Origin of the sequence: Aestuariivivens sediminicola, assembly GCF_022662015.1 — a bacterium.
GTDB classification, from domain to species: Bacteria; Bacteroidota; Bacteroidia; order Flavobacteriales; family Flavobacteriaceae; genus Aestuariivivens; species Aestuariivivens sediminicola.
In genome coordinates, this window is sequence record NZ_JAKMCM010000003.1 from 461,373 (window position 1) to 518,407 (window position 57,035).

Consider the following 57,035-nt stretch of genomic DNA (forward strand, 5'->3'; position numbering starts at 1 on the left):
TGATGTTCAATAAAATGTTACATTTTTAAGTGTAATTAAGTTCTATGGATCTCGAATTATTCACATTGTTCTTAATAATTATTTCATTATAGTTTTCACTTAGCATATCCTTTAACAACTGAGGCCATTCGACTAAAATCCAATTGCCTGTATTGAAATAATCTTCAATTCCGAAATTATAGGCCTCTTCCAGGTCTTTGATTCTGTATAAATCAAAATGGTAAATGGTCCCATGTTTTGATTCATACTCGTTAACGATCGAAAACGTAGGGCTGCTCACTTCATCTTCACTCCCCAGAGCTTTAACTAAGGATTTAATCACCGTAGTTTTACCGGCACCCATAGCTCCGTGAAAAAGCAAAATTTTCGAATTTACGTGCGCTTTCAGCCATTTTCCGACATCATCCACCTCACTGAGGTCAAAACTAATTTTCAATTTTATTCGAAATTTATATGCAATATTAGTAATTAAATTTAGAAAAACCTAGAAAAATGTGTATTTCATCGGTTAAATATGCATTTCATGGAGTTATTTAGGATTGAAAACAATGAAGGGAATAATCATTTCTTCTAATGAAATACCACCATGCTGATAGGTATTTCTGTAATAACTCACATAATGGTTATAATTATTAGGATAGGCAAAAAACAGATCCCCTTTGGCAAAAATGTAAGAACTGCTCATGTTTATGGAAGGTAAATGAATCGCTCCGGGATCTTTGGCAACAAAGACGTCTTTTGACTCATAGGTTAAGCTTCTTCCGGTTTTATAGCGTAAGTTTAAACTTGTGTCCTTATCTCCAATAACTTTCGACGGGTTTTTCACATTAATCGTTCCGTGATCTGTTGTCAACAGTAATTTAAAACCCATTTGCTGCGATTTCTGAATGATTTCCAATAATGGGGAGTTCTTAAACCAGCTCAGTGTCAGAGAGCGATAGGCCTTATCATTTGACGCCAATTCCTTCAGGACTTCCATTTCTGTTTTGGCATGTGAGAGCATATCTACAAAATTGTAAACTACAACGGTTAAATCGTTATTTTTAAGTGTCTTAAAATTATCAACTAAGCGCTTACCCGATTTTAAATTTGTTATTTTATGATATTCGTAATTTAAATGGGAAAGGCCAAGTCGCTTCATCTGGGCATCCAAAAACTCTGCTTCATACAAATTCTTACCACCTTCGTCCGTATCGTTTCTCCAAAATTGAGGAAATAATTTTTCCATTTCGCTAGGCATTAATCCTGAAAAAATGGCATTGCGGGCATATTGTGTGGCTGTCGGTAAAATACTGTAAAAAGCCAATTCCTTATCTTTTTTGTAATGGTTACTTATAACCGATTCAAAAGATTTCCATTGATCGTAACGCAAGTTGTCGATAACTATCAATAAGGTCGGTTGCTCCCTGTTAATCTCTGGAACCACATGATCTTTAAATAGTGTGTGAGACATGGTCGGGGAATCACTATTTGGCCGGAACCAACTGGCATAGTTTTTATCGATAAACTTTCCAAATTGAATATTGGCCTCCGTTTTCTGAGACTCAAGAATCTCGAACATCCCGGCATCCTCGATATCTTCTAATTGCATTTCCCAATAAATGAGTTTTTGATAAAGGTTAACCCATTCTTCATAGGAGTTGACCATGGACAATTCCATAGCTATTTTTCGAAATTCCTGCTGATAATTGGATGTTGTCTTTTCGGAAACCAATCTCGAGTGGTCCAGGTTCTTTTTTAAGCTCAGTAAGATTTGGTTTGGGTTAACCGGTTTAATTAAATAATCTGCTATTTTATTACCAATAGCCTCTTCCATGATATACTCTTCTTCACTCTTCGTTATCATAACCACGGGAAGACTGTCCTGTTTTTCCTTTATTTCGTTTAAGGTCTCAAGTCCCGTAAGCCCTGGCATGTTCTCATCCAGGAATACGATATCAAAATTTTGTTGATCGATAGTCTCAATGGCTTCGGTTCCGCTGCTGCAGGTGATGACCTCGTAATTTTTTTTCTCAAGAAATAAAATATGGGGCTTTAATAAATCTATTTCATCATCAACCCAAAGTATTTTTATCATATTAATGCAATCTGTTATTAAATGTGTTCAATCGTCGTCCTTAAAATGGGCAAGGGTTTTATTTTTCAAATGTTCAATATGAGCGTCTTATCGTTTATATTTGTAAGGAGTTACTAAAAACGACCACAGTTTGAACAAACTTAAAATATTAAACGACCCAATTTACGGATTTATTACTATTCCGAATTCATTAATTTTCGATTTAATTCAACATAGATATTTTCAACGTTTACGGCGGATCAGCCAAATGGGTATGTCCTATCTGGTCTATCCGGGTGCGCATCATACGCGTTTTCATCATGCTATTGGATGTTTACATTTAATGCAAAAAGCTGTAACCGTCCTTCGATTTAAAGGGGTGGGCATTTCAAAACAAGAGGAACAGGCCTTATATGTTGCCATATTGTTGCACGATATTGGTCACGGACCATTTTCACATGCCATGGAACACAGCATTGTAAATGGGGTATCACATGAAGAAATTTCCTTGTTATTCATGGAACAGCTCAATTTGGAATTTAACTCCAAATTAAACCTTGCTATTCAAATTTTCAAAGGAGAATACCCCAGAAAATTTATGTGTCAACTCGTGGCAGGGCAATTAGATATGGATAGATCGGATTACCTGAAGCGCGATAGTTTTTACACGGGGGTTTCGGAAGGTAATATTAATAGTGAGCGCCTGATTACCATGTTACATGTGGTTAATGATGAACTGGTTGTTGAAGAAAAAGGCATTTACAGTGTCGAAAAATTCCTTATTGCCAGACGTTTTATGTACTGGCAGGTTTATTTACATAAAACAGGATTGGTGGCCGAGCAATTACTCATAAGGGTGCTGCAAAGAGCAAAGGAGCTCACCGGAAGAGGGATTCACCTTCCATCGAGTGAAGCCCTTGCCTTTTTTCTGAAACACGATATTAACGACCTTAATTTTAATCATGCTGTACTGAATGTTTTTGCACAATTGGATGATTATGATATCGTCTCGGCCATGAAAGAATGGCAAAAGGAAGATGATTTTGTATTGAAAAATTTGTGTAACATGATCATTAACAGAAACTTGTTAAAAATAAAGATCAAGGATGAACCGGTAAAGCACAAAACACTCCAGATGCATATAGATGATTTTGTAAAGACCTATGGCGTTTCTGATTATGAAGCAAAATATTTTGTTTTTAATGGTGAGGTTTCGAATCAGGCCTATGAACCAAAACAGAAGGTAATTAACATTTTATATAAATCTGGTAAGATCGAAAATATTGATAACGTGTCGGTTAAGCTTAATTTACTGCCCTTATCAAAAACGGTAACAAAATATTATATCTGCTATCCTAAGGAAAAAGTAGAAATGGTATGAAATTGATAGTGTTATTTCGGCATGTGGTTATAAATGTATCCTTTAATCCAAATCGTGGAATAGGCAATACTTTGGGACATTTTTCATATTTTTGCCAAAATTAAGCCAAACCAACAAACTATATCGTGTGAAATTTACGGCACAACAAATAGCAGAAATTTTAGAAGGTGATGTTGTAGGGAATGCTGAAGTGGAAGTTTCGAGGCTATCAAAAATTGAGGAGGGAACTGAAGGGTCCCTTACATTTCTTGCTAATCCAAAGTATACCCAATACATTTATTCTACAAAGGCCTCTGTCGCTATTGTGAATAAAACATTTGAACCGGAATATTCCATTGCTGCGACACTGATAAAAGTCGATGATGCCTATTCCGCATTCTCTAAAGTCCTGGAATATTACAATCTCGTTAAACTCAACAAAACAGGAATAGAGCAGCCATCATTTATTTCGGAATCTTCAAAATATGGTGAAAATGTTTATATAGGCGCCTTTTCCTATATAGGTGAAAATGTTGTTTTGGGGAATCAGGTAAAAGTATACCCGAATGTTTACATTGGCGATAATGTGGTGATCGGGGACAATACGGTTGTGTTTTCGGGATCTAAAATTTATTCCGAAACCGTTGTAGGTAAGCACTGCGTCATAAATTCTGGAGCCATAATCGGGGCAGACGGTTTTGGGTTTTCTCCGAACGAAAATGGAGAGTACATAAAAGTGCCTCAAACGGGCAACGTCATTTTGGAAGATTATGTGGATATAGGCGCTGCAACAACGATAGACAGAGCGACCCTGGGATCGACGATAATCCGGAGAGGGGTTAAACTTGACAATCAGATTCAGATCGCGCATAATGTTGAAATTGGTAAAAACACAGTGATTGCAGCTCAAACAGGTATTGCGGGATCAACTAAAATTGGTGAAAATTGTCAGATTGGTGGTCAGGTAGGTATAGTTGGACATATTTCAATTGGAAACAACGTAAAGATACAAGCACAGTCGGGCATTATAAGAAATGTTAAGGACAATGAGATACTGCAGGGGTCACCAGCGCTTGGTTATGGCGATTTTAATAAGTCCTACGTGCATTTCAAAAATCTGCCGAAGATTGTCAAAGATATTAATGCTTTAGAAAAAAAATTGAATGGGAATAGTTAATACAGATATTAAACAGAAAACCATACAGGAAGAAGTTTCATTAACCGGTGTTGGATTACATACCGGTAAGAATGTTACTTTAACTTTTAAATCGGCTCCTGCAAATTCGGGTTTATCATTTAAGCGCATAGACCTTGAGGGCGAGCCTGTTATTGAGGCCAATGCCCATTATGTGACCAATACACAACGCGGTACGTGTCTGGAAAAGAATGGGGTTATTATTCAGACATCGGAGCATGTTTTGGCAGCTTTAGTAGGTATGGATATCGATAACGCTGTTATTGAACTTAATGCCTCTGAACCGCCCATTATGGACGGTTCCTCCAAGTTTTTTGTCAAAGCCCTTGAGAAGGCCGGAATAGTTGAATTGGATGCTTTTAGAGAAGAGTTTGTTGTAACAGATATTGTGTCTTACACGGATGAAGAATCGGGCAGTGAAATTCTGGTGATGCCGGCAAAAGAATACCAAATCACCACTATGGTGGATTTTGGCACCAAAGTTTTAGGTACACAAAATGCGACTTTAAACCATATATCCGATTTTAAAAAAGATATTTCAAATTCACGAACGTTCAGCTTTTTGCATGAGATAGAAATGCTGCTTGAAAACGGGCTGATTAAAGGTGGGGATCTGAACAATGCAATTGTTTATGTGGATAAACCATTGTCTCCCAAAACGATGGATAAATTAAGGGTGGCTTTTAAAAAGGACAATATAGCGGTAAAGCCTAATGGAATTCTGGATAATTTAACCTTACACTATCCCAATGAAGCTGCCAGGCATAAATTGTTGGATGTCCTTGGAGATCTCGCATTAGTGGGGACGCGCATTCGAGGTAAGGTGATTGCCAACAAACCAGGACATTTTGTAAACACGCAGTTCGCCAAAAAACTATCAAAACTGATAAAAAATGAACGGCGGAATAATGTACCGAATATCGATTTGAATCAGCCCCCATTAATGGATGTCACTCAAATCATGGCCATGTTACCTCACAGGCAGCCATTTTTATTGATTGACAAAGTTTTTGAACTTACCGATAACTATGTGACGGCCTCAAAAAATGTTACCATGAACGAGGAGTTCTTTAAAGGACATTTTCCCGGGGCTCCTGTAATGCCTGGTGTTTTAATAGTTGAGGCCATGGCACAAACCGGAGGGATTTTAGTTTTGAACACGGTACCTGATCCCGAAAATTATTTAACATTTTTCATGAAAATGGACAATGTTAAATTTAAACAAAAAGTTATGCCAGGAGATACGTTAATTTTCAAATGTTCCTTAATAACTCCGATACGTCGCGGCATTTGTCATATGCAGGGATATGCCTATGCAAATGGGAAACTTTGTGCAGAGGCAGAACTTATGGCCCAGATCACGAAGGTAAAATAGCGTTGGTGGACCATTTACACTTTTAAAAAATTTAATTTCTAAAAAAAATGAATCAACCTTTGGCATATGTGCATCCCGGAGCTAAAATCGCGAAAAATGTCGTTATTGAACCTTTTACTACCATTCATAACAATGTCAAGATTGGTGAAGGGACCTGGATAGGCAGTAATGTTACCATCATGGAAGGTGCTCGAATAGGTAAGAATTGTAATATATTTCCTGGTGCGGTTATTTCAGCGGTACCCCAGGATTTAAAATACAATGATGAGGAAACTACAGTTGAGATCGGAGACAATGTAACCATTAGAGAATGTGTGACCATTAATAGAGGTACGGCGGATAGAATGAAAACCGTCATTGGAAATAATTGTCTCATTATGGCCTATTGCCATATTGCCCACGACTGTATTGTGGGTAATAACTGTATATTCTCTAATAATAGCACATTAGCAGGACACATTACCATAGGCGATTATGTGGTCTTAGCCGGGATGACCGCTGTACATCAATTTTGTTCTATTGGAAACCATGCCTTCGTAACAGGCGGATCGTTGGTTCGCAAGGATGTGCCTCCCTATGTAAAGGCCGCTCGCGAGCCTTTATCCTATGTGGGGATTAATTCAGTTGGATTACGTAGACGCGGATTCACATCAGAAAAGATACGTGAAATTCAGAATATTTTCAGAATATTATATCAAAAGAACTATAACAATACCCAGGCGGCGGAAATCATAGAAGCCGAAATGGAGGCAACACCGGAACGCGATGAGATCCTTCAGTTTATTAAGAATTCGCATCGCGGTATTATGAAAGGCTATTTCAAATCAAATTAAATATATGGCAAGTACAAGTGATATTAGAAACGGATTATGCATTAAGTATAATAATGATATTTATAAAATTGTGGAGTTTTTGCATGTCAAGCCAGGTAAGGGACCTGCTTTTGTAAGAACAAAATTGAAAAGTGTAACGACGGGAAAAGTAATTGATAATACATTTTCTGCAGGTCATAAAATAGAAGATGTTCGGGTTGAAACACATAAGTTTCAATATTTATATAATGATGGGGAGTTATATCATTTTATGAACACCGAAGATTACACGCAGATACAATTACAAGAAGCTGTTTTGGATAGACCGGATTTAATGAAAGAGGGTGAAATTGTTACCGTGTTGATAAATACTGAAGACAATATGCCGCTTTCGGTAGAAATGCCTTCGAGTGTTATCCTGGAAATCACACACACTGAACCCGGAGTTCGAGGCAATACGGCCACAAATGCAACAAAACCGGCTACGGTAGAAACTGGAGCGGAAGTTAATGTTCCTTTATTTATCAATGAAGGCGACAAGATTAGAATAGAAACTGAAAAAGGAACCTATAAGGAACGGATCAAGGAATAGTGCTTATAAAAGGTCTGTCGAAATGGCTACAGCATGTTTAACTTCAGTTGATTTTAAAACTAAAACGTGAAATTCCCAAAACAATATACTCTAAAGGAGATAGCGACATTAATTGGATGCAATTATATTGGTGCAGATAATTTTCCGGTATTAGGCATGAATGAAATTCATGTTGTGGAACCGGGGGATATCGTATTTGTTGATCATCCAAAATATTACGATAAAGCCCTACAGTCTTCGGCTACCGTCGTCCTCATAAATAAAGAGGTAGAATGCCCTGAAGGGAAAGCATTGTTGGTGAGTGATGATCCATTTCGCGATTTCAATAAACTAACCCAATACTTTAAACCCTTTAAACCTGCCGTACAATCCATTTCAGAATCTGCGGTAATCGGTGAACATACGATTATCCAGCCAAATTGTGTTATAGGACACAATGTGGTCATAGGAAAGCATTGCGTTATTCATCCGAACGTTTGTATTTACGATGACACTATTATAGGAGATCATGTTACCATTCATGCAGGCACTGTCCTGGGAGCAAGTGCATTTTATTACAAAAAGCGCCCGGAAGGATTTGATCAATTGTTATCGGGTGGTAGGGTAGTTATTAAAAACGATGTTCATATCGGTGCATTATGCACCATAGATCGCGGTGTTACGGGAGATACCATTATTGGAGAGGGATCAAAATTGGATAATCAAATTCAAATTGGACATGATACGGTGATCGGAAAAAAATGCTTGATTGCATCACAAGTGGGTATTGCAGGTTGTGTAATTATTGAAGACGAAGTTACGATATGGGGTCAGGTAGGCAGTACGAGTGCCATCACTATTGGTGAAAAAGCTGTCATTTTAGCCCAGTCAGGAATCAGCAAATCTCTGGAGGGGCATAAAACATATTTTGGTTATCCGGCTGAAGAATCGAGACTGAAATTAAAGGAATTGGCACTAATTAAAAAAATCCCGGAAATATTAGAGCAATTAAAAAACAGAAAGTAGACTTTATTAAACCATTTCTAAATACTACTTTTGTGACGCCTTTTAAAATGATTAAATAAATAAGAAAAACATGAGTGTTTTAGTAAATAAGAATTCCAAAATAATTGTACAGGGTTTTACTGGTAGTGAAGGAACGTTCCATGCCGGACAGATGATTGAATACGGTACAAATGTAGTTGGCGGTGTAACACCCGGAAAGGGTGGTCAAACCCATTTAGGTAAACCCGTCTTTAATACCGTCAAGGAAGCGGTAGAACAGGTTGGTGCGGATACGACCATTATTTTTGTGCCTCCGGCCTTTGCCGCTGATGCCATTATGGAAGCCGCTGATGCCGGTATTAAGGTGATTATTACTATTACGGAAGGCATTCCTGTTGCGGATATGATCATCGCTTCAAACTATTTAAAGAATAAGGATTGTCGCTTAGTTGGTCCAAATTGTCCGGGTGTTATTACTCCTGAAGAGGCAAAAGTTGGTATTATGCCGGGGTTTGTATTTAAAAAAGGCAAGGTTGGTATAGTCTCTAAATCTGGAACATTGACATATGAAGCTGCAGATCAGGTTGTTAAACAGGGCTTGGGGATCACTACAGCCATTGGTATTGGCGGTGATCCTATTATCGGTACGACTACCAAAGAAGCCGTCGAACTGCTTGTAAACGATCCGGAGACCGAAGCTGTGGTGATGATTGGCGAAATAGGTGGGCAATTGGAAGCCGATGCCGCGAATTGGTATAAAGACAGTGGAAGTAAGAAGCCAATCGTAGGGTTCATAGCAGGAGAAACTGCTCCGGCCGGCCGCACTATGGGACATGCCGGCGCTATTGTCGGTGGTAGTGATGATACCGCCCAGGCAAAAAAGAAAATTATGAGAGCCTGTGGAATTCATGTTGTAGATTCCCCGGCGGAAATAGGAAAAAAGGTCGCTGAAGTATTATCTTAGAAAACCCTTTTTAAAAGATATGAACCTCACATTTTTTGTGGGGTTTTTTAATATATACAATTTTGTTATTAGTATATTTGATTTTTAATCATTTCATTAAAAACAATTACCGAACATGAAAATCTTAGAAGGAAAAACAGCTATTGTTACTGGGGCCAGCAGAGGCATAGGCAAAGGTATCGCGCAGGTCTTTGCAGATCATGGAGCGAATGTCGCGTTTACTTACAGTTCTTCAGTTGATGCTGCTAAAGCATTGGAGGATGAATTGATAGCCAAAGGGGTTAAGGCAAAGGGATATCAAAGTAATGCCGCGAGTTTTGATGAAGCTCAAAAATTGGCGGAAGATGTGGTTGCAGAATTTGGAAGTATAGATATTTTAGTAAACAATGCTGGTATTACAAAAGATAATCTTCTTATGCGCATTACAGAAGAAGATTTTGACAAGGTTATTGAGGTCAACCTTAAATCGGTATTCAACATGACCAAGGCTGTTCAGCGGACCATGTTGAAACAACGTAAAGGATCGATCATCAATATGAGTTCGGTTGTTGGTGTTAAAGGTAATGCAGGACAAACCAATTATGCTGCATCCAAGGCTGGAATTATTGGGTTCTCAAAATCCGTAGCCTTAGAACTGGGATCAAGAAATATAAGGAGTAATGTGGTTGCTCCCGGATTTATAGAGACCGAGATGACTGCGAAACTTGATGAAAATGTTGTGAAAGGATGGCGCGATGCTATTCCATTGAAACGTGGTGGAACTCCGGAAGATATCGCCAATGTTTGTGTCTTTCTGGCCAGCGACATGAGTGCCTATGTTACAGGGCAAACACTTAATGTGGATGGCGGAATGTTGACGTAGAACGTCATTTTTGAATTGCCATATGAAATGTCATAAAGTATCGTGTCCATCCTCGCAGAAATAGAATGGAAGCGTCCTAATCCGTAGATTAATGAATTCGGAAACCCTCTTGTTGATTATATTAGCCGGAATTACTGCCATTTTGTTAGCGGGGTTTCAATATTTTAGAAAATCAAAAAGCATGTCTAAACAGAACATGCTTTTTATGTTTTTAAGATTTATATCTTTTTTTTCAATTGGCTTATTGCTTATTAATCCGAAATTTGAACAGATTTCTAAGTCTATAGAGAAACCGAATTTAATTGTAGCTGTCGATAATTCTAACTCCGTTAATTATTTAGATCAGGAAGAAAATGTCGAAAATTTAGTTCAACTGATTGCTAATAACAAGGTGTTAGCAGATAAGTTCAATATAGATTTTTATGCCTTTGGAAATGAGCTTAAAAACTTAGATTCTCTTGCATTTTTAGACAAACAAACGAATATAGATAAGGTATTCAATCAACTGAATCAGGTATATAAAAACAGCAGCTCACCAACACTTATAATCACTGATGGGAATCAGACCTATGGCAATGATTATGAATTTTCATTTTCGAAATACAAGCAACCGATTTATCCGGTAATTTTAGGCGATACGATTACCTATACCGATTTAAAAATTCAACAGCTTAACGTCAACAAGTATGCCTTTTTAAAAAATCAATTTCCTGTTGAAGCTATATTAATGTATAACGGCAATGAAAATATCGATTCCAGGTTTGTCGTTTACAGAGGGAATAATGTCCTTTATTCTCAAAACCTCAGTTTTACGAAATCCGATAATTCAAGAGTCATTAATTTCACTTTGCCGGCTTCGAATGTTGGAGTGACTTCATATAGGGCATCATTAATACCATTGGAGATTGAAAAAAATAAGTTAAATAATACAAGGGAATTTGCGGTAGATATTATTGACCAGAAAACAAAAATAGCCATAGTCAGTAGTTTTTTACATCCCGATTTAGGCGTATTTAAAAAAACGATAGAACGTAATGAACAACGCTCGGTATCCTTTTTAGAGCCACAACAGTTAATAGATGAAATAGATGATTTTCAGTTAGTTATATTATATCAACCTAACTATGAGTTTAAAGCACTGATGGAGGAGTTGAATACTTCCAATAAGAATAAATGGATTGTTGTAGGGACTAAAACCGACTTGGAATTTTTAAATAGTGTCACTACCTACTTTCAACATGAAATTACCGGACAGTTGGAGGAGTACCAGGCCGAACTGAATATGAATTATACACCGTTTATGGTTGATGATATTAATTTTGAATCATTACCACCCTTGAGGTCAAGTTACGGCACCCTGAATTTTAATATTCCTTTCGAAACCATACTGACCAAAACCATTAATGGTATAAATACTTTTGAGCCTTTGCTCGCCACTTTTGATACCAATTCTAGAAGAGAGGCCATCCTTTTGGGAGAGAATCTATGGCAATGGAGGGCACAGAGTTTTGTTATGTCTAAATCCTTCAATCCCTTTGATGATTTTATTAGCAAAATTATTCAATATTTATCCACAAATACACAGAGAACACGCCTAAACCTGGATTATGAAACATTTTATAATGGCAGTACAAGTGTCATTGTAAAAGCCCAATATTTTGATAAGAACTATCAGTTTGATCCGAGAGAATCCTTGACGATCACGATAAAAGACGAGGTGTCTGAAGACATGCAAACCATACCCCTGGTACTCAAAAAAAACAGTTATGAAGTCGATTTGAGTAACTTACCACCATCGAAATATGCATTTTCAGTTAGCGCCGCCGGTGACAACATATCTAAATCAGGAACCTTTCAAATTCTGGAATATAATGTGGAGCAACAATTTTTAAATGCCAATGTTATGAAGTTGCAACGGCTGGCTGCAGAAAGTTCAGGGAAAAGTTATTTTATCGAAGATGCAGCAGATGTCATACAGGATTTAATCGTTGACAATCGGTATTTACCTATTCAGAAAAGACATAAAAATAGCTTACCTTTGATAGATTGGAAATACCTACTTTTGATTATTGTTTTAAGCTTATCGATAGAGTGGTTTATAAGAAAATATAACGGATTAATTTAAATAGATATAGAATGGAAAAATTACCAAAAATCGCATTACCTTTTGTTATTTCAGCAATCGTGTTGCTCATATTACTTGCAAAATCTGCAGTTACTATTGGCTCTGGTCAGGCAGGTGTATTGTATAAGACTTTTGGAGGTGGTGTCGTAACGGATGAAGCACCTTTAGGAGAAGGATTTCATATTGTAGCCCCATGGAATAAAGTTTATATTTATGAAGTAAGACGTCAAGAAATATTTGAAAAAATGAAAGTACTGTCGTCTAACGGATTGGATATACAATTGGATGCTTCGGCATGGTATAAACCGGATTATGCCAAGCTGGGCAAATTGCATCAGGAAATAGGTGAGAGTTATTTACAACGTATAATTTTACCAACCATTAGATCGGCTGCACGTAGTGTGGTGGGGCGCTATACTCCCGAACAGTTATACTCGAGTAAACGTGATGCCATACAACGTGAAATTTTTGAAGAAACAAAAAAGATTGTGGATGACCAATACATTGTACTTGATGAAATATTGGTTAGAGACGTTACCTTACCGCCCACTATAAAAGAAGCTATTGAACGAAAATTAAAACAAGAACAAGAGTCGTTGGAATATGAGTTCAGACTGGTTACAGCTCAAAAAGAAGCAGAGCGTCAGCGTATTGAAGCTCAGGGAAAGGCTGATGCCAATAAAATTTTAAGTGCCTCTCTAACCGATAAAATATTGCAAGACAAAGGTATTGAAGCGACTATAAAATTAGCTGAATCGCCTAATAGTAAGGTGGTAGTTATTGGGTCCGGGGATACCGGTATGCCTATAATTTTGGGAAATCAGTAATTAATATATCAGTTATTTAATTATTCTATTACGTTTTAACTAAAATAGAATTGAAAATTATGTTGATTTTTAAAAACTGATAAAATTGACCTTTAAATTTTTGGATATTTAAGTATTATTTACAGATATTTGTAGCTCAAAAGAAAACATGAACTTTATTCACACACATCATCATTCTCTAATTTGCACTCAAGCGAAGTGAAGATGTATTGAATAAAATCAAGATATTTTAAACCCGTTTGAGACAATCAAGCGGGTTTTTCATTTAAAAACTTTAGAGGATTGTTTCAGACTCACAAATAATATAAAATGAGTAAGTTAAGAATAGCAGTTCAAAAATCTGGACGATTAAACGAGGACTCCATGAGGATTTTAAAGGATATTGGTATAGCCATTGACAATGGTAAGGACCAATTGAAAGCGTCAGCGAGGGATTTCCCCGTTGAGGTGTTTTATTTGAGAAATGGCGATATCCCGCAATACCTAAAAGATGGAGTCGTTGATGCGGCCATAATAGGTGAGAATGTATTGATAGAAAAAGGAGAAGGCATTGCTATAGCTGAGCGGCTCGGCTTTTCAAAATGTCGCGTTTGTATCGCGGTGCCTAAATCTGTGAACTATTCGAATATCAAAGACCTGCAAGGAAAGCGTATCGCAACGTCCTATCCGGTTACTGTTCAAAAGTTTCTGGACAAGCATGACGTTTTAGCCAACCTGCACATCATCAATGGTTCTGTAGAAATTGCGCCCAATATTGGATTGGCTGATGCTATTTGTGATATTGTTTCCAGTGGAAGCACCTTATTTAAAAATAATTTAAAGGAAGTTGAAACAATATTGAAATCTGAAGCCGTATTGGCAGTTTCACCTGTTTTAACCGAAGATAAAAAATCCATATTAAGCACCATACAATTTCGAATACGATCGGTATTAAAAGGAAGAAATTCAAGATATATCCTTTTGAACGCGCCCAATGATAAGTTAAATGATATTATTAGTGTATTGCCGGGCATGAAAAGCCCGACAGTATTGCCTTTAGCGGAAGAGGGTTGGAGTTCTGTTCACTCTGTAATAAGTAAAAATGAATTCTGGGATGTTATAGATGACCTCAAAGCAAAGGGTGCGCAAGGTATATTAGTTTGTCCAATTGAGAAAATGGTATTATAAAATGCAAATAATAGATAACCCAAATAAGGACCTGTGGTCCGATATCCTGCGCAGACCGACACAGACCGTAAAAGATATCGAAGGGATTGTAAATACGGTTTTTCAAGACGTACAGCAAAACGGAGATCGATCTGTAAGGAATTATACAAAGGAATTTGACGGTGTTTTGTTGCAAAATAATTTAGTGTCTTCAGAGGAAACTGAAGAAGCGACCGAAAAGGTATCGAAGGCATTAAAGACAGCCATCAAAACTGCAAAGCAGCATATTGAATTATTCCATGCTGCTCAAAAAACCTCGAGAATCGAAATTGAAACATCTCATGGGGTCCGTTGCTGGCAGGAAAAAAGACCTATTGAACGTGTGGGATTGTATATCCCTGGGGGAACAGCACCCTTATTTTCAACTGTTTTGATGTTGGCCATTCCGGCCAAACTTGCAGGTTGTAAAGAGGTGATATTGTGTTCACCCCCGAATAAGGACGGGAAAATGGCCCCAGAAATTGTGTATGCAGCAGCACTTTGCGGTGTAAATCAGATTTTTAAAGTTGGAGGAATTCAGGCTATAGCCGCATTAACCTTTGGAACCGAAACGATACCTCAGGTATATAAGATTTTCGGACCTGGAAATCAATTTGTAACCGTCGCCAAACAATTGGCTACAACCTATGGTGTAGCTATAGATATGCCGGCAGGACCCAGTGAATTGTTGATTGTCGCAGATGCATCTGCCAATGCAGCTTATATAGCTTCGGATTTATTGAGTCAAGCAGAGCACGGTACAGATAGCCAGGTAATTTTAGTGTCAACCAGTAAAAAATTATTAGATCAGGTATCTGAAGAAATAGATGTACAACTCCAAGCGCTACCGAGAAAGGTGATTGCTGAAAAATCGATTGCTAACTCTAAGTTGCTATTTCTTGAAAATGATGAAGTTGCGCTGGATTTGATAAACACATATGGTCCGGAACATTTTATCATCTGTGTTGAAAATGAAGATTTTTATGTACGAGGAATTAATAACGCAGGTTCTGTATTTATTGGTCAGTTTACTCCGGAAAGTGCCGGTGATTATGCTTCGGGTACGAATCATACACTACCCACCAACGGCTATTGTAAAGCCTATTCCGGTGTGAACTTGGATAGCTTTTTTAAGAGCATGACCTTCCAGAAAATTACAAGTGAAGGACTTTTAAATATAGGAGAAACTATTGAGCTAATGGCCGAGGCGGAAGGGCTTCAGGCCCATAAAAATGCGGTGAGTATACGTTTAAAGGATTTACAAAAGTAGTCTGTTGTTAATAGTGATAAAATAAAATTATAAAGTTGCCGGTTCTATAGCCTAAGTATAAAGAAATGAATGTTTTAGAATTAATAAGACCGAATATATTGACACTTAAACCATATGCATCTGCGAGAGATGAGTTTCAAGGTACAAGTGACCCTATGGTATTTTTAGATGCTAACGAGAATCCATTTGACAATGGTGTGAATCGATACCCGGATCCCTTACAGAAAAACCTGAAATCTGTATTATCTAAAATAAAGGGACTTTCGGAAGATCATATTTTGTTGGGTAATGGTAGTGATGAGGTCTTGGATTTAATTCTTCGTGTGTTTTGTGAGCCATATCAAGATAATATTATTACACTGCCACCTACCTATGGTATGTATAGTGTACTGGCCAATATAAATGCTGTGAACATTAAAGAGGTGCAGTTATCAGAGGACTTTCAACCAGAAGTTGAGGAAATTTTGAATCGCGCTGATGCTAAGAGCAAATTATTATTTTTATGTTCACCTAATAATCCAAGTGGGAATAGTTTTTCACAGGAATCGATTGAGGCATTATTAAAAAAATTCCCGGGTATAATAGTGATAGATGAGGCTTATATTGACTTTACCGAACATACAAGTTGGATTGACAGATTACAGGAGTACCCTAATTTAATTGTAACGCAAACGCTTTCTAAAGCTTATGGAATGGCAGGTATTCGTTTAGGAATCTGTTATGCTTCCCCAACCATTATTTCTGTTTTAACTCGGATTAAACCACCATATAATGTGAATGAGCTCACCCAGAAGCGTGCGATCGAGCAATTACAAAATATAAGGGTAATGCAAGGTCAGGTTCAATATATCCTGAAGGAAAGGGATGCATTGATTAAAGGATTGAAGAAAATTTCATTTGTATCAAAGGTTTACCCGACCGATGCTAATTTTGTGCTGGTAAAAGTAGATGATGCCACAAAGCGTTACAATCAGTTGATAGAGAAAGGAATTGTGGTTCGAAACAGAACAACCCAGCCGGGTTGCAAAAACTGTCTTAGATTTACGGTGGGCATATCAGCAGAAAATAAAGCATTATTGGAAGCCTTGAATGATTTAAATGATGTTTTATAAGAATAAACATGGGATTGCACGAGTAGTATTGGAGTTAATAAACAGAATAATTAAAACAGTAAGCAATCATTGTTGATCTCAATGGAAAGTGAAATGTTAGAAATAAAGCCATGAAAAAGAAGATATTATTCATCGATAGAGATGGTACATTGGTCATAGAACCTCCTGTAGACTATCAGCTAGACAGTCTGGAAAAACTGGAATATTACCCTAAAGTATTTCAATATATGGCAAAAATTGCTCATGAATTGGACTTCGAGCTGGTTATGGTCACCAATCAGGATGGTCTTGGTACAGCATCATTTCCTGAAGATGCATTTTGGCCGATACAAAATAAAATTATTAATGCTTTTGCCAATGAAGGCGTTGAATTTTCTGCTGTTCACATCGATAGAACCTTTCCACATGAGAATGCCCCAACGCGTAAACCAAAAACGGGTTTATTGAAACAGTATTTCTCTGATGATTACGATTTAGAGAATTCATTCGTCCTGGGAGATCGAATTACCGATATGGAATTAGCTAAAAACTTAGGTGCAAAGGGAATTTATCTATCCGAAATTCAAGACATGGGCTTGGGGAGTGACGAAATTGAGTCGTCCAAACAAGAAATTTTAGATTGTATTGTATTGAACACAACCCAATGGAGCGAAATATATGAGTTTTTGAAATTGCAGGATCGTGTGGCTGAAATTACACGTAATACCAATGAAACAAAAATTTATATAAAGTTGAACTTAGACGGATCGGGTCGCAATGAAATCCATACCGGGCTGTCTTTCTTTGACCATATGCTGGATCAGATAGGACGCCATGGCGCTATGGACCTCACCATAAGGGTAGACGGCGATCTGGAAGTTGATGAGCATCATACCATTGAGGATACTATGATCGCCCTGGGTGAGGTTTTTCATAAGGCCTTAGGAAATAAACTTGGCATAGAACGTTATGGCTTTTGTCTTCCTATGGATGATTGTCTTGCTCAAGTGGCAGTCGACTTCGGAGGAAGAAACTGGCTGGAATGGGAGGCCGAATTCAAACGGGAGAAAATAGGAGATATGCCTACCGAAATGTTTTTTCATTTGTTCAAGTCCTTTACTGACGGGGCTAAGTGTAATTTAAATATTAAAGCTGAAGGTACCAACGAGCACCATAAAATTGAAGGTATATTTAAAGCCTTTGCAAAAGCCATGAAGATGGCGGTAAAACGTGATGCCAATAAGATGTTTTTACCGAGTACAAAAGGGATGCTTTAAGATGAATTATGAAAATATAATTAAGGAATAGGCTAATTTTTTAAGCTGAATATCAAAATCTTAATAAATCGAAAGTTGAAATTAGTTATAATAGATTATGGTGCCGGGAATATTAAAAGCATACAATTTGCTTTTAAACGATTAGGATGTGAGGCTGTATTGTCTAAAATCCCAGTTGAGATCAGAAGTGCAGATAAGATAATATTTCCAGGAGTTGGAGAAGCCAGTTCAGCCATGAAAATGTTAAAGGAAAACCATTTGGACAGATTAATACCCACCCTCAAACAGCCGGTCCTGGGCATTTGCTTAGGTATGCAGTTGATGTGCCAACATACGGAAGAGGGTAATACAAAGGGTTTGGACATTTTTAAAACCGATGTAAAGCGATTTTCGAATTCTGTTAAAGTACCGCAAATGGGATGGAATATTATTAAAGATTTAAAATCAGATTTATTTAAGGGTATTAAGGAAAAGGAATATATGTACCTGGTGCATAGTTATTACGCGGAACACTGTGCGGAAACTATTGCTACCACCGATTACGAAATAAATTATGCCACGGCGTTGAAGCATGAAAATTTTTATGGTGTCCAATTTCATCCTGAAAAGAGCAGTGTTGCAGGCGAACAGATATTAAAGAATTTTTTAGAGTTATAAAAGTTTGGATTTTATAAGATTAATACCATAACTGTCTAAAAAGAAAAAGAACATGAGGATCATACCCGCCATAGATATTATTGAAGGAAAGTGCGTTCGTTTGACCAAAGGGGATTATGGCACAAAAAAAATATACAGTGAAAGCCCATTGGAAATTGCCAAGACTTTTGAAGGGTCAGGTATACAAAATTTGCACTTGGTAGATTTAGATGGTGCAAAAGCACAGCATATTGTAAACTATAAAGTTTTGGAACAAATAGCTTCAAAAACCGCTTTAAAAATAGATTTTGGTGGGGGATTAAAAACCAATGAGGACTTACATATTGCTTTTAATTCGGGAGCAAGACAGGTTACCGGAGGAAGTATTGCCGTTAAGGATCCTGTAACATTTGAAGGATGGATTTCAAAATATGGGTCAGCAAAAATAATATTGGGCGCAGATTCCGACAATGGTAAGGTAGCGATCAGCGGATGGACTGAGCAAAGTGAAAAGGATCTTATGCCTTTTATTAAAGGGTATCAGAAAAAAGGCATACGATATGTAATTTGCACCGATATATCAAAAGATGGTATGTTGCAAGGTCCTTCAACAGATCTTTACAAAACTATTATTGCTGAATGTACCAATAGTAGCAGCGATCAATCCATTAAGCTCATTGCTTCAGGAGGGATTTCTTCAATAGATGAGATACCGCTTTTAAAGGAAATCGGCTGTGAGGGTGTTATTATTGGTAAGGCACTCTATGAGAATAAAATTAGTTTAAAGCAATTGGAAAAATTCATTTAATAGAGCAAGGATTCCATGTCGAGGGAAGTAGAAAGCGAATTACTATATGCATTAAATTGAATTTCATCATCTTAATTTTATGTTGAAACAATGTTAACAAAACGAATCATTCCATGCTTGGATATAAAAAACGGACGCACTGTAAAGGGTGTTAATTTCGTGGATTTACGTGATGCAGGCGACCCTGTAGTATTGGCAAAACAATATGCGGAACGTGGAGCAGACGAACTTGTTTTTTTGGATATATCGGCTACGTTGGAGGAGCGTGCAACTGTTTTGGATATGGTATTGCACGTAGCAGAACAGGTGAATATACCGTTTACTGTTGGAGGCGGTATTTCAAGTGTTGAGCATGTAGATGCCTTGTTGAAATGCGGGGCTGATAAGGTTTCCATCAACTCATCTGCAGTAAAACGACCCGAATTAATAAATGAATTGGCCGATAAATTTGGCAGTCAATGTGTTGTTGTTGCTATTGACGCAAAGCAAATTGCTGGTGAATGGAAAGTGCATTTAGCAGGTGGAAGCGTTCCTACCAATATTGATTTATATGAATGGGCGCATGAAGTGGAACAACGAGGAGCAGGGGAAATTTTATTTACTTCTATGGACCACGATGGAACGAAAAACGGTTTTGCCAACGTGGCCCTTGCCAAATTATCTAAAGCGCTGAATATTCCCATCATTGCCTCAGGAGGAGCGGGAAATGTTCAACATTTTATTGATACGTTCAAAGAAGGACTGGCTGATGCGGCATTGGCTGCGAGTGTATTTCATTTTGATGAAATACCTATTATTGAATTAAAAGAGGCCTTAAGACGGCATAATATAGAAGTAAGACTATAGTGGTTTAACCTGATTGCTAAAGAACAATCCTATTGAATTGGTGTTTCAGTTTTTAAATTAAGATATTATGACAATTAAATATGATGATAATGGATTAGTCCCGGCGATTATTCAGGATGCCGTGACCAAAAATGTGTTAATGTTGGGCTATATGAATGAAGCCGCTTATCAAAAAACAATAGAGACCAAAAAAGTGACATTTTTTAGTAGGAGTAAGCAACGCCTTTGGACCAAAGGGGAGGAGAGTGGGCATTTTTTAAACTTGGTCAATATAAAGAACGACTGTGATAATGACACCTTATTAGTTCAGGTAAACCCTGTGGGACCCACTTGTCACAAAGGGACAGATAATTGTTGGGGAGAGGAAAACACTTCATCATTTGGTTTTATTTCCACTTTAGAAACCATAATTTCGGAACGCATTGCTAATGAAAATACCGACACATCTTATGTCGCTAGTCTGTTTGCAAAGGGGATTAATAAAGTGGCTCAAAAAGTTGGAGAGGAAGCCGTTGAAACAGTAATAGAGGCCTTGGACAACAATGATGAGCAGTTTATTTATGAATCAGCCGATTTGTTGTTCCACTATCTTTTGCTATTGCAGGCCAAGGGTTTTTCTTTTAAGGACATTGAAGCAGAATTAAAGAGCAGACATAAATAATTTTAAAAGCTGCAGAATCCTTATTTCTATTGGTTCAAAATGTAAGAATTAGAATTACAGTTGGTAAACGAAAGGACATTTGATAATTTAAAAATCTGATATTGAAAAAATATTTTTACGTTATTTCTATCCAGTATTTGGGGTATCGTTTCCATGGTTGGCAGAAACAAGCGAATCTAAAGACGCTTCACTTAATGGTAGACAGAACGCTGAATTATATTTTAGACGGAAAATCATTTAAAACATTATGTGCTGGGAGAACAGATGCCATGGTGTCTGCCGAACAAGCCGCTTTCGAATTGTTTCTTCAAGAACCAATTGAAGATCCCAACTCCTTTTTAGAACTTTTCAATTATAATTTACCGCAGGATATTCGCGCACTGGACATTCAAGAGGTGGATGAAAAGTTTAACATCATTCAGCATTCGAAAATTAAGGAATACCATTATTTATTTACCTATGGTGAAAAATGCCATCCCTTTTGTGCACCTATTATGACCACCATTTTAGATGATCTGGACATCGATCTGATGAAACAGGGAGCAAAACGGTTTGAAGGCGAACATTACTTTAAATCCTATTGTTATAAACCTACAGATCATGGCCTCTATACACGGGAGATTATGCTTTCTGAACTAAATGAAAATACGATTTACAAAGCGAATTATTTTCCCAAGAAAACGTTTTTATATCGCGTAAAAGGTAAAGGCTTTATGCGAAATCAAATACGGCTAATGATGGGTGCTTTGATAGATTTGGGTAAAGGTAAATTAACATTAGAAGATCTTGAAAAAAGTTTAATGCCAGGAAATGACTTGAGAAGAGAGTACATCGCTCCTGCCTCAGGGCTCATCCTAAAACACATTGAATTCCTATAAAACACATTTTCTTTACATCGAAATGCTAGGAAATACTAAAAGTCACGACTAAGTGTGTACTTTTTTTTAATTTAGAAACAACAAAGATTAAATCTCATGAATATCACAGTTCCTAAAGCAGCTTTTGACTTTCTAAAAAGATTAGAAAATAACAATAATCGTGAATGGTTTAATGAAAATAAAAAGGAGTTTAAGACCATTGAGAAAGAAATAAAGGCAGTCTACAATGCGGTAATGAATAACTTAAATAAACATGACAACATAGATAGACTTAAAATGTTTCGTATTTACAGGGATGTTCGTTTTTCAAAAAATAAAATGCCTTATAAAACCCATTTTGGTGGGTCTTTTCATAGAATAAAACCACAACTTAGAGGGGGATATTACCTCCATATTAAACCTCAAGATGAAAGTTTTATAGCTACTGGATTTTGGGAGCCCGCTCCTGCTGATTTATTCCGCATTCGTAAGGAATTTGAAATGGATGATGGAGAAATCAGAAATATAATGCATCAGGAATCCTTTAAACGTATTTGGGGAGAACTAGTAGGCGATGAGGTCAAAACAGCTCCGAAAGGATTTAGCAGGGACCACAAGGCCATAGATTTAATTAAAAAGAAACAGTACATTTTTATTAAAAGATTTACCGACAAACAGGTTTTAAGTCCAAACTTTATTGATGAAGTAGATCAGGCATTTAAAGGAATTCGTCCCTATTTTGATTATATGAGTGATGTACTAACAACAGATTTAAACGGTGTATCCGTAATCTAATCGCGCCAAGGAACAGAACTATTTCAGGACTTCCAGTTTATTTTTAGATAATCGATGATAGGCCTCTAGGACTATGAATGCATATTTAACGCCATTGCAAAAGGCAGCGCAATAGTTTAAACAGCGGTCAATAATTCCGGTTTTTCAAAGAGCTGTATGTTAGATAGTAATCGTTCCTTGACCAAATTCATCATCCTTTTGTTTAATGCACAAGAGTTTTCTATGTATAGGCTATATTCTTCCAAGGTAAACTGTCCGATAACCATTCCCTTTAAAGAGTTTCTAAATTTCATATCCTTATGAATGGCATTTTCAATATAGTCCATCCTTTTTTGTAGTGTTAAACCATAAAATACAGATTTATGTTTTAAGATGTAATTTCTGAAAGCTGCAATTAACAAACCGTTTTGTAACTTTATTACCGGTCGCAATACCAGATTCTGAAAACGCTCCTCAATACTCATATTATCATTAATAGTGGCAGTTAAAATTTCGGGCCTCATTTGTTTTAAACTAAGGTCTCTTGTGTTCATGATTCGGTGTTTTGATTAAAAATAGAGATTATTAAATCCGATAAACCTATTTAAAATTCTAATTATTAACCGGGTTATTAACAGGAACATTTTCTTTATTTTTCGACTAGAAAAGATGACCTTTTATAGTGTTGGTTTGACGAATGTTACAGACATAGCATTCAAGTGAATCATTGTAATAAAAAAATAAAATTTTAATTAAAATTGAAATGAAATTCGGCAAAGTAGATCATCCCGAACAGATTAGCCATACTTTACCTGAGGATCACCCCGGAACAGAAAGTGTGCTTCAAAGGTCAAATAAAAATGATGTACTTAAAATCTATGTAGGTCTTCCCAATTGGAACAGGACAAAGCTGAAGGGATTCTACCCGAGAGGAACAAAGGATGAACTGTCGTATTATGCTACTCAATTTAATGCTATTGAGCTTAATGCTACATTTTATCGGATTTTCCCAGCGGAACAATTTTCGGATTGGTATGATAAAACGCCTGAAGACTTTAAGTTTTTTCCAAAGCTTTATCAAGAAGTTAGTCATTGGAAGCGATTAAAAGGTACAGGAGCTATTGTTGAACATTTCATCAATAATGCAGCAAATCTAAAGGAAAAGTTGGGAACTGTATTTTTGCAGATGCCAGGTAATTTTACGCCCAGGGATTTTAATAGGGTTGTTAATTTTGTTGAAGAATGGCCCATAGACATACCATTGGCCATAGAATTCAGGCATTCAGATTGGTACAATAACAAGGAAATAGCGGAAGCATTATATCAATTGTTTGAACTTAATAGTGTTTCCAATGTGATTGTCGATACTGCTGGCAGACGCGATCTTCTGCATATGCGATTAACGAATACAACCACTTTTGTGAGATTTGTTGCTGCAAATCATGAAATAGATTACAAACGACTTGACGAATGGGTCATCCGTTTAAATCAATGGAAATCGAAAGGAATAAAGGAAATAGATTTTTTTATCCATCAAAATATCAAAAAAGATGTTCCGTTGCTATCAGCTTACCTTATTAAAAAAATGAATCACTATTTAGGGTGTAAATTAGAGGTGCCCGGCAATGATCAGTAAGGTTTGATTGACGTTAAAGTATCGTTAATATGACATGAACTGATGCAGTAAATAAATATATTTAGTTTCAAATCAATTTATTATGAAAAAACTAGTTACAATTACTGTCATCTGCGCAATTGCTCTTTTTACACTTTCCCTAACAGATAAAAAATCAGGTTTAACCAAAAATTTTAGTTTTGGGGATGCACAAATTGCTTCTATAAATCAGCTTGCTTTTGGCCCTGAAGGAATACTTTTTATTGGTGATTCCAAAAATGCTGCAATATATGCGATTGACACCAAAGATCGTGTTGAAAAGGAAAAATCAGAAGATATAAATGTAGATGATTTTGATATCAAAATTGCGGAAGCATTGGGACATAAGGTAGAAAATATTGCCATTACGGATATGGCCGTTAATCCTATATCCAAATCGGTTTATTTTTCAGTAAATGTGACCGATGGCACGCCAGTAGTATTAAAATTAGTGGGAGATGGTTTTGAAAATATATCCTTAAAAAGTACCTCCTTTTCCAAAATGCCCTTGGAAAATCCCGTTGGTTTAGACGAAAAAGATAGAAGGGGACGCTCTATAAGAAACTGGGCCATAGCTGATATGAAATATCACAAAGGTAATGTCATGGTTTCGGGATTATCAAATAAAGAATTTAAATCAACATTTAGAAGCATTCCTTTTCCCTTTAACGAAGAACAGGATTATGCATCATTAGAAATCTGGCATGCTGCACATGGTCGGTTCGAGACGTATGCACCAATAAAAGCGTTTGACATTATTTCGATCGAAAATAAGGACTATTTAATGGCTGGTTATACCTGTACACCATTAGTGCTCTTTCCTTTGAACGACCTTAAAAATGGGACACATCTTAAGGGAAGGACCATTGCAGAACTCGGAGCAGGAAATTCTCCAATCGATATGATTCAGTATGAAAAAAACGGTGAATTATTGGTTTACATCTCAAATTCAAATAGACCTGTTATGCGTCTTAAATATGATGACATCATAAACTTTAAGGACAGTATTACTCATGAAGTCTCGGAATTCGGTGCCAGTGATGGATTAGATTACGATAATTTACCCTTTGTTAATGTCTTGCAGATGGATAATCTCGACCAAGACAACGCACTATTATTGAGAAGAACGAGTTCCGGAAATCTGGTATTAACCAGTAGATCAAAAAAATGGATGTAATTCAAATGAAGTATACATTTAAGACCAGGGCTATCTTGGTCTTTTTTTGTTTTATGATTTTTATAAATTGTAAAGATGAACCGGCGATCAGAAATATTACAGTTAATTATGAAAACGCCAAAGCCGTTAGCGTATCTTTTGATTTTGCGTCAACTAAAGCGTTCTCCGTCCATTTAAAAGACAGAGCCACTCCAATCTTAGGGGAATATCAGACAGAAGGTGTCACACGGATCTTTACACCTGTTGTCCCTTTTTCTGATGGATTAACCTATGCTGTTGTAATGGATGAAAAGGTTGTTTCCATATTTTCAATTAAAAACGATACCGTTGAATCACCTGAATTAGTTGGAATTTACCCTTCTACAAATGAGCTTCCCGAGAATCTTTTAAAGATGTATTTTCAATTCTCTCAGCCTATGGAAGAATTGGGGGAATCTTTAGAACATATCACGGTTTTTAATAGAACTCTAAATAAAGAAGAGGCTGTTTTTCTTGAATTGGAATCCGAGTTATGGAATAAAGACCATTCCCTGCTCACGCTTTGGTTAGATCCCGGAAGAATAAAGACCGATTTGATTCCGAATCGGAAATATGGTTTACCCTTGTTAGAAGAACATGAATATGAAATTAGGATTGATGCGAATTTCAGAGGGGCCAATGGAAGACCTCTCAAAAACGAATATACCAAATCGTTTAAAGTTGGTAAAAGCGATAAAATGAAGCCCTCCCCTGAAGATTGGGAAATCAGTGTATCCGGAGATAAGGTTTCCATTGAATTTAACGAGCCCCTGGATGCAATTCTGCTAAAGGAGTGCTTTAGAATAGTGAATACAGAAAATAAAGAAATTCCTTGTTTTTCTAAAATAGAAGCCAAAGAACAGGTGCTCCATTTAGTTTGTCCTCAACAGCTAAATAAAGGAGAATACAAGCTGCTGGTAGATACACGTTTGGAGGATTTGGCGGGGAATAACTTAAATAGGCTTTTTGATGTAGATTTGTCGTCGAAGAACAACATGGACACAAGTTTGCAAAAAGAAATTAGATTTAAAATAAACTGATTTTTATTGACTTTCGTAAATTTCAGGTGTTAATATATTTTCAGTAAACGCTTTATTTCATTAAAGTTATGCCCGATTTATGCATAATGATTAAGAATTATTTAAAAATGTTGGGCATCGTATCATAGATTAGAATATTTCTCCTTTAAACAGGCTGTATTTTATAAATTTGCACACTGAACCAATTACATCTATTTATGAGTAAGACATTGTTTGATAAGGTTTGGGACGCTCATGTCGTAAGAAAAATTGAAAATGGTCCTGACGTCTTTTTTATAGATCGCCATTTTATACATGAAGTAACGAGTCCCGTAGCATTTCTAGGGTTAAAAAACAGAGGCCTTAAAGTATTGTATCCGGAGCGCACATTTGCCACAGCTGATCATAATACGCCTACGATCAACCAACATTTGCCAGTTGAAGATCCGCTGTCTGCGAATCAATTGAAAGCACTTGAAGAAAACTCCAAGGAACACGGTATCAGTCATTGGGGCCTGGGTCATGAAAAAAATGGTATTGTTCATGTCGTGGGACCGGAGAATGGTATTACGTTCCCGGGGGCAACCATTGTATGCGGGGATTCACATACATCAACACATGGTGCTTTTGGAGCCATTGCATTTGGTATTGGAACTTCGGAGGTAGAAATGGTACTGTCAACTCAGTGCATAATGCAGCCTAAGCCGAAAAAAATGCGCATTAATATAAACGGTGAGTTGAGTAAAGGAGTAACACCTAAGGACGTGGCCCTATATATTATCTCACAACTAACGACTTCGGGTGCCACTGGGTATTTTGTGGAGTATGCCGGTGATGTATTTGAGAATATGTCTATGGAAGGTAGGATGACTGTTTGTAATCTCTCAATAGAAATGGGAGCTAGAGGTGGTATGATTGCCCCGGATGAAACAACCTTTGCCTATTTAAAAGATAAACCAATGTCCTTAAAGGGAGAAGCTTGGGATAAAGCAGTAGCCCATTGGAGGACGCTTAAGACAGATGAAGATGCCGTGTTTGATAAAGAGTTTACCTTTAATGCTCAGGATATTGAGCCTATGATTACTTACGGCACTAATCCGGGGATGGGAATAGGTATCTCAAAAAGCATTCCCGCTGCACATGAGATTGAAGGGGGTGAGGCGACCTATAGAAAATCCCTTGAATATATGGGGTATAATGAAAATGATGTCATGATTGGTAAAAAAGTAGACTATGTGTTTCTCGGAAGTTGTACCAATGGAAGAATTGAAGATTTTAGGGCATTTGCCTCAATTGTAAAAGGACGTAAAAAGGCAGATCATATTACGGCATGGTTGGTGCCAGGGTCACACGAAGTGGAGGAAAAAATTAAAAAGGAAGGTATCCTGGATGTTATTACTGAGGCAGGTTTTACGCTTAGACAACCCGGGTGTTCTGCTTGTTTAGCTATGAACGATGATAAAATTCCAGCTGGGAAATATGCTGTAAGTACTTCCAATAGAAATTTTGAAGGACGTCAAGGTCCTGGTGCCAGGACAATGTTAGCGAGTCCTTTGGTTGCTGCTGCTGCCGCGGTAAAGGGTGTTGTAACAGATCCCAGAGACCTGTTATGATAGCTTATTTTAGAATGTATTGCTTTTTAAAATAAATAGTGACCTCGAAAATAACTTAATAAAAGAAAATAGTAACGGCCAAACCTATATTGGCGCTGATTTATATTAAAATATGGCTTACGATAAATTTAAAGTTTTAACCAGCACTGCAGTTCCATTACCATTGGAAAATGTAGATACAGATCAAATTATTCCCGCTCGTTTTTTAAAGGCAACAGAGCGTAAAGGATTTGGAGACAATCTATTCAGAGATTGGAGGTATAATTCTGATGATACACCGAAGGAATCATTTGTGTTAAATAATCCGATGTACTCAGGAAAACTATTGGTTGGAGGAAAAAATTTTGGTTCTGGTTCATCTAGAGAACATGCCGCTTGGGCTGTTTATGATTATGGTTTTCGTTGTGTTGTATCAAGTTTTTTTGCAGATATATTTAAAAACAATTGCTTAAATGTTGGTGTTCTGCCGGTTCAGGTAAGCCCTGAGTTCTTAAAGCAAATTTTTGACGCGATTTACGAAGATCCTAAAACTGAAATTGAAGTAAATCTTCCAAATCAAACCATTACGATCCTTTCAACGGGAGCAAAGGAAACATTTGAAATCAATAGCTACAAAAAAGAAAATTTGCTCAATGGGTTTGACGATATTGATTATCTTCAAAATATGAAAGACGAAATTGAATCTTTTGCTAACGATTTGATGTTATAAATGGCCAACCCAAAGCGAATTGAAATAATGGACACGACTTTACGCGATGGTGAACAAACCTCGGGTGTGTCCTTCTCGTCCTCTGAAAAACTGACTATTGCAAAGCTCCTTTTGGAGGAATTAAAGGTTGATCGCATAGAAATTGCGTCAGCAAGAGTTTCGGAAGGAGAGTTTCAAGCCGTAAAGGCCATTACAAAATGGGCTGAGGATGAAGGTTTTATTGATGTTGTTGAAGTACTTACTTTTGTAGATAATGGTGTATCCATAGATTGGATGATTGAAGCAGGCGCAAAGGTGCAAAATTTACTAACTAAGGGTTCATTGAACCATTTAACTTACCAGTTAAAAAAGACACCTAATCAGCACTTTAAAGAAATATCAGATACAATAGAGCTCGCGAAACAAAAAGGCATTGAAACCAATGTTTATTTAGAAGATTGGAGCAATGGAATGCGTAACTCCAAGTCCTACGTTTTAGAGTTTATGTCCTTTTTGGCAACCCAACCTGTAAAACGTATCATGTTGCCGGATACCCTGGGAGTATTAACACCTAGAGAATCTTTTGAATTTGTAAAGGAAATTCGCGATGCTTATCCGGAATTACATTTGGATTTTCATGCGCACAACGATTATGACTTGAGTGTTTCCAACGTTATGGAGGCCTTAAAAGCTGGCGTAGATGGTCTGCATCTTACAATTAATGGTATGGGAGAACGCGCTGGTAATGCACCGATGGCGAGCACCATAGCCGTTATAAATGATTTTTTACCACAGATTACCATTGGGGTCAACGAAAAAGTATTATACACGGTTAGCAAACTGGTTGAAAACTTCACAGGCGTAATGATTCCCTCCAATAAGCCGATAATAGGAGCCAATGTGTTTACTCAAACCGCCGGTATTCATGCTGATGGAGATAATAAAAAGAACCTTTATTTTAGTGATTTAATGCCTGAACGCTTTGGTAGAAAGCGTCAATATGCACTTGGTAAATCGTCTGGAAAGGCTAATATTCAAAAGAACTTACAGGAATTAGGTCTTCAGTTAAATGATAGCGACCTTAAAAAAGTAACCCAGCGAATCATTGAATTGGGTGATAAAAAACAGGTAGTCACAAAAGAAGATTTACCTTATATCATCTCAGATGTATTGGATAACAGTTACGAAGAAAAGGTGAAGGTGAATTCTTATGTATTAACACATTCCAAAGGGCTGAAACCATCTACAACGGTGTCTATCACCATTGAAAGTGACACGTACGAGGAAAATGCACAAGGGGATGGTCAATTTGATGCCTTCATGAATGCGATTAGACATATTTTTAAAAGAAAAAAAATGACATTGCCGGATCTTATCGACTATGCCGTTAGGATACCGCCCGGTAGCCGATCAGACGCCCTTTGTGAGACTATTATAACCTGGAAGCATCCAGATAAGGAATTTAAAACACGCGGTTTGGATTCGGATCAAACAGTTTCAGCGATAAAAGCTACCGAAAAAATGCTGAACATTATTATTAATTAAAGTAACAAACCAAAAAAAATCACACTAAATGAAATTTAATATAGCCTTGTTAGCCGGAGATGGCATTGGCCCTGAAGTCATCGATCAAGCGGTGAAAGTATGCAATGCTGTTGCCGAAAAATTTGGACATGATATTACATGGAAACCAGCCTTGACAGGTGCAGCCGCAATCGATGCGGTTGGAGAACCTTATCCGGATGAAACACATGAGGTTTGTACAAATGCCGATGCGGTATTGTTTGGTGCTATAGGCCACCCAAAATTCGATAATGATCCATCCGCCGCGGTAAGACCGGAACAAGGGCTGCTTAAAATGCGTAAAAAATTGGGCTTGTTTGCAAATGTCCGACCCACCTTTACTTTTCCTTCCTTAATTGATAAATCACCTTTAAAGAAAGATCGTATTGAGGGGACGGATTTAGTTTTTTTACGGGAACTTACTGGAGGTATCTATTTTGGTGAAAAGGGAAGAAGAGATGAAGGAGAAACAGCCTTTGACAATTGTGTTTATACCCGTGAGGAAGTTAAACGATTGGCGAAAAAGGGATTTGAAATGGCCATGATGCGTCGTAAAAAGTTATGTTGTGTAGATAAAGCAAATGTTTTGGAAACATCACGACTCTGGAGAGAGACAGTTCAGGCCATGGAGAAGGATTATCCTGAAGTAGAGGTGAGTTATGAATTTGTAGACGCTGTCGCTATGCGCCTGGTACAATGGCCAAATAGCTACGATGTCCTTATTACTGAAAACTTATTTGGAGACATTTTAACGGATGAGGCTTCGGTTATTTCAGGTTCTATGGGATTAATGCCTTCCGCCTCAATTGGTTCCGATATTGGATTGTTTGAGCCTATTCATGGATCCTATCCGCAGGCTGCAGGTAAAAATATTGCTAATCCATTGGCAACCGTATTATCGGCAGCCATGATGTTCGAAACAGCATTTGAATTACCTGAAGAAGGGAAGGCCATAAGAGCCGTCGTAAATAAATCCCTTGCACAGGGTATTGTAACCGAAGACCTGGCAAATGGAGGTAAAGCTTACGGAACTGCTGAAGTAGGGGATTGGCTTGCAGCCAACCTCTAAATCAAAGTAATTTTTTAGAGAATAGGGTCGCCCATTGGGAGACCTGTTTATAGGCCTTATCATTTCAAAATAGTGATTATTATAGGATTATATATTAATCGATGAACTGACATAACGCGCATATAAAAGAGTTTTGCGGGTGTTATATCGATTATTTTTTTTAGTCTTTTCGTATTGGGATAATTTCAATGACACAAATTAAACCCCAATTTACGATGAAACCACACTACTTATCTAAAGCAGTGAGAATCCTTTCCTGCTTGTCATTCTTAGCTTTAATCTTTTCGACTCAGCCTGTTGCTTCCCAAAACAAGCTAAAAAATCACAAACAGGTATTAGAAAAAAAACAGGAACTTGAAAATGCCCCGGTATTGAATCCGTTTTCAAGAGTAGACCTTTTATCCAGTGCCAAGCAAAGTAAATTAAAGAAGGGAGTGGAGCTGGACAACGCCACTATTTTAAGCTTAGATAACCAGAAGGTCGCTGAAATAAGAAATCAAAAACCTGAGAATTTAACCCTTAATTTACCATTTCAATCCAACGAAACATTGGTCTTACAATTAACAAAAGCACCCATATTTACAGAATCATTTAATCTGTATAAGGCCAGCGATCGCAAAAATCCAATTACATATAAACCAGGTGCTTACTATTGGGGCATGGTTAAAGGTGATCCTAATTCTATGGTTACCATAAGCATATTTGACGATCAAATTACAGGGGCAATTCATGTCAATGGAAAAAATCTAGACCTGGGACGTATTGAGAACGATAGCCAAAACGAACATATTCTTTATGAAAACAAAGACATCAAAGAACAATTTGATTTTGCATGTGAAGCTCCGGATCCCGATGGACAGGGCAGAAAAAATATTCAAAATAAGTCAATAATAGAGGCAAGCGCATCAACACCTGTGGATAACTGTGTTCAAATGTATTTAGAAGTAGGCTACTCATTATTTCAAAAAAAGGGATCTTCTGTAAGTGCCACATCAGATTATGTTACTGCCGCCTTTAATCAAGTTATTTTATTGTATGCCAATGAGGGGATAACTGTTAACATAAATGAACTAGTGGTTTGGGATACCCAGGATCCCTATAATAACAGTCTTTATGACTTTAGAGATGCGCTTGGTGGTAATTACAATGGAGACCTCGCTCATTTTATTCATTCAGGCGGGGGTGGAGGCATCGCCTACGTTGATGTTCTCTGTAATTCCTTTTATGGCGTAGGTCTGAGTGGTATAAGTACCAGCTATCAGGACATACCGACATATAGCTGGACGGTTGAAGTCATAACTCACGAAATCGGCCATAACCTTGGGTCCCCGCATACACATTCTTGTAGGTGGAACGGAAATAATACAGTGATTGACGATTGTGGTAATGTCTATTATATGTCAAACAATAAGGATGATGATGGCGACGGAATTGTGGATAATTTATCTGATGCCCAATATTACTCGCCGTGTTTTGATAATGTTGATAATATGATACCGAGTGGCGGGGGTACCATTATGAGCTATTGCCACTTAAATAGTGTCGGTATTGATTTTTCCCTTGGTTTTGGTCCGCAACCGGGAGATTTAATTCGGTCGCGTGTAGCCAATGCTTCCTGTCTCTCATCTTGCGGGCCAGTTCCATTGGATGTTGCAGTAATTAACAGTTCTGACGTGTCGTGTGGTGGTGTGGACGACGGCTATGCTACCGTGGAGGCATCGGGTGGATCCGGAAACTATACGTATAATTGGAATAATGGAGCTGTGGGCCCAAGTATTTCAGGGCTGTCTGCTGGTGATTATACCGTTACCGTGGATGATGGATCTTCTACAGCTTCTACGATCGTTACAATTAGTGATAATAATAACACCTATTATGCCGATACCGATGGGGATGGCTATGGAAATGCCGATGTTACGCTCTTAGATTGTACCACACCCGAAAATTACGTGTTGGATAACTCCGATTGCGATGATACGAATGCAACAGTTTATCCCGGAGCACCTGAATTATGTGATGACTTGGACAACAATTGCGACGGACAAATTGATAATGGGATTACTTACACGAATTATTATGCCGATACGGATGGTGATGGCTTTGGCGATCCGAACAATGTGATTTCTGCCTGTACCGAGCTAACCGGTTATGTGCTCGACAATACAGATTGCAACGATAACGACAGTACCATTTATGTTGGGGCTATTTGTGATGATGGCAATGCCTGTACAATTAATGATCTCATAGATGAAAACTGTGGATGCACGGGTACTTTAACCTTCGATACAGATAATGATGGCGTTTGTGATGCATTGGATATTTGCCCGGGTGGCGATGACACGATCGATACAGATGGGGATGGTATACCTGATTATTGTGATTGCAATCTGGCAACCACCAATTTCCCAGGGGATTCAGTGAATCATTCAGGGCCAGAAAGTACATCTGTAACAGTAACTCTACCCTCAGGAAGTAGAAATGCTACGTTTACGATATCCAATCTTAACCAGGTTATTGATAAAAAACCAACGAATCGATTTATTGATGTCGTTGAGGTGAGTTATGTTGATGCTAATGACGTTCTACATAATTTTGGGTCTTATTCTGCATCCAGTTTTTCGTCTGTAGACATAGACATTATGGATGATGTGGAATCTGTAACCATAACCTTATATGATGGTTACGATGGTGATGTCAATCGAAATATTTCTGTTTCAACGTCTATCGTGAACTATTGCAGTACGCTGATAAGTTGTCCTGATGCCGATGGAGATGGTGTATGCGATGCTGATGATGTGTGTCCTAATGGAGACGATACCGTAGATTCAGATGGCGATGGCATTCCTGATGATTGTGATACGCCTGACGTTCCATGCGAAAATATAGGATACACTCTCTTTAATCCTACTTCATTGAACGGTGTAAGCGAAGTAACTAAAATCTTTGATACTGTAATTACCGATGTTTCATTTACCATATCGGATATGGATCAGCGAATCAATGGAAAACCATCATCGCGGTATTCTGAAAAAGTAACGGTATCGTACAACGATGGAACGGGTTCACAAATCTTTGGTATATATGAAGGCCTAAGTAATGCTTTGGTAGAAATACAAGGTGTTGTGGCCTCCGTCACCGTTTCATTGTCCAATGGTTATAATGGAGGCATTGACGGCCCATTAAGTATTTCCTTAAGTGAGGTATCTTATTGTAATGCTATTTCTGCGACAACAATACCGGAACATTCAATTGAGGACGGTTTGACTAACCTCCCTGTACCCAACTTAAAAATGTTTCCTAATCCAGCCAGTGATCAACTTTTTGCACGGATTGCTGATAGGGCGAATGTCAAAGTTGTCATTTCAGATGTTCTGGGTAAAAGGCTTAGCGAGCAACATATTGTGAATTCCAATCAATTCAAAATTGATATTCATAATTTAGCCGGGGGGCATCTGTATTTTGTCGCTTTTAAAATAGAAGGTAAGCCTCTGCAAGTGCGAAAGCTCATTATAAAGAATTAAAATTTAAATTATGCTGTAATACAAAAGCCATCAAATAGATGGCTTTTGTTATACTAGCTGTTCAATTCGGCACGAAATTGTAGTACCTTATTTTAAAACTTGGAAACAATATTTTCCAACAAACACCCCTTATTATTTGATTAATGAAAAATTCGTGCCGCTTGGTAATTCGAAAATCTCTAAGTCAAAATAGGGGAGAGCAGCAATCAAATGATCAAAAATATCTGACATGATATATTCGTAATTTTCCCATCGCTTGTCACGGCTAAATGCATAAATCTCCATAGGTATACCTTGTGTGGTCGGTGCTAACTGCCTGGCCATAATCATCATGTCCTTGTTTATGGCAGAGTGATGCTTCAAGTAGGAATCGATATACTTTCTAAATACCCCGATATTGGTCAGGTTTCTTCCATTCAACAGTATCTCTTTATCAATGGCATTGTCTTTATTATAGTCATCAATATCCTGTTGTCTCGATTCCAAATAGGAGGTCAGTAGTTGTATTTTTTTAAGACGATCTACATCTTGTTTGGTTAAATATTTAACCTTACTTTGATTAATGTAGAGTGCTCTCTTAATACGTCTTCCTCCAGAGGTGGTCATACCGCGCCAATTTTTAAAGGAATCAGAAATAAGAGCATATGTTGGAATGGTAGTGATGGTCTTATCGAAATTCTGAACCTTCACAGTGGCTAAATTGATCTCAATAACATCGCCATCGGCACCGTATTTTTCGAAAGTGATCCAATCACCAATACGCACCATGTCGTTAATGGAGACTTGAATACTGGCCACAAAACCTAATATGGTATCTCGGAAGACGAGAATAATAATCGCGGAAGCCGTTCCTATTCCTGCTAAGAATTCAATAAATTTTATGCCGCTTACTATGGCAAACGCAGAAAATATGCCCAATATCCAGGCAAAAATCATAAAGACCTGAATATAACTGTCGATAGGTTTATCGTTATATCGTGGAAGTTTTTTTAAATAATCTTTAATACTATTTAAGACACTTCGAATAATCCAAAGGGTCAAAACAATTGCAAAGACCTTCAAACCTTTTTCAACGACGTTTTCAAATTGCTCAAAATCATAGAAGACTATAGGAATAAATTTTATGGCAATGAGCAGGGGTATAATATGCGCAATGTTTCTCGGGACCTTATTAGTTACTAACAAATCATCGAAATTCGTTTTAGTTCTTACAGCCAGTTTGGTGAAGGTGATCCGAATAATTTTTCGAACAATAAAATCTGTCAGAGAAACGACAATGAGTAACCCTATGAGCAGGGCAATCATATTTAAATAGGTAGCTACTGTCTCAGACAGACCTTGACCTGTAAGGTAATCGTAAACAAGATGCGTCAATCTATTCATTGTTGAAACTTAAAAATTTTTTATCAATATAAAAGGTGCCAAATGGAATCACAGAAGCCAATAGTACAAGATTAAATTGTCTGCTGTTCCATTTTAATTCAGGTTTTAGGATTATCGACAGAACGATATAGGTAATAAATAATAAACCGTGAGGCATACCGAGAAATCTCACATATTGCGGATCGCCCATGGTGTATTTTATAGGAGTCGCAATAAATAACAACAGCACATACGACAAGCCTTCCAAGAAGCCAACTATCCTAAAAAGTTTAACTTTCGACATTTCAATTTTTTTTTTGCAAAAATACATCTCAATTTAAAAATATCATCTTAATATTATATTAATTTAAGCTTTATCTTAGAATGGATCAATATCATGGTATTTAATCAGGTATGGTTTTAATGATACGAAATTAGGCCATCTCATATCCTCCGTTGTTTAGTATATGTAGTATATTTAGATGAGTATTTACGCGTAAATGGAGCTATCAGGAGAAACTAATAATGGAAACGGCAGATTTGGTATGTGCAAAGTCGGACGGTTGAGCTATCAACTTCAAAATAGTAATTAGTGTAATGTACAGAACCTTAAACGTGATATTTAGAATTGCCCTGTCAATGCTCATAACACGGCTATTACAAGTGTCCTGTTCGGATAATGAACACTGCGATTCTGTAGTGGTTCGTTTGAGATGAGGTCGATCATACTTAAAGTTAAGAAGTTTATAATAATGTCAGAACTATGAAAGTTTCCTTTAGGATTAATAATACAGTACAAACCATACATACAGACGATGGTGAAACACCGTTATTATGGATTATCAGAGATGTGCTGAATTTAAAAGGAACAAAATTTGGATGCGGAAGATCTGCATGTGGAGCCTGCACCATTCATGTGGATGGCCAGGCTGTTCGGTCATGTTCATTTCCTGTAGTATTGGCGGAGGGGCGAACTATTACAACCATTGAAGGCCTGGGAACTCCTGACGATCCACATCCTGTTCAAAAGGCATGGATTGATGAAATCGTTCCTCAATGTGGGTATTGTCAACCCGGATTTATGATGGCGACTGCGGCCCTTTTGAATAACAATCCCATCCCCAGTGATGAAGACATTGATAATTCGATTAGTAATATTTGCAGATGTGCAACCTATTACAGAATGCGAAAGGCCATACACAGGGCTGCACAATTGCAATCTGAATCTAATGATAATAAGTAGACCCCTAATTCATGGGTAAGAAAACGATTTCCAGAAGAAAGTTTATAGTCCGCGGCGCTCTGGGGACTATCGGTGTATTAGCCGTAGGGACTTATGTATTTAGAAATCCTTTAAGACGTAAAGCGCTTCAATTGGTTGATACATTGGATTCCTTGTATGTTGGGAATATCAGTGATCCTATGTTATGGTTCGAAATCACTAAAAAAAATACCGTTGTACTTCATTCGCCCAAGGTGGAAATGGGACAAGGTGTCTTTACAGGGTTGGCTCAGATAGCAGCAGATGAACTTGAGGTTGGCATGGATCAAATAAATGTTGTTCATGCAAGTACGGATAGTGGCAATATTGATGGTATCAGCACGGGAGGAAGCCTTTCTATTTCCAGTTTATGGTATCCGCTAAGAGAATTGGCTGCTGTTACGCGAGAAGTTATTAAAGCAGAAGCTGCTAAAAAGTTCGGTACGGTTATAAGTCAATTACAGGTTTCCAATGGAATAATACATTTTAAGGGTATGTCGATGAGTTATGCCGAAATCATGGCCGGTGTAAAGAAATGGGAGCTTCCTAAAGAGACTCCTGTTTTAAAGGAGCTAAAGGATTATAAATTTATAGGGAAACCCATTCCAAGAATTGATTTGCAGGATAAAGTTTTCGGAAAACCGCTCTTTGGAATGGATGCTGAAATGCCCGAAATGCTCTATGGTGCTGTAGTAAGGCCAAATAGAATAGGAGCGATTTTTGTTGAAGCCGATACTGCTCAGGCTGAATCAATGCCCGGTGTAGTTAAAATAATTACACAACGTGATTTTGTCGGTGTTGTGGCCAAATCCTATATGCAAGCGGAAAATGCGAAACATGCTATAAAAGTGAAATGGAAGGTATCGCGTAAATGGCAGAGCGAAGATATCGAGGATATGCTAAAAGTGGGAAGGGGATCCTCCCAGGTGATTCAGGTTAAAGGTAACGTAGAGGATTCGTTTTCAGAAGGTGATGATGTTGTAACGATGGAATTTAAATCACCCATTGGGGCTCATGCACAGATTGAACCTAATGGAGTAGTAGCCTCGGTTGAAAAAGACCGCGCAATTATTATAATTTCTACACAGGTGGTCAGTATTACAAGAAAGGAAGTAGCAAAGAGTTTAGGGTTTAAGGAGGATCAGGTTAATGTTATTCCGACTCATCTGGGTGGTGGATTCGGGCGACGCTTGCATACCCCTCATGCCGTACAGGCTGCCCTTATGTCAAGAGCTGTTGCTAAGCCGGTAAAATATTTTTTCAACAGGCAAGAAGAATTTCAGAATGATATGTTTCGACCACCTACGCATCATATTCTAAGGGGGAAATTAAAGCATGATGGACTTATAGAAACTATTGAACACCAGTTTTCGAGTGGTGATGTAGCCCATAATTCTGCTTTTATACCCAACAGTGCACTTCCTGTCATCGGAACTGATTTTGGAGCCGTCAGAGGGGCTTATATTCGCTACAGCCGGATTCCAAACCAGAGGGTTAAGGCATGGCATGTCGATTTACCCTTTGCCACGAGTTGGTGGCGTGGTTTGGGTTTGTTGGCCAATACTTTTGCTATTGAGAGTTTTATGGACGAATTAGCCATTAAAAGTGGACTTGATCCTGTTGAATTCCGTCTTCGACAAATCAATGATGATGCAGCCGGAACACGTTTAAAAGCGGTTATAAAAGCAGCGGCTGAGGCCTCTGGATATACCGATGAGGTTATTAATAATAGTGCCATGGGGCTTGCAGCATCAGTCGATACAGGCACGCCATGTGCACAGGTTGCAGAAGTTTCCATAGTCGATAACGAAATAAAAGTTCATAAAGTGACCTGTGCTCTGGATCCTGGGGTAGCCGTAAATCCAGATCAGGTCAAAGCGCAGTGTGAAGGAGCAATTATAATGGGATTAAGTGCTTCATTATATGAGCGTATGTATGTCAAAGATGGAGCATTGCAACCTACTATGTACGGACCATATAATATGGCGCTAATGAGACATGCTCCAAAAGAAATCGATGTCATCTTATTGCAGGGGATTGACAAACCAGGCCCTGTAGGGGAACCGCCTCTGGGTCCAGTTGCAGCTGCCATTGGAAATGCATTGCGACGTCTTACCGGTAAGCGCGCGAATAGCTTACCATTAACAGTAGTCTAAAAAACGAAAAAAAATTGCATACCTATTGAAATAAACGTATTTTTAAGGAGACACTACAGATGTTGATGTATTCCTTTAGGGTGTCAGGGCAGAACCAATTTTAGAAACTAAAGAACAAAGCCTCAAGCGTTAAACTAAACTTTCATATCATTATCATATGATTTTTCGAAGTTTGTATGCCTACAATTGACGAAGTGCGGTACTAACAGTATATAAATATTATCTTTTTTAGAAATGACTTAGGTCATTTTTTATCGCTTTAAAAGCTAGTAGTTTTATGTCAAACTAAACAATGTACATACTATGAAAATATTTGACGATAAGCACATAAAGAATGTGGTCTTTGTTGGTGCACATAACAGTGGAAAGACCGCGTTATGTGAAACCATGTTATTTGAGGCAGGTCTGATAAACAGACGCGGAACTATTGAGGATAAAAATACGGTATCTGATTATCACGAGGTAGAGCATGAGCGTCAAGCTTCAGTATTTGCAACACCAATACATACGGAATGGCGAAATTATAAGATCAATATTATAGATACGCCCGGTTTGGACGATTTTATAGGTGAAATTATTTCATCCATCAGGGTGGGAGACACGATTGCCACCGTTATAAACGGTAGGCAAGGCGTAGAGGTTGGCACTGAAATTATCTGGAATTACTCCGATAAATATAACAAGCCAACCTTATTTATTATAAACCAGATTGATCATCCGGATTGTCATTTCGACGATGCTTACAAAAGTATTAAAACCCTGGTGGGCAATAACGCGGTTCAAATCCAGTACCCTATAAAATTGGACGGAGCACAATGCATTATTGATGTTTTAAAAATGAAGTGCTACAAATTTGGTCCTGAAGGAGGGAAGCCTGAAAAATTAGCCATACCGGATCATGAAAAAGAGAGAGCAGAGGCCCTGCATAACGAACTTGTAGAAAAGGCTGCTGAGAACGATGAGGAGCTTATGGAATTGTATTTTGACAAAGGTACATTGAGTGAGGACGAAATGCGCCAGGGCATAAAAATTGGGATGCTGAACCATGACTTATTTCCGGTATTCTGTGTTTCTGCCTTGAAGGATATGGGTAGTGGTCGTCTTATGGGTTTTATAGATAATGTGGCCCCTGCTGCGGCCGATTTAAAGCCTCAACAAAGTCTGGAAGGGGATGAGATTGTGCCTTCTGTGGATGCTCCAACTGCGCTATTTGTATTTAAAACATTGTACCAATCCAATTTGGGACAAATTACCTTTTTTAAGGTTAAATCCGGTGAAATTAATGTCAATGACAAATTGACCAATTCCAGAACAGGGGAGACTGAGGTTATTAACCAGTTATTTATTATGGATGGAAAAAACCGTCATCCTGTAGACAAATTAACCGTTGGTGATATAGGCGCTACTTTGAAGTTGAAATCCACTGAAACAACGGATACCTTATACAGTGGAAATAAACCAATAACGGTAAAACCAATTCAGTACCCCGATCCTAGGATTCATAAAGCTGTTTTGGTTGAGAACAAAGCAGATGATGAAAAGCTCAGCGAAGTATTGAGACGTATCCACAAGCAGGACCCTACTGTTGTAATAAGCTATTCGAAGGAATCTAAGGAACTATTACTGGGGTGTCAGGGCGAACTCCATCTTGCCATTATTGATTGGATGCTCAAAAACGAAAATAAAATAAGTGTTACCTATAACAAACCAAAAATTAAATATAGAGAAACCATTCAGCGTTCTTCAACAGCGAATTATCGACACAAGAAACAGTCGGGGGGATCGGGTCAGTTTGCGCAGGTACATCTTAAAATAGAACCCTGGTATGAGGGTATGCCGGAGCCTGAAGGATTTAATATCAGGGGTAAAGAAGAAGTGGATTTACCCTGGGGAGGTAAGCTGGTGTTTTACAACTGTATTGTTGGAGGTGTCATTGATTTACGTTATTTGCCCTCCATCATGAAAGGTATTATGGAAGTTATGGAGGAAGGACCGCTGACTGGGTCTTACATCAGGGATGTTCGCGTAATGGTTTATGATGGCAAGATGCATCCGGTTGATTCTAACGACATTTCTTTTAAAATAGCTGGGGCTCATGCCTTTAAGGAAGCCTTTTTAAATGCCAATCCGAAATTGCTGGAACCGACTAATGAGTTAACGGTGAAGGTACCGGAAGATATGGTTGGTAATGTCATGACCGACCTGCAATCCAGACGTTCTATAATTCAGGGCTTTGATAATCTTGATAAATATCAAATTTTGAAATGTACCATTCCTGCCGCTGAATTATATGGGTATTCAACCGATTTAAGGTCGTTGACCCAGGGAAAGGCAACCTTTAGTTCGAAATTTTCGTCGTACCAATTGGTACCGAGTAATATACAACAACAATTAGTAAAAGCAGAAGTGTAATTAAAAAGTAAAAGCATGATAGTTAAAGCAAATTATTTAAGTGACCTCAAATTTAATTTGGACACCTGGAAGAGAGAACTGCGTTTTCATTTTGATGAAATGGATACGTTTGAAGAAAAATTAGAAGAAATTGCAAGCCGTGAATATGACAAAAGAGCAACCATAATGATTGAAAATTTCCAAAATAGAATCATGATTGAAAAAGCGGCGATTTCAAAATTAAAGCATCGCTGCAGAAATAAATTAGCCAATATTTACAAGGCAGATTATAATGAAAACATTGATGGTCGTTTACAAGGAGAACAGAACATGCTTAAAGACGATATGCGTACTTATATCAAATTGCATTATGATTTGAAAGAGGAAATGATGGATTTCTTCAGACAATATCTTTAATTAGTGTGTTTAACTATCTTATAATGTGTTAAATACAATTTAAAACAGGTAGTTTAAACCATTGGTCAGTCAATGAACTAGAACGGATGTATAATCCATTAAAAAAGGTCTTTATAGACCTTTTTTTTATTTTATAGTGCATGTAAGATCAAATATTTGATTGACCGTTTAATAATAAATATTATATTTATATAGAATTTACCAATAGGGCCTGCTTCAAATTTTCGAAAATTAATCTAAAAATTTTGTGTAAATCGTGTCAATGGAAACCAAGAACATCACATCCCGCAAAAAGAAGCACGCTGATTTTCAGGATGCATACAGACGATCGTCTAATTTTATGTCGTACAGTAAGGAGGACTATAAATCTTTTAAATTGAAAGGTAACGGAGATTTAAAATATAAAAAATCAGATGAATCTGAGAAATAGTTCCGGAATCTGTAGGAGTGGAGCACATAAGGTCGTCGCCTTATAATAGTATTTTCTATTTTACATAATATAAATTATAATTCCCTTATTAAACAATTTACGTATAGCTTCGCTATTTTACCATAATATCAGATATAGCAGCTTTAGCGCTATATCGGTCGATATTATGTAAAAGTAAATTGTGAATCTCAGATGGTTATTAAAGTTTTATAAACGCATCTATTCATACTGTACAAATTGCTCTTCTATTTGTATATAAAATCAAACTACAATCGTAATACGTATAGTTTCGCTATTTTACCATAATATCAGATATAGCAGCTTTAGCGCTATATCGGTCGATATTATGTAAAAGTAAATTGTGAATCTCAGATGGTTATTAAAGTTTTATAAACGCATCTATTCATTATTTGTGAATCTCGTCTCTGTTTGTACATAAAATCAGCTATAATCGTATTACATATAGCTTCGCTATTTTATCATAATATCAGATATAGTGGCTTTAGCGCTATATCGATAGATATTATGTAAAAAGAAATTGTGAATATCAGATCGTGATAAAAGTTTTACAGACGCAACTATTAATAATATGCAAGTTGCTCTTCTATTTGTATATAAAATATCGTAGGACTTAAATACCTGCCTGCATCAGGCAGGCAGGTATTGTAATTAACACAATTTTTGTTTGGTGTGATAGGTTCAGAAACCTCTGGTAATTCAGTATGTACTATTTATTGATTAATAGCCTTTAAATGCGCATAAACCGGGTGTCCCTGTATTTTCATTTCCACTGCCCTGTCAAAAATCTTAATCCCTTTTACGGCATTGAGTTTGCCATCCGGAGCAAAGGCTTTGACACCATATAGATCGCCGTTTTCGTTAACCGCTTTAACATGGATGATATTACCCGACCTGCTGATACCTTTGACGTCCAGCTTTGTCTGGTCTTCTGTTAAGGCCTTAACGTCGTAAATCGTACCATCCTTTCCAATAGCCTTAATTGGAGCATATTTATCCTCTGCTGATTTTTGCATTATTTTTACGGGTAACTCTGCTCCATCCACAAACGCTTTAATGTTCAGGAAACTATGTTCTTTCGAATCCTGGGTTGCCAGGACATCAAAAGTGTTGCCAGCCGCATCAATAGCTTTTACATTCAGATTTTTACCCTCGGGCGTTATCGCCTGTATACGCCATGCAATCCGTTCAAAATCGCTCTGATATGGCCCTATCTCTACATTTTTTTTAGGCAGTTTAAAATTATCTTCATTTTCAGACGGATGCATCGCCTTAACATGTGCAAAGATGCTATGGCTCCTTAAAGTCATCTCTCTTTCCTGGGAATTAATTTTTATGCCTTTTATATCATTAAGTTCTCCCGTTGGTGCAATGGCCTTAACCCCATAGAACTTACCTTTTTTGGTCAGGGCTTTCACAATGACAATATTATCATATCTCGCTACGCCAATTATTTCCAGATCCTCTCCTTCCGGAGTTACAGCTTTCAGCTTGTAGGCCGTTCCTGTTTCGGTAATGGCCACAACAGGCGTAAACTGATTTTTACTCACCAATATCTTCACCGGTAAGATATCACCGTTTACAAAAGCTTTGACGTCCATCAGGTTATCCTGATCGGAGTCTTGAATGGCCTTAACATCGTAACCATCTCCGGCATTATCGATCATTTTAATATCCAATGTCTGTCCGTTTGGTTGGATGGCTTTCACATTCCAATAAATAGTCTCAAATTTTACAACATCTTCCGAAGTATCTTCCTTACTTGTTTTTTCTTTTGATGGGGCATTGTTACAGGCCACTATTAAAAACATAAAGCCAAGAATAAACAAATTATGGATTGTTGTTTTAATAAAAAAATGGGTTGAAGTTTTCATTGTTACAGTAACTTTAAAATTACCTAAAGTTAAAAAAGGAGGATATTATTTTTCATGACATTCGTCATGTAAAAGAGATCACAGGTTTCGTCTGTGAATACATTATAGAAGCCCTCATGAAACAAACGCATTGGCATTCACCCGGCTCAATACGCGATCTATTTTTTGGTTGTAAAAGATGGCTACAAGGCTGAGTGTTATTGGTGTTCAGTGCGTCATTTAATGATTCGGTCTATAGAATAGGTATCATACGACTTCCTATCGCTAATACCCCGAGTTCTCGGAATCACGGGTAACGACAAACATCTCTACTTCTCGTAATTATGAGACTTAATTCATTTTTGTATCCCATCGCACCGCTAAAGTCCTTGGAAAAAAACATTTTGTTGCATCACAGGCCTGATAAACTAATTCGCCTTCCAAGAATGGTGCTATATCGAATCTGTTGGCCTTGGTAAACGCTATGTTAAGTTGTATTGAAAAATCATTTGAAATCACCATGAATTCACCATAGTGATCAAGGTGCCACGGTTTGGGCTCATACTTATATACATATGATATCACAGTGAATTCCGGCGATGATTTGAGCTTGAAATTGGTCTTGATGAAGTTCTCATCGGCAACATTATCTGGCTGAATATGGTACCCCGAGTCTATTGTAAATGAAAACTTGAGTTCCAGTCCCCTATCATGCCTGGCTACAATACTGCTCCCATTACAGTTGACAAACTGTTTGAGTTTCGAATTGCTTATCGGCCGCTGTCTTTGCGCTTCTTCAGGTTTCTTATACTCTGTGCCACAGCTTAATATGAAGAGCACTAAAACAACTGCGATACAATTTTTAACGAAGTAATTCATCGAGTTTCTGTTTAACATGTATGAGTTTGGAATCAAAATTCTTTGTATCCAGCAAACTCATAAATTGTATCTGACCCTGCTGATCTATAATGATGTTCGAGGCTAACATAATTTCGTCTCGCGCCAATTCAGGCAGAACATCATGGGGTGCAAAACTGCCCGCTACTGCTCCATCCGTATCCAATACTACCGGAAAGCTCAAGGCGTGTGGTTTTACCAATTTGTCTATTATTAATTTCTTCGATTCTTTTACATCAATAATTAAAACACCCACGCCCTTGTCTTTGTAGTCCTTATATAATTGTTCCAAATGCGGGGCTTCAGCATTACAGTATGGACACCAGGTTGTTGCGATATGAATCACCAATACTCTGCCACTGTAGTCGCCTAGACTAATTAATTCGTCTTCAATAGACATGAGCTTGAAATCAGGAGCTTTTATAAGATTCCGCTCAAAAGGCGTATCCGAAACCAGTGTGAGATTGTTGTTCTTTTCCTTACAGGATAATACGCTTAACACACATAAAGACAGGCTTAGAATCTGAAGGGAAATACGTTTAAAGTTTACATATGCTTTCATGAGTCGATAAATTAGGATGACCTAATTTCTAACTCCAAGGGCGTGCCAAATATGTAATAAACAGAATATCAGTAGTTTAAATATAAACTAATGGCGAATTTAGTAACGAATTATCGTAATATTATGATATTTCGTTCTTCATTCTACGAATTATAGTGAGTTTTTAAATAAGGTGTTACAGTGATGCCACCACCGTATTCGAAGGGTTTTCTTCTTTTAGTACAATATCTTTAACTGCAACGTGCATATCCCCTATTTTCTTAAGGCTAAGCATACCCTTATAGTTGATACGCTCCAGTTTTTTTCTACAGCGTTCTGATATTGCCGTATCATCATCAAAGATGAAGGCATCGAAATCGTATTCCGGTTGCCCCGGTACCTTGATAACGGGAAGAATTTGCTTCATACCGCGTCTGCGAGGATAAGTAAGCGGTTCATAAGGTGCACCTGGGATGAAGGTATAAATCGTATACTGACCTTCGGCATTGGTTTTTACCCATGCCCTATGCTCAATGTATTTTTTCCCATTTGTCTTAAGGGTAATAAAATCGCCATCGGCATTCGGTTGGTAAATATATAAAATGACATCTTTTGCAGGGGTAATTCCGTCACTGTAATAAATGGTCCCGGTAATTTTTAACTTATTTTCCTGAGTTTCAAAACTCGGAATCGTATCGGTGCTGTTCAGATGAATTTCGGAATAATCATAAAGTGGACTCCGATTTTTATCGTTTATTGAAGCCTCTTGTGGAAACAAGAATTGAACACTCAAAAAACATGTAAAACAAATTAGGGCAGATAGATTTTTCATGGTTTATACATATTGTATTCTTCCTTAAAACTATATAATACAATAGGTTAATACACAAAAAATCATATGAACTCATGAAATACACGATGAAATGAACAAATTAAAGCGGAGCGCAGAAACAAGCCGTTTCGTTCATCGGATAAATAGGTTTTTAAACTAGTCCCTAATTTTAATTATGGTCCTATTTATGTGTTAGGTCAGGACTAAAGAGTGTATCTTAAAGGTCCTTATCTTCTTTTGGTTTTACCATGCCACTGTACTGTATGGGAAAACGGTAAACACCATTTACCGACATTGTGGATTTTAAACTTGGAAAGATGTTGATATAGACCTGAAAAGACTCTTGATTTCCTTCGGCAGTAAAACTGATGCGATAGCTGCCATCCTTTTTTTGGTTCACCTGATAATCTTTCATCAGGCTTTTTAGCTCTATGGCACCATCACCAGCATCATATCCACCGCGCATTTGACGTTCACCAAAATAAGGTAAATAGGAATAAACACTGTCGTTATGAATGCGAAGATAATTGGGATTGCCTATCAAATTTATGTTACCTGGCGTATTACCGGGCTGCATCAGGCCTGAATTAAAGACTTGTTGTACGGCATTTGTAACCTGAGGATAGGCCATGTCGGAGTCAATTTCGTAGGCTTTGGATTGCACTATCGACTCCAAAACTTTGAGTTCCTCCACTGTAGCAACTGATTTTTTAGAGCCGCAGGAGACAATTAAAAAAATAGATAGAAAAGTTATGAGCTTAAGGGCTTTCATGACACTTATTATATATAATACATTAGTTTTCACTAATTTACAAAATTAGAGCTTAAAATCATACTTCTATACCCTCTAATAAAGTGTCCAAGAACGATAAATTAACTCATCCATCAAATACATATTTTATAGATAAAGTGTATTCTACCAACAATTTACCGAAATAATGCGTCACCTGTCAATAAATTTTGCTTTCAAAAAGGCGCTTATCTAGTTTTAGAATACCAAATCTTTAAAACCTATTTATTATGGATACTCATTTTTCCTTATTTAATCAGATTAACAGTTTGTCCTTTTGGTTATTGCTTGAGAGCAATTACAGAAGTTGTGTGCAATTAAATGCCGATGAGGATCGGTTTTTTATTTCCATTAAAAAAGGTAATGCCATTTTATATGCGCATGAGATTAGCAGCCTGAGTAAAAAAAATAAAAAATACCTACAGTTTGAACTGGCTGCGGTTGTCAATCACCTGCTCCACATCAAAAACAACATAACCTTTCAGAATAAGAAAAGCGCCTAAGGCTTTAAAATCTTACTTATCGCGTCCATCCATTCATCCATGGCCGTTTTATTGGTATCGAAAGCCAGGCTCCCATTGCCATACGGTGCATAAACCAATGGATTGGTTACTGAGAAGAATCCAATGGTCGGTGTTAAAGCAGCACTGGCCAAATGCATCACGCCATTATCTGCAGCTATAAAGATTGAGGTATTGGCAATGATAGCACCCATTTCCCTTATGTCCTTACTATAAAAATGTGGCGCCCGAAAATTAATTTTAGAGCTATTTTCAATGGGTAACATTTCGATAACATTATGGTCTGGAAAGTCTGTGAGCAGTCGTTCATAGAAGGAATGCCACCAGGATTCGGAATAGCATTTATCACCGGTTGCATTTGTATAAATGCATATGGTTGGATTTTCATTGTTAACAATACGGTCTAAAATGGATTTCCCAGCAGATAATTCTTCCCTGTTCAATTTGATGTTTAAAAGTGGTAGTTTCCCGGTGTTTTCCCGGTGTCCAATCTGATGCAGATAATATCTTAAGTTGTATACCGGGTATTTTGAGATATGATGGTAATCCGTATAGGTTTTTTCAATAGCCTCATATACTTCTCCGAAAACCTTAAAAGAGGCCTTACTAATTTTTGTCAGAAGCCGACCTGAAGATGAGTTTCTGTCCGCATTAATAACCAGGTCATAGCGTCTTCTCGTAAGCTTGAACCATTGTGCTATATAGGAGATTAAATTATTAAACGGCTTTTTGGGAAGCTGCATGATATGCCTGATCTGTGTGTAATTCTGAAAAACCGCATGGGCTACCCCTCCTTTTACAAACAGATCAATCTGGCAGCCTGGAAAGGTATCAATGACTTCCTGAACGATTGGTGTTAACAGCAATTGATTCCCTAAACGGTGATTTGGTCTCACAATCAACACCCTCTTGATATCTTCAACCTTTAGTGAACCATAAACTGGTTCTTTGTAAGAACGACCTACATTTCTGGTGATGCTGTGCATGACCTTTCTGCGGATTTCATTGATACTTCTGGGTACTTTCATGGTAATGCTTAAACGGGCGCAAATTACAAATAAATGGTAGAAAAAACGGTTGTTTATCTTTGATTTTATCGACCGATAATACGAGGTTTTGTAATCACCCTTTTGGAATTAATGAAGTAGACCCCGGTAAGCAAAATAATAGCAGCTATAACGGACTGCAGGGTTATTTTCTCATCCAGGACCCACCATCCCAGGATAAGTGCGATAATAGGGTTTACATAGGTGTTTGTGGCTACTTTCTCCGGAGAGACCTCCTTCAACAGGTAATTGAATGCCGTAAATGCGATAATGCTTCCAAATAAAATAAGTAATAGCATAGACCATTGTACATCAGAGCTCCAGGAGGATGGTAATGACCAGGTTTCACCAAAACACAGACTCGTAATGGCTAGCATAATACCTCCGCTTAGCATTTGATATCCGGTATTCACAAAATAATTTGAGGGCATGTCTGCCCTACCAACAAACAAACTGCCATAGGCCCAACTTACCATACAAACAAAAATCATAATCATACCGATGATTTGATTCTCTTGGCTAATCAGTTCTTTTTGACTCACCAGGAGATAAATACCAATAAAACCTAAAACCACGCCTATGTAAGACATTATGGATATCTTCTTGCCCTGCAACAGCCACATTAATATAAGGACAACTAAAGGCTGTGCCGATATTTCCAATGCGGCGAATCCACTGTCTACATATTTGAGTGCCCACACCACTACCCCATTGCCAAAGGTTAAAAATAGAAAACCGGCAATGATCGCATTTTTCAATTGTCTCTTGGTAATTGCAATACTCACCTTTAGCACTTTGGCAATGATAAAAATAAAGATACTGGAAACAAGAAATCGTATGGAGGCCAATTTAAAGGGAGGTAATTCACTTACGGCTATTTTATTTAATAAATAGGTAGATCCCCAGATAACATAAATCGCAAAAAATGCAAGTATGATGGTAATGCTTTTACGGGAAACGGCCATATAAGAAAAATAAAATGTCTTGAAAAAGGATTAAGATTTGGCAAATGTACATTTATTTTCAATACCCTTATTATGCCGAGGTACTATTCCTCGGGAGCATATCCATGTATGCGTTCGAAAAGCACATCAAAATTTAAACGAATGTAGGCATTTAACTTTTTCCGATAATCGCCTTTAAGCCATTCAACGAAATTAAAGGTACTTTTACTAATGCATTTCGTGTAGCGATTAATTCTGAAATCAATATCGTCACCAAGTTTTTTGGCCAGCATAATGGCATCATAGACATCCTCACTATTCTCGATGCATATTGTGGCATGTTGTTTTATGGATTGCTCCAAAACCGCTTTCGAAGATTTACCTTGCCTGATACAATCCACGTAGGTCTGTTGGATATCGAGATACACCTCTTCAGAATTTGAAAACTCGGCACGCAGTTCCTCAGGCATCTCATATTTGAAATTACTTTCCAGTTCTTCATCGCTTAACAGGGAGTCCAGATAATAATTTGGAGATTTAAAAATGCGCTGCCAGTCCAAATTATCGCCCCAGGGACCAAAACGATGAAAATTATTTCCCAGATCGACAACAGTAAAGGTGTTTTTATTTTTTAGCACTCGCGAACCACGACCAATCATCTGATAGTAGAGGGTCAGGGATTTGGTTGCCCGATTCAGGATGATACTTTCGACCGTGGGCTCATCAAATCCTGTGGTCAAAATACTTACAGAGGTTAAAATGGCATCAGGCGTATTTTTAAACCATTTTAAAATCATGGCGCGCTCCTTTTTGGTATTGGTATTGTCTAAATGCGCAATGTTGTACCCTGCCCGTCTAAAGGTCTCATAAACATGCAATGAGGTGTTGATACCATTGTTGAAAATCAAGGTCTTTTTTCCCTTGGAGCGCTCCTCATAGACATAAAGGAGTTTCGAAAGCATATCATCGGCCGTGTAGAGGTCTTCTGATGATTTAACGGTATAATCGCCATTGGCGCCCACAATTAGAGAAGTCAGTCCCACATTGTAGGAATACATTTCCGCACGGGCAAGGAAGCCATTCTGTATTAAGGACTCAATGCTTTCCCCTACAATAAGTTCGTTGTAATTGTCGGTCATGGGCAATTCAATGCTCGAACTGAGCGGTGTTGCCGTAACACCTAAAATAAAGGACTTACTGAAAAACTTAAAGAGTTTGGTAAACGAATTGTAATGGGCTTCATCAATGATAACCAGTCCAATATCCGAAATGTCCAGTTTGTCATCGTTCAGACGGTTGTTCAGGGTTTCCACCATGGCAACAAAACAACTGTACTCCCCCTGGTCACTCAAATCCGCCTTGCTGTCCACCACCTTGTTCACCACACTAAACTCGGTAAGCATTTTCGAGGTTTGCTTACAAAGTTCTATGCGGTGTGTCATCACCAGGACCTTTTTGTCATGGTGTTTGAGATACTGCCGTACAATCTCAGAAAATATAACCGTCTTCCCTCCTCCTGTTGGTAATTGATATAAAAGATGGTAATCTTCCGGAGATTCTTCGAAGGCCTTGAAAATCTTATTTATGGCACCTTTTTGATAGCTGTATAAGTCCTTGCCGGTTTTACGTTCTTCTAATTCTAATGTTGAAACACCCATAAAAATATTGTAATGCGCAAAAATAACATCTTTATGGAGTTTATGGTATATGATTGTCTCTAAAATTATTAATGGATATTAACAATGACGACTTTTACAACGTGTGCAAGGCATCATACATTCTGAAAAAAACTAAGATTTTGTGTAACAAAATGGGCAACCAGGCATCTAATACCTAAACTTTTACATTCTGAAAAGACATTTTAAATCACTCATATAATTAAATCGATACACAATGAACAAAGCAGTTACAAACATTTTTGGTGCACTTGTATTTTTTATAAGTACCGGATTTCAATTAAGCGCACAGGACCTGGTTGGTGCCTGGGAAGGTAAGTTATCAGTACAGGGAACGGAGATCCCTTTAGTGTTTAATATTAGCCAGGAAGAGGATGCGTATGCATCTACTATGGACAGTCCATCGCAAGGTGCAACAGGGATTCAAATGGATGAAACCACCTTTGTAGACAATACCGTGACCATAAAATTTAGCCAGGCCGGTATTAAATATGTTGGTACACTGAAAGAAAATCAATTGGAAGGGACCTTTTATCAAAGTGGAATGGAACTTCCACTAATCCTGACAAAAACGATTAAAACCTTACCTGGCGACACCAGTCTACCGAGCACGGAAGACGAACTGGAGGCGCTGGCCAACCTGGATTCCGGGGACTATAAATACAGCGTAAAGGATTATTTTTCCAGACCCAAGGCAAGATCCTTCAGCTTTTCACCGAATGGTGAGTATCTGTCTTACAGAGAGAAAGATGAAAACACCAAAAACCATGTTTATGTAAAACATCTTGAAACCAATGAAGTCACTCGGGTTATAGAGGAAAAGGAAGAACTCATCAGGGGATTCGGATGGGCAAATGATAACCGTTTGGTGTATGTTATGGATAAAGGCGGTAATGAAGACTATCATTTATTTGCAGTTAATATTGATGGTTCCAACCAAAAAGAACTCACACCTTTTGAGGGCGTGAAAGTAAATATACTGGAAGGATTAAAAGAGGATAAGGATCATATGATCATATCCATGAACAAAACAAATCCGCAGATTTTCGAACCTTACAAAATCAATATCGTTACCGGCGAGCTCGTTCAGCTGTATAAGAATGAGGATGTGGCCAATCCAATAAACACCTATTTGTTCGATAAAGATGGAAACCTCAGGGGATTTGCCAAGATCAGAGATGGGGTGAATATCGATTTTTATTACACTATAGATGGCAAAAACTACGAAATCAATAAAGAACTGAGTTGGAGAGATACGTTTAATGCCTTGAGTTTTAATTATGCCACAGAAAATCCGCATGATGCCTATGTGGTATCGAATTTAGAGAGTGATAAGGCCCAGATTCTGTTATACGACCTTAAGGAAGATAAGGTCATTGAGAAGTTGTTCTGGAATGACGATTATGATGTTTCGAACCTAAGACTATCAAGAAACCGAGGCTATGAGCTGGACTATTTTTCCTATGAAGGCGAAAAAAGGGTCATTGTTCCGGTGAGCGATTACTACAAAAAGCTGCATCAAAAGATTACTTCTCGATTTCCGAACTACAATTATACCCTGGCCGATGTCACAGATGATGAGAGCAAGTACCTCATATTTTTACAAAGCGATAAGTTGTACGGTACCTACTATGCCTATGATGCCCTAAAGGATAGCTTCGAATTTTTATACGATTTAATGCCGAATCTCATTGAAGACGATATGGCCGAAATGCGTCCTATAACCTTTACCAGCCGTGATGGAAAAACGATTCGTGGGTATATCACCCTCCCTAAGGAAGCGATTAATGGGAAGAAGGTACCGGTCATTGTAAACCCCCACGGTGGCCCACAGGGCATAAGAGATTCCTGGGGTTTCAATCCTGAAGCGCAGCTATTCGCGAGTCGCGGGTATGCTACCTTGCAGGTCAATTTCAGAATTTCAGGAGGCTATGGAAAGGCATTTTTAGAATCAGGATTCAAACAGATCGGAAGAAAGGCTATGGATGACGTGGAAGACGGATTACATTATGTAGCTGAACAGGGATGGGTGGATATAAATAATGCCGCTATCTACGGGGGCAGCCATGGCGGCTATGCCGTGCTTAGGGGGCTGACAAAAACCCCGGATCTATATGCCTGCGGTGTGGATTACGTCGGTGTATCCAATATCTTTACGTTTTTTAATTCCTTTCCTGAATATTGGAAGCCCTACAAAAAGATCGCTCAGGAAATATGGTATGATGAAAACATCCCGGAGGAAAAGGAAATTATGAAGGAAGTATCTCCGGTATTCCATATCGATAAAATAAAGAAGCCCTTATTTGTGGTACAGGGGGCTAATGATCCTCGTGTGAATATTAACGAGTCCGACCAGATAGTAAAAGGACTCCGTGCAAAAGGTGTAGATGTCCCCTATATGGTTAAATATGACGAGGGTCATGGCTTTGCAAAGGAAACCAATAGCATTCAGTTATATGAAGCGATGATCGGATTTTTGGCAAAACACCTCAAAAAGGAGATCTCCTACCCTATAAATGACTAGTATTTGATTTGTGACTAATGTGAAAAAGCCATTTGAGTAATCAAATGGCTTTTTCTTTACATTCCATTAGGATTTAATCTATCCCAATTATTAAAAACAAACCTGGCACGAATAGATCGTGTTTTAAAAGTACCTTGGTTATGCTCTTTTTATTATGTACTAAATAAATGCACCCATCCCCTCTTGTATTCAAAATGCCTTAAGTCCCCAAAAAGAAGTGTTAACTCATAATCTCTTTTTTTGATATAATCGACGAAATGCACTTTTAAGCCCAAAAATACTTACAAAATACATACAGTTTATCGATAAAATACTATTTAATACGTTTATTGGTAAAAATTTTTGTAGTTTTCGCTTGAATTTAACCTACTTAATTATGAAAAGAATACTACTCTTAATTTATTTTATTGCTGTAAATTATACTTTAAATGCGCAGCAATGTGATGAGACATTACCAATAACAGAGACTTTTGATGATGCTAATGTAATTGATGTTTGTTGGAACCTTATTGACGCCGACGGTGACGGAAAAAACTGGTATTGGAGAGATTACGGAATTAGTAACGGTGGATATAAATGTCTTACATCCCGATCTTTTAGTTCTTCTTCGGGAAACTTAGATCCGGATAATTGGATCATTTCTCATGTTATAGATTTAACCACGTTTAACACAAATGATAATATTTATATTAATTATAAAGTAAGAGCAGAACACCCTTCATTTGCACATGAATTCTACACGGTTTATGCTTCTCCAGGTAATCAAATTTCGGATTTTGAATCAAGTCCTGTTTCTAGAGGAGAATTTGCAGATGAAGTTGGTGCTAGTGGCGCATTTGTAAATAGAAGCTTAGACATTTCTTCTCTAGCTGGAAATATGATTTACATAGCTTTCAGGCATGAAAACATTGCTGGATCACAATTTATATTAAACATTGATGACGTTGTAATAAGTAATTCTCTATTAAATAATGAAGAATTCATTGATTTTGATTTCAAACACTATTATAACAAAGATTCCAGTACATTAATTATAGAAAACAACCATAATCTCGAGAACATCCAAATATATAACTTACTAGGAAAACGTGTACTCAATAAACCGCTTGTACAATCAAAAGAATATATTGATTTATCAAGTTTAAACAGAGGCGTATATGTCGTTAAAGTTAAAAACGATATTAGTTCTAAGACCTTTAAAGTTATGAAATATTAAATCTATTTTGATAATACATTTAGTAATAAACGAAAAAAGAGCCGCATCAAGCGGCTCTTTTCAATCACATTTAGTTAATTAATCTATTGTGGACTGGAGGATACTATTTTCTTAATCATCGTACCTTCCTTAGTCGTTAACCTCACAAAGAACATTTGGTTGTCTGTTCCTGAAAGATCGATCTTACTGGAGTCCACAGTACCTTTAATATATTGTGTGTTCTCAGAACTTCTGATCAAAGCACCTTTAATATCGAACACCTCTATATTCACATCGGTATCGTAATCGAAGGAATACTTAATGTTTACCTCCTGATCAAATGGTACCGGATACGCTAAGAAGTCAACTGCTTTTGTTATCGCTTCTTTGGCTCCTTCACCGCAGTCAATACCGAGATCAACAGTATAAGTGTTACCGTCATCAACACCAGGTCTGTCGCTGCATCTGCACAATTCCTCACAGGTCACAGCGTGGGCAATTACATAAACGGGACCACTTACATTGGTGAATGTTACGGAAATACCCGTTGAATGATCTAATGAACCTGCATTAAAGGTGTATTGTCCTGGTGCAACGGTTGGTGTACCGTTCTTTTCAGGGTACATATCACAACCGACATAGACATGGGCTTCACTCATGGCATAATCCATACCTATTCCATCATTGTCAATAGCATAGGTTACCGTTATCTCCCCTTCTTGGGAATAATCTACAGTAACACTACCGACTAGAGCACCTTTGGAGACATCACATTGTGCTGCTCCTGCATACAATGGTAATTCAGAAATGTCTCCTTCGTCATAATGATTCGTCCATCCCCAACGCTTAAAGGAAGGAATAAAGCAACTCGCTGTTTCCATATCCATAGCAAAGGCGGTCTCACAATTATCGTATTTATCAATTTCACGTGTTATTGTGCAAATCTTCATTGCAGAATTACCACAAGAATCAGTATACATAAACTTATAATCTTGCAACTGAGCACAACCATCTTCACTATATCTCATCTCACCATCCTTAACACCACTTAACGGTCCAGTTCCATCACAGTTGTCAGACCAAGATCCTCCAGCCCATTCTGTTGGAAATTCTTCCATGCATATGGTCATTGGTTCTGGGCAGGTAATTACTGGTTTTTCCAAATCAGGAACAATTGTAAAGGTAGCACTTGCTGTTATTGGTTCGATACAGGTATCTGTAATGGTCCAGGTCACTGTAATGGAATCACCACAGGCATCTGGCATTTGCTCACCGGCATCATTGGATAACTGTGGATCACAT

General features: G+C 37.7%; 49 protein-coding genes. 35 read left to right on the forward strand and 14 right to left on the reverse strand.

What is annotated here, in order from left to right:
- Nucleotides 1–25 precede the first annotated feature (25 nt).
- Complete coding sequence (tsaE, locus tag MR041_RS09655; protein WP_242093406.1) at nt 26–436, reverse strand: tRNA (adenosine(37)-N6)-threonylcarbamoyltransferase complex ATPase subunit type 1 TsaE; 411 nt, start codon at nt 434–436, stop codon at nt 26–28.
- Between the two features lie 93 nt (nt 437–529).
- A complete protein-coding gene (gene porX / locus MR041_RS09660) occupies nt 530–2,083 on the reverse strand; it encodes a T9SS response regulator signal transducer PorX (RefSeq protein WP_242093460.1) in 1,554 nt (517 codons plus the stop codon).
- A gap of 124 nt (nt 2,084–2,207) precedes the next feature.
- Here porX and MR041_RS09665 point away from each other — a divergent pair, with 124 nt between their 5' ends.
- The 20 genes from MR041_RS09665 (at nt 2,208) to MR041_RS09760 (ending at nt 22,578) form a co-directional block, all read left to right on the forward strand.
- On the forward strand, nt 2,208–3,437 hold the full coding sequence (locus MR041_RS09665; protein WP_242093407.1) for an HD domain-containing protein: 1,230 nt from the start codon (nt 2,208–2,210) through the stop codon (nt 3,435–3,437).
- Between the two features lie 127 nt (nt 3,438–3,564).
- Entirely contained in the window at nt 3,565–4,593 is a 1,029-nt protein-coding gene (gene lpxD / locus MR041_RS09670; RefSeq protein WP_242093408.1) for a UDP-3-O-(3-hydroxymyristoyl)glucosamine N-acyltransferase, read from the forward strand.
- Nucleotides 4,580–5,986 carry a bifunctional UDP-3-O-[3-hydroxymyristoyl] N-acetylglucosamine deacetylase/3-hydroxyacyl-ACP dehydratase gene (locus tag MR041_RS09675; RefSeq protein WP_242093409.1) on the forward strand — a complete coding sequence of 469 codons (1,407 nt, stop codon included), beginning with the start codon at nt 4,580–4,582 and terminating at the stop codon, nt 5,984–5,986. The genes lpxD and MR041_RS09675 overlap by 14 nt, the downstream gene beginning before the upstream one ends.
- 47 nt (nt 5,987–6,033) lie before the next feature.
- A complete protein-coding gene (gene lpxA / locus MR041_RS09680) occupies nt 6,034–6,819 on the forward strand; it encodes an acyl-ACP--UDP-N-acetylglucosamine O-acyltransferase (RefSeq protein ID WP_242093410.1) in 786 nt (261 codons plus the stop codon).
- Between the two features lie 4 nt (nt 6,820–6,823).
- A complete protein-coding gene (gene efp / locus MR041_RS09685) occupies nt 6,824–7,390 on the forward strand; it encodes an elongation factor P (RefSeq protein WP_242093411.1) in 567 nt (188 codons plus the stop codon).
- Between the two features lie 66 nt (nt 7,391–7,456).
- On the forward strand, nt 7,457–8,395 hold the full coding sequence (locus tag MR041_RS09690) for a UDP-3-O-(3-hydroxymyristoyl)glucosamine N-acyltransferase (RefSeq protein WP_242093412.1): 939 nt from the start codon (nt 7,457–7,459) through the stop codon (nt 8,393–8,395).
- A 70-nt stretch (nt 8,396–8,465) separates the two neighbouring features.
- A complete protein-coding gene (gene sucD / locus MR041_RS09695; protein ID WP_242093413.1) occupies nt 8,466–9,338 on the forward strand; it encodes a succinate--CoA ligase subunit alpha in 873 nt (290 codons plus the stop codon).
- Nucleotides 9,339–9,453: 115 nt separating this feature from the next.
- A complete protein-coding gene (gene fabG, locus MR041_RS09700) occupies nt 9,454–10,200 on the forward strand; it encodes a 3-oxoacyl-[acyl-carrier-protein] reductase (protein WP_242093414.1) in 747 nt (248 codons plus the stop codon).
- Nucleotides 10,201–10,291: 91 nt separating this feature from the next.
- Nucleotides 10,292–12,325: a VWA domain-containing protein gene (locus MR041_RS09705; protein ID WP_242093415.1), complete on the forward strand. Its 2,034-nt coding sequence runs from the start codon at nt 10,292–10,294 to the stop codon at nt 12,323–12,325.
- A gap of 11 nt (nt 12,326–12,336) precedes the next feature.
- Complete coding sequence (locus MR041_RS09710) at nt 12,337–13,152, forward strand: prohibitin family protein (RefSeq protein WP_242093416.1); 816 nt, start codon at nt 12,337–12,339, stop codon at nt 13,150–13,152.
- 309 nt (nt 13,153–13,461) lie between these two features.
- Nucleotides 13,462–14,319 carry an ATP phosphoribosyltransferase gene (hisG, locus tag MR041_RS09715; protein WP_242093417.1) on the forward strand — a complete coding sequence of 286 codons (858 nt, stop codon included), beginning with the start codon at nt 13,462–13,464 and terminating at the stop codon, nt 14,317–14,319.
- 1 nt (nt 14,320) lies between these two features.
- The gene (hisD, locus tag MR041_RS09720; protein ID WP_242093418.1) at nt 14,321–15,607 is read left to right on the forward strand and encodes a histidinol dehydrogenase; all 1,287 of its coding nucleotides are present in this window, start codon (nt 14,321–14,323) and stop codon (nt 15,605–15,607) included.
- Nucleotides 15,608–15,672: 65 nt separating this feature from the next.
- Nucleotides 15,673–16,719 (forward strand): histidinol-phosphate transaminase, encoded by a 1,047-nt coding sequence (hisC, locus tag MR041_RS09725; protein ID WP_242093419.1) that lies wholly within the window; start codon nt 15,673–15,675, stop codon nt 16,717–16,719.
- Nucleotides 16,720–16,829: 110 nt separating this feature from the next.
- Nucleotides 16,830–17,975 (forward strand): bifunctional histidinol-phosphatase/imidazoleglycerol-phosphate dehydratase HisB, encoded by a 1,146-nt coding sequence (hisB, locus tag MR041_RS09730; RefSeq protein ID WP_242093420.1) that lies wholly within the window; start codon nt 16,830–16,832, stop codon nt 17,973–17,975.
- 75 nt (nt 17,976–18,050) lie between these two features.
- Complete coding sequence (gene hisH, locus MR041_RS09735) at nt 18,051–18,632, forward strand: imidazole glycerol phosphate synthase subunit HisH (RefSeq protein WP_242093421.1); 582 nt, start codon at nt 18,051–18,053, stop codon at nt 18,630–18,632.
- 52 nt (nt 18,633–18,684) lie between these two features.
- A complete protein-coding gene (gene hisA / locus MR041_RS09740) occupies nt 18,685–19,419 on the forward strand; it encodes a 1-(5-phosphoribosyl)-5-[(5-phosphoribosylamino)methylideneamino]imidazole-4-carboxamide isomerase (protein WP_242093422.1) in 735 nt (244 codons plus the stop codon).
- 90 nt (nt 19,420–19,509) lie between these two features.
- A complete protein-coding gene (hisF, locus tag MR041_RS09745) occupies nt 19,510–20,265 on the forward strand; it encodes an imidazole glycerol phosphate synthase subunit HisF (RefSeq protein ID WP_242093423.1) in 756 nt (251 codons plus the stop codon).
- Nucleotides 20,266–20,332: 67 nt separating this feature from the next.
- Entirely contained in the window at nt 20,333–20,926 is a 594-nt protein-coding gene (hisIE, locus tag MR041_RS09750) for a bifunctional phosphoribosyl-AMP cyclohydrolase/phosphoribosyl-ATP diphosphatase HisIE (protein WP_242093424.1), read from the forward strand.
- A gap of 101 nt (nt 20,927–21,027) precedes the next feature.
- Nucleotides 21,028–21,804 carry a tRNA pseudouridine synthase A gene (locus MR041_RS09755; RefSeq protein WP_422613572.1) on the forward strand — a complete coding sequence of 259 codons (777 nt, stop codon included), beginning with the start codon at nt 21,028–21,030 and terminating at the stop codon, nt 21,802–21,804.
- Between the two features lie 96 nt (nt 21,805–21,900).
- On the forward strand, nt 21,901–22,578 hold the full coding sequence (locus tag MR041_RS09760; RefSeq protein ID WP_242093425.1) for a DUF2461 domain-containing protein: 678 nt from the start codon (nt 21,901–21,903) through the stop codon (nt 22,576–22,578).
- A gap of 116 nt (nt 22,579–22,694) precedes the next feature.
- Here MR041_RS09760 and MR041_RS09765 read toward each other — a convergent pair whose 3' ends face one another.
- A complete protein-coding gene (locus MR041_RS09765; protein WP_242093426.1) occupies nt 22,695–23,111 on the reverse strand; it encodes a glyoxalase in 417 nt (138 codons plus the stop codon).
- Nucleotides 23,112–23,320: 209 nt separating this feature from the next.
- On the opposite strand from MR041_RS09765, the gene MR041_RS09770 reads away from it, so the two are divergent.
- The 8 genes from MR041_RS09770 (at nt 23,321) to MR041_RS09805 (ending at nt 34,879) form a co-directional block, all read left to right on the forward strand.
- A complete protein-coding gene (locus tag MR041_RS09770) occupies nt 23,321–24,193 on the forward strand; it encodes a DUF72 domain-containing protein (RefSeq protein ID WP_242093427.1) in 873 nt (290 codons plus the stop codon).
- An 82-nt stretch (nt 24,194–24,275) separates the two neighbouring features.
- Nucleotides 24,276–25,388 carry a hypothetical protein gene (locus MR041_RS09775; protein WP_242093428.1) on the forward strand — a complete coding sequence of 371 codons (1,113 nt, stop codon included), beginning with the start codon at nt 24,276–24,278 and terminating at the stop codon, nt 25,386–25,388.
- A gap of 5 nt (nt 25,389–25,393) precedes the next feature.
- Entirely contained in the window at nt 25,394–26,446 is a 1,053-nt protein-coding gene (locus MR041_RS09780; protein WP_242093429.1) for a hypothetical protein, read from the forward strand.
- A 197-nt stretch (nt 26,447–26,643) separates the two neighbouring features.
- Nucleotides 26,644–28,038 carry a 3-isopropylmalate dehydratase large subunit gene (leuC, locus tag MR041_RS09785; protein ID WP_242093430.1) on the forward strand — a complete coding sequence of 465 codons (1,395 nt, stop codon included), beginning with the start codon at nt 26,644–26,646 and terminating at the stop codon, nt 28,036–28,038.
- Nucleotides 28,039–28,150: 112 nt separating this feature from the next.
- Nucleotides 28,151–28,747 carry a 3-isopropylmalate dehydratase small subunit gene (leuD, locus tag MR041_RS09790; RefSeq protein ID WP_242093431.1) on the forward strand — a complete coding sequence of 199 codons (597 nt, stop codon included), beginning with the start codon at nt 28,151–28,153 and terminating at the stop codon, nt 28,745–28,747.
- 27 nt (nt 28,748–28,774) lie between these two features.
- Nucleotides 28,775–30,271 (forward strand): alpha-isopropylmalate synthase regulatory domain-containing protein, encoded by a 1,497-nt coding sequence (locus tag MR041_RS09795; protein WP_242093432.1) that lies wholly within the window; start codon nt 28,775–28,777, stop codon nt 30,269–30,271.
- Nucleotides 30,272–30,299: 28 nt separating this feature from the next.
- On the forward strand, nt 30,300–31,358 hold the full coding sequence (leuB, locus tag MR041_RS09800) for a 3-isopropylmalate dehydrogenase (RefSeq protein WP_242093433.1): 1,059 nt from the start codon (nt 30,300–30,302) through the stop codon (nt 31,356–31,358).
- A 215-nt stretch (nt 31,359–31,573) separates the two neighbouring features.
- Entirely contained in the window at nt 31,574–34,879 is a 3,306-nt protein-coding gene (locus MR041_RS09805) for a M12 family metallo-peptidase (protein ID WP_242093434.1), read from the forward strand.
- A gap of 132 nt (nt 34,880–35,011) precedes the next feature.
- On the opposite strand, the gene MR041_RS09810 is transcribed toward MR041_RS09805, so the two are convergent.
- A complete protein-coding gene (locus tag MR041_RS09810) occupies nt 35,012–36,262 on the reverse strand; it encodes a mechanosensitive ion channel family protein (protein WP_242093435.1) in 1,251 nt (416 codons plus the stop codon).
- A complete protein-coding gene (locus tag MR041_RS09815) occupies nt 36,255–36,545 on the reverse strand; it encodes a DUF3817 domain-containing protein (protein ID WP_242093436.1) in 291 nt (96 codons plus the stop codon). Before MR041_RS09815 ends, MR041_RS09810 begins: the two co-directional genes overlap by 8 nt.
- A 459-nt stretch (nt 36,546–37,004) precedes the next feature.
- Here MR041_RS09815 and MR041_RS09820 point away from each other — a divergent pair, with 459 nt between their 5' ends.
- The 4 genes from MR041_RS09820 (at nt 37,005) to MR041_RS09835 (ending at nt 42,466) form a co-directional block, all read left to right on the forward strand.
- The gene (locus tag MR041_RS09820) at nt 37,005–37,484 is read left to right on the forward strand and encodes a (2Fe-2S)-binding protein (RefSeq protein ID WP_242093437.1); all 480 of its coding nucleotides are present in this window, start codon (nt 37,005–37,007) and stop codon (nt 37,482–37,484) included.
- Nucleotides 37,485–37,495: 11 nt separating this feature from the next.
- Nucleotides 37,496–39,658 (forward strand): xanthine dehydrogenase family protein molybdopterin-binding subunit, encoded by a 2,163-nt coding sequence (locus MR041_RS09825; RefSeq protein WP_242093438.1) that lies wholly within the window; start codon nt 37,496–37,498, stop codon nt 39,656–39,658.
- 303 nt (nt 39,659–39,961) lie between these two features.
- A complete protein-coding gene (locus MR041_RS09830) occupies nt 39,962–42,070 on the forward strand; it encodes an elongation factor G (RefSeq protein WP_242093439.1) in 2,109 nt (702 codons plus the stop codon).
- Between the two features lie 15 nt (nt 42,071–42,085).
- Nucleotides 42,086–42,466, forward strand: coding sequence for a hypothetical protein (locus MR041_RS09835; protein WP_242093440.1), 381 nt, complete (start codon nt 42,086–42,088; stop codon nt 42,464–42,466).
- 1,161 nt (nt 42,467–43,627) lie between these two features.
- Here MR041_RS09835 and MR041_RS09840 read toward each other — a convergent pair.
- The 5 genes from MR041_RS09840 to MR041_RS09860 form a co-directional block, all read right to left on the reverse strand.
- The gene (locus MR041_RS09840) at nt 43,628–44,788 is read right to left on the reverse strand and encodes a DUF7486 family protein (RefSeq protein WP_242093441.1); all 1,161 of its coding nucleotides are present in this window, start codon (nt 44,786–44,788) and stop codon (nt 43,628–43,630) included.
- 330 nt (nt 44,789–45,118) lie between these two features.
- Complete coding sequence (locus tag MR041_RS09845) at nt 45,119–45,646, reverse strand: hypothetical protein (RefSeq protein ID WP_242093442.1); 528 nt, start codon at nt 45,644–45,646, stop codon at nt 45,119–45,121.
- On the reverse strand, nt 45,630–46,226 hold the full coding sequence (locus MR041_RS09850; RefSeq protein WP_242093443.1) for a peroxiredoxin family protein: 597 nt from the start codon (nt 46,224–46,226) through the stop codon (nt 45,630–45,632). Before MR041_RS09850 ends, MR041_RS09845 begins: the two co-directional genes overlap by 17 nt.
- Nucleotides 46,227–46,401: 175 nt before the next feature.
- Nucleotides 46,402–46,998, reverse strand: a complete 597-nt coding sequence (locus MR041_RS09855) for a peptidase associated/transthyretin-like domain-containing protein (RefSeq protein ID WP_242093444.1) — start codon at nt 46,996–46,998, stop codon at nt 46,402–46,404.
- 256 nt (nt 46,999–47,254) lie between these two features.
- Complete coding sequence (locus MR041_RS09860) at nt 47,255–47,809, reverse strand: DUF4251 domain-containing protein (RefSeq protein WP_242093445.1); 555 nt, start codon at nt 47,807–47,809, stop codon at nt 47,255–47,257.
- 248 nt (nt 47,810–48,057) lie between these two features.
- Here MR041_RS09860 and MR041_RS09865 point away from each other — a divergent pair, with 248 nt between their 5' ends.
- Complete coding sequence (locus MR041_RS09865; protein ID WP_242093446.1) at nt 48,058–48,330, forward strand: hypothetical protein; 273 nt, start codon at nt 48,058–48,060, stop codon at nt 48,328–48,330.
- Here MR041_RS09865 and MR041_RS09870 read toward each other — a convergent pair.
- The 3 genes from MR041_RS09870 to MR041_RS09880 form a co-directional block, all read right to left on the reverse strand.
- Nucleotides 48,327–49,376 carry a glycosyltransferase family 9 protein gene (locus MR041_RS09870; RefSeq protein WP_242093447.1) on the reverse strand — a complete coding sequence of 350 codons (1,050 nt, stop codon included), beginning with the start codon at nt 49,374–49,376 and terminating at the stop codon, nt 48,327–48,329. The two genes, MR041_RS09865 and MR041_RS09870, sit on opposite strands and share 4 nt — an antisense overlap.
- 65 nt (nt 49,377–49,441) lie before the next feature.
- Nucleotides 49,442–50,359, reverse strand: a complete 918-nt coding sequence (locus MR041_RS09875; protein ID WP_242093448.1) for an EamA family transporter — start codon at nt 50,357–50,359, stop codon at nt 49,442–49,444.
- A gap of 83 nt (nt 50,360–50,442) precedes the next feature.
- A complete protein-coding gene (locus MR041_RS09880) occupies nt 50,443–51,996 on the reverse strand; it encodes a DEAD/DEAH box helicase (RefSeq protein ID WP_242093449.1) in 1,554 nt (517 codons plus the stop codon).
- Nucleotides 51,997–52,231: 235 nt separating this feature from the next.
- On the opposite strand from MR041_RS09880, the gene MR041_RS09885 reads away from it, so the two are divergent.
- Both MR041_RS09885 and MR041_RS09890 read left to right on the forward strand, forming a co-directional pair.
- Nucleotides 52,232–54,538, forward strand: a complete 2,307-nt coding sequence (locus MR041_RS09885) for a S9 family peptidase (protein ID WP_242093450.1) — start codon at nt 52,232–52,234, stop codon at nt 54,536–54,538.
- Nucleotides 54,539–54,914: 376 nt separating this feature from the next.
- Nucleotides 54,915–55,754 carry a T9SS-dependent choice-of-anchor J family protein gene (locus tag MR041_RS09890; RefSeq protein ID WP_242093451.1) on the forward strand — a complete coding sequence of 280 codons (840 nt, stop codon included), beginning with the start codon at nt 54,915–54,917 and terminating at the stop codon, nt 55,752–55,754.
- A gap of 83 nt (nt 55,755–55,837) precedes the next feature.
- On the opposite strand, the gene MR041_RS09895 is transcribed toward MR041_RS09890, so the two are convergent.
- Nucleotides 55,838–57,035 (reverse strand): T9SS type A sorting domain-containing protein (locus tag MR041_RS09895; RefSeq protein ID WP_242093452.1); only part of this gene is annotated, 1,198 nt, incomplete at its 5' end.

What these genes read in the sequence shown, in the direction of transcription:
- MR041_RS09710 (WP_242093416.1), top strand. Translation starts at nt 12,337, where the DNA reads ATGGAAAAATTACCAAAAATCGCATTACCTTTTGTTATTTCAGCAATC.
- MR041_RS09860 (WP_242093445.1), bottom strand. Translation starts at nt 47,809, where the DNA reads ATGAAAGCCCTTAAGCTCATAACTTTTCTATCTATTTTTTTAATTGTC.
- MR041_RS09880 (WP_242093449.1), bottom strand. Translation starts at nt 51,996, where the DNA reads ATGGGTGTTTCAACATTAGAATTAGAAGAACGTAAAACCGGCAAGGAC.
- MR041_RS09840 (WP_242093441.1), bottom strand. Translation starts at nt 44,788, where the DNA reads ATGAAAACTTCAACCCATTTTTTTATTAAAACAACAATCCATAATTTG.
- MR041_RS09775 (WP_242093428.1), top strand. Translation starts at nt 24,276, where the DNA reads ATGAAAAAACTAGTTACAATTACTGTCATCTGCGCAATTGCTCTTTTT.
- MR041_RS09865 (WP_242093446.1), top strand. Translation starts at nt 48,058, where the DNA reads ATGGATACTCATTTTTCCTTATTTAATCAGATTAACAGTTTGTCCTTT.
- lpxA (WP_242093410.1), top strand. Translation starts at nt 6,034, where the DNA reads ATGAATCAACCTTTGGCATATGTGCATCCCGGAGCTAAAATCGCGAAA.
- MR041_RS09850 (WP_242093443.1), bottom strand. Translation starts at nt 46,226, where the DNA reads ATGAAAGCATATGTAAACTTTAAACGTATTTCCCTTCAGATTCTAAGC.
- MR041_RS09760 (WP_242093425.1), top strand. Translation starts at nt 21,901, where the DNA reads ATGAATATCACAGTTCCTAAAGCAGCTTTTGACTTTCTAAAAAGATTA.
- MR041_RS09780 (WP_242093429.1), top strand. Translation starts at nt 25,394, where the DNA reads ATGAAGTATACATTTAAGACCAGGGCTATCTTGGTCTTTTTTTGTTTT.
- hisF (WP_242093423.1), top strand. Translation starts at nt 19,510, where the DNA reads ATGTTAACAAAACGAATCATTCCATGCTTGGATATAAAAAACGGACGC.
- MR041_RS09885 (WP_242093450.1), top strand. Translation starts at nt 52,232, where the DNA reads ATGAACAAAGCAGTTACAAACATTTTTGGTGCACTTGTATTTTTTATA.
- MR041_RS09870 (WP_242093447.1), bottom strand. Translation starts at nt 49,376, where the DNA reads ATGAAAGTACCCAGAAGTATCAATGAAATCCGCAGAAAGGTCATGCAC.
- efp (WP_242093411.1), top strand. Translation starts at nt 6,824, where the DNA reads ATGGCAAGTACAAGTGATATTAGAAACGGATTATGCATTAAGTATAAT.
- leuC (WP_242093430.1), top strand. Translation starts at nt 26,644, where the DNA reads ATGAGTAAGACATTGTTTGATAAGGTTTGGGACGCTCATGTCGTAAGA.
- MR041_RS09890 (WP_242093451.1), top strand. Translation starts at nt 54,915, where the DNA reads ATGAAAAGAATACTACTCTTAATTTATTTTATTGCTGTAAATTATACT.
- hisB (WP_242093420.1), top strand. Translation starts at nt 16,830, where the DNA reads ATGAAAAAGAAGATATTATTCATCGATAGAGATGGTACATTGGTCATA.
- MR041_RS09835 (WP_242093440.1), top strand. Translation starts at nt 42,086, where the DNA reads ATGATAGTTAAAGCAAATTATTTAAGTGACCTCAAATTTAATTTGGAC.
- hisA (WP_242093422.1), top strand. Translation starts at nt 18,685, where the DNA reads ATGAGGATCATACCCGCCATAGATATTATTGAAGGAAAGTGCGTTCGT.
- MR041_RS09810 (WP_242093435.1), bottom strand. Translation starts at nt 36,262, where the DNA reads ATGAATAGATTGACGCATCTTGTTTACGATTACCTTACAGGTCAAGGT.
- MR041_RS09875 (WP_242093448.1), bottom strand. Translation starts at nt 50,359, where the DNA reads ATGGCCGTTTCCCGTAAAAGCATTACCATCATACTTGCATTTTTTGCG.
- hisC (WP_242093419.1), top strand. Translation starts at nt 15,673, where the DNA reads ATGAATGTTTTAGAATTAATAAGACCGAATATATTGACACTTAAACCA.
- hisG (WP_242093417.1), top strand. Translation starts at nt 13,462, where the DNA reads ATGAGTAAGTTAAGAATAGCAGTTCAAAAATCTGGACGATTAAACGAG.
- fabG (WP_242093414.1), top strand. Translation starts at nt 9,454, where the DNA reads ATGAAAATCTTAGAAGGAAAAACAGCTATTGTTACTGGGGCCAGCAGA.
- hisIE (WP_242093424.1), top strand. Translation starts at nt 20,333, where the DNA reads ATGACAATTAAATATGATGATAATGGATTAGTCCCGGCGATTATTCAG.
- hisD (WP_242093418.1), top strand. Translation starts at nt 14,321, where the DNA reads ATGCAAATAATAGATAACCCAAATAAGGACCTGTGGTCCGATATCCTG.
- leuB (WP_242093433.1), top strand. Translation starts at nt 30,300, where the DNA reads ATGAAATTTAATATAGCCTTGTTAGCCGGAGATGGCATTGGCCCTGAA.
- MR041_RS09675 (WP_242093409.1), top strand. Translation starts at nt 4,580, where the DNA reads ATGGGAATAGTTAATACAGATATTAAACAGAAAACCATACAGGAAGAA.
- MR041_RS09795 (WP_242093432.1), top strand. Translation starts at nt 28,775, where the DNA reads ATGGACACGACTTTACGCGATGGTGAACAAACCTCGGGTGTGTCCTTC.
- MR041_RS09765 (WP_242093426.1), bottom strand. Translation starts at nt 23,111, where the DNA reads ATGAACACAAGAGACCTTAGTTTAAAACAAATGAGGCCCGAAATTTTA.
- MR041_RS09705 (WP_242093415.1), top strand. Translation starts at nt 10,292, where the DNA reads ATGAATTCGGAAACCCTCTTGTTGATTATATTAGCCGGAATTACTGCC.
- MR041_RS09820 (WP_242093437.1), top strand. Translation starts at nt 37,005, where the DNA reads ATGAAAGTTTCCTTTAGGATTAATAATACAGTACAAACCATACATACA.
- MR041_RS09825 (WP_242093438.1), top strand. Translation starts at nt 37,496, where the DNA reads ATGGGTAAGAAAACGATTTCCAGAAGAAAGTTTATAGTCCGCGGCGCT.
- MR041_RS09845 (WP_242093442.1), bottom strand. Translation starts at nt 45,646, where the DNA reads ATGAATTACTTCGTTAAAAATTGTATCGCAGTTGTTTTAGTGCTCTTC.
- leuD (WP_242093431.1), top strand. Translation starts at nt 28,151, where the DNA reads ATGGCTTACGATAAATTTAAAGTTTTAACCAGCACTGCAGTTCCATTA.
- sucD (WP_242093413.1), top strand. Translation starts at nt 8,466, where the DNA reads ATGAGTGTTTTAGTAAATAAGAATTCCAAAATAATTGTACAGGGTTTT.
- MR041_RS09805 (WP_242093434.1), top strand. Translation starts at nt 31,574, where the DNA reads ATGAAACCACACTACTTATCTAAAGCAGTGAGAATCCTTTCCTGCTTG.
- MR041_RS09830 (WP_242093439.1), top strand. Translation starts at nt 39,962, where the DNA reads ATGAAAATATTTGACGATAAGCACATAAAGAATGTGGTCTTTGTTGGT.
- MR041_RS09770 (WP_242093427.1), top strand. Translation starts at nt 23,321, where the DNA reads ATGAAATTCGGCAAAGTAGATCATCCCGAACAGATTAGCCATACTTTA.
- MR041_RS09815 (WP_242093436.1), bottom strand. Translation starts at nt 36,545, where the DNA reads ATGTCGAAAGTTAAACTTTTTAGGATAGTTGGCTTCTTGGAAGGCTTG.